We start from the raw sequence: 57671 nt of genomic DNA, 5'->3' as shown, positions 1-57671 counted from the left end.
ATTGCCTTGCGTGACGTGGACGATGGCGTAAAGCCGCCAATGACGAATTCCTGCCGTGACGCGCATTTGGATTTGATCCACGTCTTGCCCCTTCCGGACCGGTAGTGGGCGTCACGCTGCTTGGATACGATGCCTTCCAGACTGAGGCGACAGGCATGGGACAGGACAAGATGCCCCTCCTCTTCAAAATGGTCGCTATACCGGATCAAACCTCCGTCAGCCCCTACAAGCTGTTGCAGAAGCAGCTTTCGCTCGATCAGCGGCGCTGATTTCAGGTCATAGCCATCGAGATAAAGCAGGTCGAACGCGTAGAAGCGGAACCGGCTGCTGTCATCGCTGCTCAGTGCCGCCTGCAAGGCAGAAAAATCGGAAGCGCCGGATGGAGTTTCGACGATGAGCTCGCCGTCGATGATCCCCTTTCCCATGGGCAATCCCTGAAATGCAGCGGCGAGTTCCTTGCCGAATTTCGCCGTCCAGTCCAGACCGGTTCGGGTGAAGAACTTGACCTTTCCCGCCTGCACATGCGCCTGCAGCCTGTAGCCGTCAAACTTGATCTCATGGATCCAACGGTCGCCTGCCGGAGGCTTTGGTGATAACGTTGCCAACGTCGGCTCGACAAAGCGCGGCAGCGGCGCCGTTTTGGCTCCCTTCAGCGTCGAAGGGTCCAGCTCCACGCTATCGACTTTCGCGGTGGAGGTCTTTCGGGGTGCCGCCTGCCGCTTTTGCTTGGTGATCTTGCCAGTCTTTGACGACCAGCCCGGCTCTTCACCTGCAACGTCAGCTATCACCCGCCCGGTTGTGACCGATTCCGGACGCTCTTCCAGTATGTCAGGTGCTCCCGCCTTCCGCGCCGCATCGTCATCGGACTTTATGAGCAGCCAATTCTCGCGCTTTTCCCTTGGCTTGCGGTGCATGCGCACGAGGTGCCAGCGGCCGTGGAGTTTTTCGCCATGCAGTTCAAACTCGAGATGACCTTTTTGATAACCCGTGGCGGCGTCATCGACGGGCGTCCAATATCCCTTGTCCCAAATGATGACGGTACCGCCGCCATACTCACCCTTGGGAATGGTGCCTTCAAAGGCATTGTATTCGATCGGATGGTCTTCCACATGAACGGCCAGACGTTTTTCGGCCGGTAGAAGACTGGGGCCCCGTGTGACGGCCCAGCTTTTCATCACGCCGTCCATCTCCAGCCGCAAATCATAATGCAGGCGGGTGGCGTCGTGCTTCTGGATGACAAAGCTGTTTCCGGACTTTTTGCCCTTCGATCCCTTGGGTTCCCGCGTCTTGGCAAAGTCACGCTTCTGCCGGTATGTCTCCAACACGGCCATGGATCAGCTTGCTTTCTTTTGCGCCGCCGCGGGTTTTTTCACCGGCTTTTTCCTGTCCTTGCCGCCGGTGGTCTTTCCGGCACTCACGCCGGCGCTCTCGCGGAGGGCCTGCATCAGATCGACAACATTGCCAGCGCCTGCCCGCTTTGGCGCCTTGATTGTCTTGCCTTCCATTTTGGCTTTCACCAGATCGGCAAGCGCGGCTTCGTAGCGATCATCATAGTGTTCCGGATCGAACGTACCTTTTTTCGTCCCGATGATATGTTTCGCCAGGTCAAGCATTTCGCCGCTGATTTTCATCGCGGGAATGCTGTTGAAGGCATCTTTGGCGGAACGCACTTCGTAATCAAAATTCAATGTCGTCGCGATCAGTCCCTTGCCATGCGGCCGGATCAGGACCGTGCGCATGCGCCGAAACAAAACCGTGCGCGCGAGTGCCGCTGATTGCGTGGTTTGCATACCCTCGCGGACAAGATCGAATACCTCATTGGCGGATGCATCCGAAGGGGACAGATAATAAGTTTTGTCGAGATAGACATCGTCAAAGGCATCGGATTTCACAAATGCCTCAATCGACAAAGTCTTGTCGCTGGCGGGTACAGCCGAAGCCACTTCGTCCGGTTCCAGCACGACATAGTCGTCGCTGCCGATCTCGTAGCCCTTGACCTGATCCTCCGATTCCACGGGTTTTCCGGTTTCGCTGTCGACATACTGCCTACGAACCCGATGCCCGGTTGCGCGGTTCAACGTGTGGAAGGCAATCCGGTCCGATGTGGAGGCAGCCGTATACAGGGCCACCGGGCAGCTCAGCTCGGCAATCTTCAGGAATCCCTTCCAATTGGCACGCGGCACGGGAACACTCCTTTTACCTATGTTCCAGAATGCGGTTGCCGTGGATTTGTTCCCTTACACTTTCTTGATGTATCGGCGCCCAACCCAGCATGGAATTCCTGACGGCACCCATACTACCTCTATTCCGTACCCAATGCCGGAGTGCAAGGACATGACGATGACGTCAAACCGGTTGTTGCCAGGCAGCAATCAAGCCACTGACAACAGCTTCCTATGGAAGCATGGCCCAACGCTGATAGCGCTGCTGGTGCTTGCTGTCCTGTTGTCCGGAGCTGCCGCTCTGCGCATCCATGCGGCAATCAATCATTTCATCTGAATGGCAGGATTTGGACCGATCCCGTCCGATCACCAAAGAGGAAACCCATGACCAATCCCATCCCCCCACGATTATCGGGCATGATGACGGCCCTCGTCACCCCGTTCCGGAACGGTGCCATCGATCATGAAGCCCTTGCCGCCCATATCGAGTGGCAAATCCTTTCCGGTATTGAAGGCCTCGTGCCCTGTGGCACAACCGGCGAAGCCCCGACCCTTTCCTGGGACGAACGCCTGAAGATCATACGCACCACCGTCAGGGCGTCCAAGGACCGTGTGCCTGTCATCGCTGGAACCGGCACGAACAGCACGGAGCTGACCGTCGCCTATACCTCGGCGGCTGAATCCTGCGGGGCCGATGCAGCGCTTATCGTTACGCCCTATTACAACAAGCCGAGCCAGAACGGCATCGCCCATCATTTCGAGATGATTGCACAGCGGGTGAAGCTGCCCATCTTCATTTACAATGTCCCGTCACGAACGGGTGTCGACCTGTCGCTACAGACGCTCGACCGCCTCGCTCAGATACCTTCCATCATCGGCATCAAGGATGCGACCGGGGATATGAACCGCGTGGAAGAAGTTCGGCACACATTCAAGGATCGCTTCATCCTGCTGTCCGGACACGATGCCACCACCCATGCATTCAATCTTGCAGGCGGCGATGGCGCTATTTCGGTCATCGCCAATGTTCTGCCGCACGTGTGCGTCGCCTTGCACAATGCCTGCAGGAAAAGTGACTGGCCAACGGCGCGATACATCCGGCAGAGATTGCAGCCGCTCCTCAACGCCCTCGATCTCGATACCAACCCTTGCTCCATCAAGTGCGCGCTTGATCACCGGCGCGGCATGAGCGGGGAGCTGCGGTTGCCTCTTGTTCCCGTATCACACGAAACAGCGAACCAGATCCGCGCGGCCCTGGATGAACTCGGTGGTCCAGCCGCCTGTGGCCAGACGCCTCATGACAATAGAACAACACATGCTGTCGAAGGCCTGAGCCGGATGCTTTCCGCACCACTCGCCTGGCGGCTGTGAACGAAACGCGGCCTTCCCCGAGATAACATCAACCAAACAGAAACGCATCGAATACCATTCGAGCGGAAAGTGAGTAACCATGGGTTATGCTCTTCAGAAACACGACAATTCCAATGTACAGTGCCGTTTTCTTGTCGGAAAGAATCTGGACGGATGCTGGATTGTCTGCGACCGGGAGCGACTCGTCGGCGGTCTGTTTGCCGACAAGGAATCGGCGATCCATTTTGCCACGGCGGAAAGCGATCACCTGCCGGGCGCTGTGTGGTGCGCGCAGGACAATGATTGTCTCCTCGCTGATCCGTGGGGCGATCTGTCACCAGCTCCGCGTGATCGGACGAGACCGCGCCACGTCAGCGTGGCGCACCGCTAGGCTCGATAGCTCCTGTGTTTACTATGACCAGAAGGGCGCCGTGTCTTTGAAGGCTTCCCATCGACTGTTCAGTCGCTTGATCGCAACCGTCTGAAGATGTCCCTGCCAGCCGATCACCGTTCCCACGGCCCTGTTTGCTTGCGGAGCAAGAGCGTCATGTTCCAGAGTGGCCAGAAGCTCCTGGGTGGTGCTGATGTCATTGGCCTCGCCCAAGAGGTCCTGTAACCGCGACAGGCGCTTGAGATATTTCGTGGTCGCAGCCCGGCGGGAGTAAAGCGGCAGAAAGAAGTCGCTCGCATACCGCAGTTTCTTCAGACCGAGCCGCAAGCGGTGACGCTCGTCCGGCTGAAGACGGCGAAATCCCCGCCCGCGTTTGCGTACCTGCTGTTCGATCCGGTCAAGAACCCGGGTGGCGAACTGGCCCATCGGCTCGGTAAGTACCTTCAACTCTTCGCCTGATATATCGTTGCGCCAGCTTTTCTGTTCGATGACGAGACCGAACGACAGGAGAAACCGGTTGGTTCGAGGCGCGTCGAGAACATCGCGAACCTCGTGATACGCCTGATCATGCAATGACGTGCATGCCGCGCGTAATGCTGCAATATGGACCTGCGGAAGACCAGCCTCTTCGATACCGGGAAGCGTTGAACCGATGAAAACATCCCAGTTGCGGGCAGGACCGAGCGCTTGCCCGAAAAGCTTGGCTTCCGCATCCAGTCCCTGCAAGGCAGACGATTCGAGGTGGTGACACAGAAAATGTAATGTCACGCGCAACCGCCGCAATGCCACACGCAGCTGGTGTATGCCTTCCGGCTCACGCCCATCCCGGGCTGCCGCCAGATTCGCGATGATCTGTTGATGACAATTGGACAAAAGCCTGATGATGCCATCGTCAACCGTATCGCTGCGGCCAAGGCCTGACGGAGCGGCTTTGACGGCCGAGGCATTATCCCCAACTGCCAGGGCGTAGCCACGCGCGGATTTGCTTTGTGTTTCAAAGCTCAGGGGTAAAATATCCATCAGGCCAAGGCCGAACTGATAGAGTGCGGCCACTTTTCCGCGCTTCAGTTCAAGTTCAACTTCACACAATGGCAGGCTGGTCTGCCCGAAGACGATGTCGCCCTCGTCGAGCGCCATCTCGATTTGCGTCTCCTGTTGATCCAGCAGCAGGGTGTGGCGTCTTACCCGCGTCGCAAACATGGAAACAAGCTTACTCTCGGCAATCCCGGCCAATGGTTGGCCAATGTCGTCAACCGGCAAGGCCGCGAGCTCAGGCGTCATGCCGGCCACCACCACCTCCCATTCATGGCGTTGCAATGAACCGTGAACTGCCGCCCGCTTGACTGTCTGTATATAGCGGCGGCCTTCGCGCCGGACACGCAGAGAGAGGCCCGCTGCAAACAGCCGATGGTCCGGCGTGTCATAATAGATCGCTTCAAGACGCCGGACGCTACCCTTGTTTCGGGCAAACTGCTGAACAACCGCCGATTGGCGAATGTCTTCCAGCGTCCCCGCAGGCGCGCGCAGCTTCAGTTCGGTCTCGGTGGGAACATCTGCCGTCACAGCCGCAGCGTCGGTGCCTGAGCGCACATCCGTTCCCTGAACCAGAGCTACCATCCAAAAACTCCCGCTTGTAGCCGATGCCAAAAGGCATACTAACGGCTGTATTTCATCTTGATAGGGCAAAATACCGGAGGAATGCGCTTACAGAAGTGTGATCTGACCACAGAGGCCTGTCATGTCAGTATTACATTCCGGTTCTAGACCTTGGTGGAAAGGTCTCTTTGAACGATTCCAGGGCAGCACGCACCTTCCGAAAATCGAACCCGGGGCCGCCCTTCACAACTGTCTTTCAAAGGATATTTCAATGCGCACTCTGCCTTCGATCCCACCGCTATTGCTGGGGGCCAGTCTTCTGGCGTTCGCGGCTGCGATACCGGCCACCGCCCTTGCCGATAATTCCGTCACAATCGGCGCCACGACGCTTGTCAACAAAGGACTGGTGGGCGTCGGAAGAATACCAGCCAATCAACGCGATAAATTCGGTGAGACCTTTGGGTCGGGTTCCGGTATGGCGATCGATCCGAAAGGCTGGAGCCGCGACGGCGATTCATACAAGGGTACCATGCTGCTTCTGCCGGATCGCGGTTACAACTCGGTCGGCACCACCGATTACCGGCCTCGCCTCAACACGCTTTCCATCCAGTTCACGCCGGTTGCGCCCGGCACGACCCCGGCAGCTGACAAGCAGCAGGCAGGCGTTGACACCAAGTTGACCGACACCATGTTGCTGGTCGATGACAAGGGCGCCGACACCACAGGGCTCGACCCCGAAACTGACGTTCGCGCCGCAACCGGTGAATTTCCGGTGCTGCCGCAAGCCAAGAATGGCAAACTCGCGCTGGACAATGAAGCAATCGTGCGGCTCGCCGACGGTTCGATGTTCATCAGCGACGAATATGGGCCGAACATCTACCGGTTCTCGGCCGACGGTCGTCTGCTCTCCGCGACCCAGCCACCCCAGGCGCTGGTCCCCATGCGTCACGGCACGGCAAATTTTGCTTCCAACAATCCCGGCCCCGGTGCCCAGGCCCCGGATCCAAAAGATCCGGATAGCGGGCGCCAGAACAATCAGGGCCTTGAGGGTATGGCGTTGACGCCGGATGGCCAGTTCCTGATTGCCGTTCTGCAGTCGGCCACCCGTCAGGATGGCGGCGATTCGAGCTCAACCCGCCAGAACACCCGGGCTCTCGTGTATGATGCAACGGATCCGGGGCATCTCAAACTGGTGCATGAATATGTCGTGCCGCTTCCCGTTTTCACCAACGCAAAGGGCAAGAAGGCAGTGGCCGCGCAAAGCGAGATTGTCGCCCTGTCGGACAAGGTGTTCCTGATGCTGGCACGTGACAGCGGCAATGGCTACGGCATGGAAGGCGATACGTCGCTCTACCGCAATATCACCGTCATTGATACGTCGGCTGCCACCGATATCGCCGGTGGTGCCTTCGACGCCGGCAAGGCAGTCGCACCGAAGGGTGTCCTCGATCCGTCGGTAACTGCGGCGACCCTGACGCCCTTCATTGATATCAATGATGCGGGCACGCTGGCCCGGTTTGGCCTTAACAACGGTGCCCCGAATGACAAGAACAATCTCTCGGAAAAATGGGAAGCCATGGCTGTTGTCAGCGTGCTCGATCCCAAACTTCCGGATGATTATTTCCTGTTCGTGGCAAACGACAATGATTTTCTGACGCAGGACGGCTACCAGGTTGGCGCGGCCTACAAAGGCGACGGCGGTGCGGATGTCGATACCATGTTCCAGGTCTTTCAGGTCACATTGCCGGGACTGAACAAGTAGGACTGGAGAGCAGCGGATGCGATAACCGTATCCGCTGATATCGGCGGGGCGCTTGTTCGTGCTATGGGTCGGTTCACCAGACATGGAACAAGCCGATGCTGCGATTGATGTTTCTCCGCCACGCCAAATCAGACTGGCCGGACGATATTGACGATCATGAGCGGCCGCTCGCGGAGCGCGGGCGGCAAGCCAGCCCGTTGATGGCGCGATACATGGCGAAGGAAGGGCTTTTGCCTGACCTCGTCCTCGTATCCACCGCGCGAAGAACGATGGAAACATGGGAACTGGTGCGCCCTGCCTTCGGATATGAGATCGGCTGGCGAGAGGAACCCCGTATTTACGAGGCCCCTGCTCGCGTAATCGTGGACATTGTCAGATCGACAAGCCCTGCATTTAAAACGCTGCTGGTGATTGGTCACAATCCGGGATTGCACGATGCCGCCCTTAAGATCACTGGCACCGGCACCGAGTCCGATCTTGACCGGCTCGGGCAAAAATATCCAACCGCAGGGCTTGTGGTCATCGACTTCAAGATCCGAAGCTGGTCGGAACTGTCCGAACAATCCGGACAACTGGAGCGGTTTGTGACACCCAAGACGATAAACGCCAGCTGAGGCAAACGGGATAAACCCCATATTGTACGGGACCTGCTACGCGCAACCGCGTGCACACGAGACGTCACTCCAACTTTCAGCAGTTGATTATGACAATCATTTTACGAATATGTGACGGTACCATTCATTTCAAACCGCGATTGGACGTCAGTATGCGCCTTAGAGAGCTTCAGGAAATCAGGTACGAAGAGGAAACAGCCAACCTCAAGTTTTCGGGACTCAATCCTTTCAAGGAAGCAAAAAGCGTCAACATTTCCATCGACAATCCGGAAGCCTTCCTCAATGCCATCAAGACGGCGCTGTCGGACCCCGAGGGCAAACCGGTCAAGTTCGGCAAGGGTAAATAGGACGGGCACGTCCGCAATAAATCCTGATGCCTACCGGCCCGTCTTTGCTTGCGGGAGACGTAACGCTTTGGCCCCGACAATCGGCATCGGCACATGAAAACAGTCGAAGGGGCAAGATAATGCTTGCCTCCACATCACTTATTCCATTCATTCTCCATACGAACCATCCCGAGGCAGCGCACGCATTCGCATCGTGTCCCCCAGTGTTGAACCAAAGGAGATCTCATGCACGAACTGATCTGGAACAGTTTGACAAACATCTGGTGCCGCTGTGAGTGACGCCGTCATTGCACCCGCGCCGCCCGTCACCCTGGTCATATTCGGCGCAACCGGCGACCTGACACGGCGGCTTCTCGTTCCTACCATCCTCAACATGACGCAAGGCGGTCTTGTCAGCGATAGCCTGCAAATCCTCGGTGTCGGCCTTGAACCCGGTGATGACGAAATGCTGCGCGGGAAATTGGAAGCGTTTCTGGCGACGTCGAACATCAAGGCGAACTACAGCGATCAGACGTGGCAGCAACTGCGGTCCCGCATCTTCTATCTGCAGGGCGACTTCACGCAGGATGCCATCTATACGCAGATCGCCAACCGGCTCGCGGAGCAGGCGGACCGAAACGCCGCCTACTATCTCGCGGTGCCACCGCTGTTCTTCGGCGATATCGTCGACAAGCTTGCCGATCATGGCCTCCTGACCGAAGCGGACGGCTTCCGCAGGCTCGTGATCGAAAAGCCATTCGGTACGGATCTCGCCTCGGCCAAGGCGCTCAATGCCCGTATATTGAACCGGGTGCCGGAGACACAGGTCTATCGTGTTGACCATTTCCTCGGGAAGGAGACGGTCCAGAACATCATGACGGCGCGTTTCGCCAACATGATGATCGAATCCCTCTGGAGCAATAACTTCATCGACCATGTCCAGATAACGGCGGCGGAACTCGTCGATGTCGGAACGCGCGGCAAATTCTACGATGCCACCGGAGCGCTCCGCGACATGGTTCCCAATCATCTGTTCCAGCTTCTCGCTATGGTTGCCATGGAGCCGCCGAACAGCTTTGACGCCGAGGCAATCCGCGACGAGAAGGGCAAGGTTCTGAAAGCCTTGCGGATCTACTCAGCCGAAGAGGCCGAACAGAACGCCGCCCGCGGCAGCTATACGGCTGGTGTCTCCAATGACACCGCCATACCCGGCTATACGGAACTACCCGATGTCGCCCGCGACAGTGCGACCGAGACCTTTGTTGCTCTCAAGCTCTTCGTCGACACCTGGCGCTGGGCAGGCGTTCCTTTTTATCTGAGAACCGGAAAAGCCATGACCGCCCGTGATACGGAGATCGTCGTGACTTTCCGCCAGGTTCCCTTTGCACAATTCAAGGGAAAGGGCCCGCAGCGCCGTCTTACACCGAACCGCCTGATCATTCAGGTGCAGCCCGACGAGGGGCTGCATATCGAGATATCGATCAAGTCACCGGGTCTTTCTGTCGACACGGTGCCGGTGTCCCTCGATTTCAACTATGCCGACTTCTTCGATATCGGCAAACTGACGGGTTATGAATCCCTGCTCTATGATCTGTTCGTGGGGGACCAAACACTGTTCCAGCGCGCCGACAGCATTGAAGCGGGATGGGCGGCAGTGCAGCCATTCCTCGATCTTTGGTCAAAGGAAACGAAGCGTCCGGATCCGTATCCGGCAGGCAGCATGGGACCTCAGTCCGCCGATATGCTCATTGAGCGTGACGAGCGGAAATGGCACCAGCCTGACGTCGCCCACAGGGTAAAAGCCAGGGTCTCGTAAAGGGACGGGAAACAGGAACAAGAGGGGCGGATATGAGCGAAACATTTGTCATTGCACAGGGCGGTGGTCCGACAGCAGTCATCAATCAGACATTGGCGGGTGCGGTGCTTGAAGTGCGCAAACGCTATCCCGGAGCACGCGTGCTGGGTGCCAGGCATGGGGTACGGGGTATCCGCGACGGCAATTTTGTTGACCTATCGGTGCTGAGCGAACAGCAACTCCGCCTGATCGCAGCAACACCCAGCGCAGCCCTTGGAAGCACGCGCGACAAGCCTGATGCTGCCTATTGCGAAACGATCCTGAAGGGCCTGCGCCAAGCAGGAACGACCGCGTTCATCTATATCGGTGGAAACGATACTGCCGGGACCCAACAAATCCTGACTGAAGCCGCCGGTAAGGATATCGCCTTTGTCCATGCTCCGAAAACCATCGACAATGATCTTGTCGAAAGTGATCATACACCCGGCTTCATCTCCGCTGCCGAATTCATTGCGGGAGCCTTTGTCAGTATCGATCTCGATTTTCGAGCCCTGCCCGGCATTTATGTCGGGATCGTCATGGGGAGACATGCGGGGTTCCTGACAACAGCTGCCGCCGCTTGGAAGCAGGATGACGGGAGCGCCCCTCACCTTGTCTATGTGCCCGAACGGGCTTTCTCGGCCAAACGGTTCATCGAGGATGTCAGAGAGGCGCAGAGCCGTCACGGACGCTGCATCGTGGCCATGTCGGAAGGTGTTTCCGGTGAAGATGGGCGTGCCGTGGTGGAAAACCTTGTTCCGCCCGACCGGCTCGAACGGGACGCCCACGGAAATATCCGGCTTTCTGGCGGAGAACTGGGCATGGCGATCGAGCAACTGCTCAGGGACGGTCTGCCGGGCGCCAGGGCGCGGGTTGACACATTCGGCTATCTGCCGCGCGGCAACATCAGCACCATCAACGCGACCGATGCCAGAGAAGCCTTTGAAGCTGGTACTTTTTCCGTTGAAGCTGCAGCCCGTGGCGGCGGATCCGTGGCCTTGCAATACATCGACGGGATCACAAGCCCGCAATTGGTCCCGCTCACAAGTGTCGCCGGCAAAACGCAGCACTTGCCAAGCGATTTTCTTCTGCCCGACAGCAACCAGATTTCCGCCGCGTGCCGATCCTATTTCGACCGGCTGCTGCCCAAACAGTTTGCAGTCGCCGATCCACTGATATGAGATTGCAGTTGCTATAACCCTTTGGAACGGCATTCGCGCACTCGGATGCCGTTCTCGCTTTTTTCGGCGTGAATACACGCCCATCTTCCCACCGAAAACAAAGCTCATCATTCCGCCGATAACAAACCCCTTGTGAAACCCACAGCTCTTCTTTATAAGTGAGTATGTACTCACTCAAGGATTTATGCGGTGGCCCGCCCTCTCAGCGAAGATAAACGGAATGCCATTCTAGCGGCAGCGACTGAAATCATCGCTGTCGTGGGGACTGGGGCATCCACGGCAAAGATTGCCCGGAATGCCGGCGTGGCGGAGGGTTCGCTTTTCACCTACTTCGCCAACAAGGATGAGTTGCTGAATCAGCTCTACCTCGACATCAAGTCGGATCTGCATGCCGCCATCGTCGCCGGTTATCCCGGTGGGGCTGGTTTGAAGGTACGCTGTGAGCATCTGTGGAACCATTCACTTGACTGGGCAGCCGCCAATCCCGCCAAACGCAAGACCATGCGCCAGCTCGGCATTTCCAACCGCGTGACGGAACAGAGCAAAAAGGCTGGTGCGGAAGCTTTCCGCGATATCGCAGCGATGATGGAGGAAGGTTTCACCACAGGTGTTCTGCGATCCCAGCCGACGGGTTTCATCGGCGGCATCATGGAATCCCTGTCGGAGATGACACTCGACTTCATTGCGCGCGATGGCAAAAACGCCAGCGCATACAAGAAGTCGGGATTCGACGCTTTCTGGGGTGCCATAGCGGCCCAATAAGCGGGTTCGATTTTAACATTTAAATGAGTGCGTGATCAATCATTTACCATAGAAAGGTAACGACATGTCGAAAGTCTGGTTGGTAACCGGGAGTGCCAATGGCCTCGGCCGTTCGATCGCGGAAGCTGTCCTCAATTCCGGGGCCAGCCTCGTTGCGACTGCCCGCAACATCAAGAGCATGGATGATCTGAAGGAGCGCTTCGGCAACAGGGTCTTACTTGTGACGCTTGATGTAACCGACCCGGTGGCAGCGAAAAATGCTATTGAGCAGGCTGTCGACACGTTTGGCCGACTTGACGTCCTCGTCAACAATGCCGGGTTTGGCCGGATCAGCCCGTTCGAACAGACATCGGAAGACGATTTTCTGGCACAGATGGACACCAATTTCTTCGGTGTCGTTAATCTGATCCGGGCTGCCCTGCCCCTGATGCGGGAACAACGTTCCGGTCATATCATCAATGTTTCCTCGGTTGGCGGCCGCATTGGCAATCCCGGGCTCAGCGCCTATCAATCCGCCAAATGGGCTGTCGGTGGCCTGACAGAAGCGCTCGCGCAGGAAATAGCGCCGTTTGGCATCAAGGTCATTGCTGTCGAACCCGGCGGCATGCGGACCAATTGGGGCATCGCAGCCGTCAAAGATACCCCGCCCCTGCTGGTCGACTATGAACCGACTGTCGGCACACTCACGAAAATGCTGAACGGTTATGTCGGTCATGAGGTCGGCGATCCCGAGAAAATCGCGAAGGTGATTGTAGATCTTGCGAAACGGGACATCCTGCCCGCGCATCTCCTGCTCGGCAGCGATGCCCTGCACGTTTTCAACGAAGCCGAAGCGCACCGCATTAAAGCCGCAGCCGAATGGGAAGCCGTCTCGCGCTCCACCGACTTTGATGGCAGCAATCTGGACCTTCTGACCGGAAACCAGACAGTTTGAACCCGCAATGCTTTCCTGTGACGGACGGCGACTTTAGGAGATAAAATGACAAATGCAGGCACATGGACTGATCTTGCCTATTTTTTCCGGACGTGGCTCTCCGACCCGTTGCGGGTGGCAGCCGTTGCACCCTCCGGCAAGGCGCTGGCCCGGATCATGACCAGTGAAATCCGGCCGAATACCGGCCCCGTGCTGGAGCTGGGGCCGGGCACGGGTGTCTTTACCCGCGCGCTTCTGGAGAAAGGTGTTAAGGAAAGCGATCTGACGCTGATCGAATTCGGCTCGGAATTCAGGGGCATTCTCGAAAAACGGTTCCCGCAATCGAGGGTGTTGCTGATGGATGCGGCCGAACTGGCGCAGAACGGAATTTTCGAGGGAAAGCCGGTTTCAGCCGTTGTCAGCGGGCTCCCGCTGCTCTCAATGCCGGCACAGAAAGTGACGGACATTCTGTCCGGGGCCTTCCATTACCTGCAGTCTGATGGCGCGTTCTACCAGTTTACCTACGGCCCTCGATGCCCGGTTCCACAGCGTATTCTCGACCGCCTCGAATTAAAGGCAACCCATATTGGCCGGGCCGTTTGCAACCTGCCGCCAGCGGCCGTCTACAGGATCACTCGCCATTAACCAGCCGGAGAATCATTTGCTGGATATTGCCGCCCTCTCCCATTTCAACCCGGTCGAAATCTCGGCCTTTCTGACGCTGTGCCAGCGACAGTTCGGAAAGACGCTTCGTCATTTCGACCCTGATCTTGCGGCAATCGGGATCATCCGGGACGGAAAGGCCTATGGTTGCAGCTTCAATCGCCTTGACCATGTCCTTGATTGTCTCACCGTGCACGGCTTCATGAGCCTGCACGCCGGCGATGAAAGTCTCCCAACGTCCACGTGTGGATGCAGGCAGTGACTCGGCTGGCTTTGGCAACGTGTATGTGATGATAAGCTTGGGCCGGGCCGATGCCAGCGTGCAGGCATTGCCCTGCCGTTCGTATTTCCGCTGCCATGTCAGTTTGAAATTAGTATGGGCGATGACACGTGTCCTGCTGCCGATCATCGGACCGCGCTCGCCGATGGAGGCATAAAGTTCTGCCCCTGACTTTCCGGCTATGGCGTATGTTTCGACCTTCTCGACAGCTTGCCATTGGGCGTAGGCAGACAGCGGCCACAAGACGGCACACGCCGCGAACAATCCAGTCCGAACCAGTGTCTTCACCTGTAAAACCCCTCAGGATTCTCCGGCTGATCCAGAGAACCCGTCTTTTGAACAACTAGAGCACACAAGTGCATGAAATGAAGTTCAATCGCACCGGCCGCCGGGAGGACGAAAGCCCCCCGCGGGTGGTTCCAACAACATTGAAGCAGCATCGCTTCCTTCCGCCCGCAAGGGGCGAACTATGATGCAACTGCCTTGTCTCTGACTGGCAGCTTCCAGTTTGGCCTGATGAAATGGCAGGTGTAGCCATTGGGATAGCGTTCCAGATAATCCTGATGTTCCGGTTCCGCTTCCCAGAAGTCACCAACCGGGGCAAGCTCGGTCACGACTTTCCCGGGCCACAGGCCGGAGGCGTCAACGTCAGCAATCGTATCTTCCGCAACGCGCTTCTGCTCCTCGCTCGTGTAAAAAATGGCGGAGCGATAACTCAAACCCAGATCGTTGCCCTGGCGGTTGAGTGTTGTGGGATCGTGAATCTGGAAGAAGAATTCCAGTATCTTCCGGTAGCTGATCCGGTCAGGATCAAAAATGATCTCGATGGCTTCCGCATGCGTACCATGATTGCGGTACGTGGCATTCGGCACGTCGCCGCCGGAATAGCCGACACGCGTTGACAGGACACCATCATAGCGACGGATCAGATCCTGCATGCCCCAGAAACAACCGCCGGCAAGGACTGCGCGTTCTTGTGTCATCAGATATCCTCCACTTGATTCAGGTAAGCACCATAGCCCTCGGCCTCCATGTCGTCACGGTGGATGAAGCGGAGTGACGCCGAGTTGATGCAGTAGCGTAGACCGCCGCGATCCTGCGGACCATCGGGGAATACATGCCCAAGGTGGCTGTCGCCATGGCTTGAGCGCACTTCGATACGGACCATGCCATAGCTGTCATCACGCAGTTCACTCACATGCGCAGGTTCAATGGGCTTGGTGAAGCTTGGCCAGCCGCATCCCGATTCAAACTTGTCCGAGGATGCAAAAAGCGGTTCGCCCGAAACGATGTCAACGTAGATACCCGGCTCTTTGTTATCCAGATACTCACCCGTGCCTGGACGCTCGGTTCCGTTTTGCTGCGTTACACGAAATTGCTCGGGAGAGAGTGTTGAGATGACATCGGCATTCTTTTCGTATTTGTGCATTTTGTTCTCTTCCATCAGTCGGTGGACGTGACCGTATATCCGTTGCCGAAGATTGAGCGCCAAAACCTGCCAGTCAACAAGGTGTTTTGCTGAAAGTGAAGCTGATTTCGGGTCTCATCCGGCAGACGAAAAAAGGTGTGCCCTATATTTGTGTGCTGCCATGCCTTTTATCAAGACTATCCTTGAGGTCTCAGCCCCGCGCAATATGCTGTTGACGGGTAAACCATCGGATACCGCCGGCGACCGCCAGGCCGATCATCGGCCATTGCGCCCAGATCGTGCCGTCCCAGGTAAGTATATTGATGCTGACCACAACAAGGCCAACAAGGGTCAGCGTCGCGATAACGCGATCAACGCGCGTGGTTGTCCGTATCCATCGGAGAGCCGCAATGACGGCGATGGCAAGAATAGGCCATGCGGCCCAGAAAGTTCCGCTCCAGGAGGCGGCATTTATGGCGGCAATACCCCCGGCTACCGCACCCAATACGCCAAAGTTCCTCCTGTGCGACGGCCCGGACGTTGTACTGGTATCGGGTTGTGTATTTCCGGGATGCAAGCCGGAGGAGTGCGCTTGCTTCAAGGGGATCCCCTGTGCCGGAGACGCGGCATCCGCACCGATCCGTACGGCATAACTCGTCACACCGCCTTCGATGTTCTTGAGCGGAAGTTGTCCAAGATATTCGAAACCGACGGTCATCTTGTTGCGAACCTGCTCATAGACTGTACTGGAAATGACGATACCACCGGCCGCTGCCGACGTTTGCAACCGGGCGGCAACGTTCACGCCATCGCCATAAATGTCATCGCCTTCGGTAATGACGTCGCCAAGGTTGATACCTATGCGGAAAAGCATCCGCGTGCCATCAGGGCGTTTGGCATTGTGGCCCGCAAGTTCGTTCTGGATATCGACAGCGGCCCGCACTGCCTCAACCACACTGGAGAATTCGGCGATGAGGCCATCACCCCAGGTATTGATGACGCGGCCATCGTGGGCTTCGATCAGGCGCGTCATGGCATCCCGATACTGTTTGAGGGTGACGAGCGTGGCCTCTTCGTCCACCTGCATCAAACGGGTATAGTCCTGAACATCCGCAGAGAAGATCGTGGTCAGCTTACGACGCGTTTCAGACATGACGTTGTCTCTCCGATCTCAACCTGCGCAGTTTCGCATGATGCACGTACGGCTGCACTCTAGCGCGACAAATTCGAATCGGGAACACATCTACTCAAAATCGATCGGGCGGATGCCAGTCTGATATCCAAAAGGACGGGCTGATATCTCGATCATAGGTTGCAATAGATATGGCGGAAGTCTGCTTCCGCCGACTTCCGCCATCAAAACAATACTATTGTCCCAGTTGTGGGGGCAGCACAGCGGGAAAGACTGTGTTCCTCTGCCTGATTTAACCCTGTGGAAGCACCAGACGGGTTTCTACACGGCGGTTTTCCGGCGAGAAAGGATCGCTCACGCTCGGATGACGCTTGCCGAAACCTTCTGCCTTCAGACGCTCGGGGGAAACACCAAGCTGGCTCAGATAAGCAGAGACGGACTCGGCACGGCGCATGGACAATGTGTCATTGTATGCGTCTGTACCGATTGCGTCCGTATGACCTTCAACCTGGAAAGTAGCAACCTGGAGTCGCTGATCGTTGAGCGCCTTCGCAAATTCACCAAGGGTCTGCTTTGCTTCTTCCGTCAAACGATCGGAATTCAGCTCGAATGTAACCTTCATGTTCAACGGCGAAGCTGCGGGGTTCACAACCTTCTTCGCACATTCCTGATCCGTCCCGACACAAATCGCGCGTGACTTACCAAGATCCGCCGTGTTGACGAAATGCTTGACTATATCTTCCGACTTGTAAGCCGGGCCGGCGATTGCGGGCGAAGCAACGCCAATCAAAATGGCTGCAGAAATAGAAAAAAGCTGGCGCATGATGTAACCTCTTCGAGAACGGTAAGTTGAATTCAGAATAAATTAACCAATGGCCAATTTCAAGCTCAGCCATTACGTAAAAGTCATCACACATGCTTATATTCAATGCCGGGTAACCGGCAGAGCGAGCGAAGAAGCGAAGCGGGCATGAACCCGCTCCGCTTTCTCATTTTTGTCTTTACGCAGCGCGCGTTGTGGCGAGATCGTAAGATGCAATCATTGGCGACTGCGGGCTCTGGTTCGCGTCGTATGGCGTGTACTTCACTTCCATCTTGGTGAAGTTCAAACGCAGCGTCTCAACCGGACGATCACCATTGGAATCAACCGAATAGTTGGCGATCAAAGTATTGGTCAGCTTATACTCGATATAGGTCTGGCCAGGATTACCGGTTGTAACCAGGTGAATGGTTGCCAGTTTCCCCGAGCTGCCGGAAACGGCTTCCTGGAACAACTTCGTTGAAGATGAATCACTGACCTTGGTCAGAACAACTTCACTGATCGTTGGTTCAGATGCTTCGCGGTTCGCTGCAGAACCCGCTGAAGTGCTCATTTTACGGCCCACATTCCAGTGAATGGCTTCAATATCCATCCAGCGCTTATGTGTTTCTTGGGTCGCATCACCCTGAATTCCGTCAATCTGCAAGTAAATCGGCATTATCTAGCTCCTTGAGTCAGTAGGACTTGCGGGATATACCCTCTCTCTGAAATTGCCCAAGTAAATATAGGCAACGTATTTACCCCCTACCATCCTTTTGTGACGGATGTTCAGGTGGATCCTGCAATAGCTTTACCGGGTCAATGGAAACAAGAAACCCCCCGGCGTCATCTGTATCTACATGTACAACTGCCGGATGTAAATTCTCCAGTGTCAATTCCAATATATTGCGAGAAAGTTTTGGAAGCAACTCACGCGATATTGTTGATTCGATTGCTCTCGCACCGGTTTCCACAGCTTTAGACCGTGCAATCAGCGCGTCGGTGGCTTTTTGCGAGACGGAAAGATCCGCCTTATAAGAATCACGCAGGCGCTTGCGGACCTTGTCGATCTGCAATTTGGCAATCATCGCCAGAACTTTGTCGTCAAGCGGCTTGTATGGCACGATCGTTACCCGGCCCAGAAATGCCGGCTTGAACTGCCCAAGCAATTCCGGTTGCAGCATTTCAACCAGGGCCTGACCTTCCGGCATTGTTTCCGGGTCGGCGGCAAGCGCCGTCAGCGTGTTCGTGCCCGTGTTGGCGGTCATCAGGATGGTTGTATTCTTGAAATCGATGTCACGCCCTTCCCCGTCCTTCAACATGCCCTTGTCGAAGACCTGATAGAAGATGTCCTGAACGCCCGGATGCGCCTTGTCGATCTCATCGAGAAGCAGCACGCCATAGGGCCGCTTGCGCACCGCTTCCGTCAGTATGCCACCTTCGCCATAGCCGACATACCCGGGGGGTGAGCCGAGAAGCAGCGAAACTTTGTGCTCTTCCTTGAACTCCGACATATTGATGATCGTCAGGTTCTGGTCTCCGCCGTATAGAGTCGTTGCCAGAGCCAGGGCCGTTTCGGTTTTACCGACACCGGAGGTTCCGACCATGAGGAAAACGCCAGGCGGGCGCCTGTCATCGCCCAGATTGGCGCGCGCCGTGATCATGGCATCCGAAATAAGAGCAATGGCCTGATCCTGTCCGACGACACGCTCTTGAAGACGCGCTTCAAGCGTCTGCACAGCCTCCACAAGGCTGCGCACCAGCCGGCCAACAGGGATGCCCGTCCAGCGCGCAGTCACGGCGGCAACGGTTTCGCGATCAACCACACGATGAATCAGCGGAGACTCGCCCTGCAACAGGCGCAGCTCCTTCTCCAGCACCCCAAGCTTCGGCCTGTTTCCCGGTTCGTCAAAGGCATTTTCAACCTTGTCGGCGACCTCAACGAGGGATTTCTCCTGTTCCAACCGCGTGGTGAATGCCTTGGCTGTTGCCTGCAACGTCGTCAGTTGGGTTTCGATCTCGACCAGCCGCTCTCGACCAGTGGTTGTTTCAGGCTCCGCCTCCAACCGTTGCTTCTCAAGATTGAGCAGATCAATCGCACGATTCGCATCTTCGATCTGGGCCGGTACGGTCGCACGAGAGATAGAGACGGCTGCCGATGCCGTATCGATCAGACTGACCGCCTTGTCAGGCAACTGCCGTCCCTGAATGTAGCGCATCGACAGCGAAACAGCCGCCCTTATCGCCTCGTCGCGTATTTTGACCTGATGATGTTTCTCGAGAGCAGGCACGAGGCTGCGGACCATTCGCACCGCCGTTTCTTCGTCAGGTTCGTTCACCTTCACGACCTGAAAACGCCGGGTCAGTGCCGCATCCCGCTCAAAATACTTCTTGTACTCGGCCCAGGTCGTCGCGGCGACGGTTCGCAGTTCGCCGCGCGCAAGGGCTGGCTTCAGCAGGTTGGCCGCATCGCCCTGACCTGCCTGTCCGCCTGCACCGACCAGACTGTGCGCCTCATCAATAAAGAGAATCACCGGAACGGGAGAGGCCTTGACGTCGTCGATGACGCCTTTCAACCGCCGCTCAAACTCCCCTTTGACGCCAGCACCCGCCTGCAGGAGGCCAAGGTCAAGCGTGAGCAACCGGATGTCACGCAGCATTTCCGGCACGTTGCCGGCAACAATTTCAAGGGCGAATGCCTCGACAATTGCGGTCTTTCCCACACCCGCTTCACCAACGAGGATGGGATTGTTCTGTCTGCGGCGAACGAGAATATCAATCAGCTGACGCAGCTCCGCCTCGCGGCCGACAACCGCATCAATTTCACCATTGCGTGCCTGTTCCGTCAGATCGATGGTAAACGCGGACAAGAATTCTTCATCGCCGCCGCGCGCCTGTGCTGCCTCTCCCGGCTGTGCCCTCGGCGTTACCGATGGTTCTGCGCCGCGTTCTTCCATCTGGCGTTCCAGCTCACCCAGCCGAATATCCCGTGCAGATGGCAAGGAGCTGATGGTTGTGGCACGCAATGTGCTGTCAGACAGCAATGTATGCAGGAGATCAAGAATACCGATACTGGTTCGCCCGCTCTGGAGCGACGCAGCGATCCAGGCTTCACGAATGACATCGATGATCCCGGTGGAAATAGCAGGGGCGGCCGTATTATCGCGCGGATATCGCCCCAAAGCACGATGGGCCTCGGATTCCAGCGCCGCCAAATCGCCCCCGCTGCGTTGAACAACCTCGCGAAAGCGTTCGCTCTTGTCATTCAGCGCCAGGAGCCAATGCTCAATCTCAACATTGGAATGGTTATTCCTGACTGCAATGGCGACAGCCTCTTCCAATCCGACGACTACATCGCCGTCCAGCTTTTGAACCAGCCGCCTCAGATCCAGTTTTGGCATGAATTACAACCCTGCTCCCGCTTTCATCGCATGCACAATAGAAAAATCCACAGCAGGAAATCAATCGCCAAAGAGCGAACACCGGAAATGCCACCCATGAAATAACTGTGCCCTATAAAATATGACAGAGCCATGTCACTGGTACATTATTGTTCACACAACGATACTATGACCCTTTGCAACCCCCGGGGATAGCTGTCATATGCCAATGTTCCATTTGACATATTCTTCCCTTAAGGTTCAAAACGACGTTACAGAGTTTGTGTATTTGGGTTTTGCGCATGAATAACTATGAAATTCTCGGTGTGGCGTTTGCAGGAGAGAATCCTTGCGGAGTTAACCTAAGAACTGACAGTACACTTGTTTCTGTCTATCAAGCCATCCGGGATGCACGCTCGACAGCCCGTTCCGAAGACCGGACAATTGAAAATCCTGCCATCATCAGCCAGGACGATGAGCGCAATACAAGAAATGCAGCGCCTTTTGTCCACAAGCCATCGAGCCAATGGCGCAACGTCCACGACCTCTCGTTCGAAGCGCTGTCTCTCCATACCAAAGATATAGAAATATTCTCATGGCTCATGGAGGCTGCCGTTCGGGTCGAAGGGCTCAGTGCGGTGGCGGAAATACTTGTTGCATTCGACAAGATGATCAAAGGACATTTTGGTCAGATCCATTCGATTGATGACGAAGACATATCCGACAAACTCGCTCCCCTGACCGGTCTTAACGGCAGCCAGGACGATGGAACGCTGGTACGTCCGCTGCGGCTTGTTTCGCTGCTTCCCAACGAAAGCTATGGCCGTTTCAGCCTTTGGGCCTATGATCAGGCGTTCCGCGATCTTTCCGGTCCAGAGTGGGCCGAATTCCGCGATGCACTCGAGCATGTCGACGTCCATGGATTCAGTCGCAACAAGAATGACGTCATGCGGTCGCTTGCGGCCCTGGCATCAATTGATGAATTTCTGACCCAGGAAAGCGGAAACCATGTCGGTGCATTTTCCGTTTCCAGGATACAATCGGTTCTGGACTCTATCAGCGGGGCTTACAACGAGATGGAGAAGCTCATCACACAGGCGATGCCAAGTGCGCCATCGGTCGCCGAGCCCTTGGATACGGCACAGCCCGTCAAATCTGGTGGTCAACCACAGGCATCTGTCGTTGCGGGTGTCATCCAAAACCGCGAACAGGCCTTTGATCAGCTCTTGCAGATTGCCTCTTTTTTTCGAACGAGCGAACCGAATTCAGCCATTCCGCTTGCTCTGGAAACACTCGTTCGACGGGGCCGGATGGACTTTCTCCGCCTTCTGGAAGAACTTATACCGCAAGATGATCTGCGTCGCGATGTACTCCTGCGTGCAGGAATAGACGCCAATCAAAGACGCGAAGGAAATTGATTGGATAAGCCGTCACAGTATAAGGCACATCCATTGGTTGAGAAAATAGTTGCTAACTCGAAATGGTTTGCAATAATCCCCCCACTTCTTAAGAAGCACAAATATGCAGGAGGCATCAATTGGCCAGCGTTCACGACAAACTCGAAAGAGTCCGCAAGCCGAGGGTACACATCAAGTACGAAGTTGAAACCGAAGGTGCCGTTGTCGAAAAAGAACTGCCATTCGTTGTTGGCGTTCTCGGCGATTTCTCCGGCAATCCATCGGAGCCGCTGAAGCCATTCGGCGAGCGCAAGTTTGTTCAGATTGACCGTGACAACTTCGACGATGTCATGCGCCGCATGACTCCTGGGTTGAATATCCGCGTGGAAAACACCATCGAGGGTACGGGCCGGGAAATGCCGGTTTCGCTCAAATTTGAAAAGCTTGAAGATTTCGAGCCGGGTTCCATCGTCGAACAGGTGCCCGCACTCAAGTCCCTGCTGGATGCCCGCAACCAGCTGCGCGATCTTCTGACCAAGGCTGACCGTTCGGAAAACCTGGAAGTTCTGCTTGAACGCATTCTGCAGAACCAGACGGACCTGAAGAAACTTGCTGCAGAGCTCGATGAGCGTAAGCCTGACAGCGAAAAAGGGACGAAATAAATGGCGACCTCAAAGAGTGCATCGCAAGGGACCACAACGACCGTCGTGACGGAGAGCCTGCTCGACGAAGCAATCTCCGCAACCAAACAGACTTCCGCAGACCGCACCGAGCAATTGCTGCGCACGCTGACGAGCGAGGCTCTGAAGGGTACGGTTTCCTACAACCGCAATCTCTCGGTCACGATCAACAATGCGATCAAGAAGATCGACGAACTGCTGTCAACGCAGGTCGCCGAAATCATGCACAATGAGCATTTTCGCAAGCTCGAAGGCAGCTGGCGCGGCCTGCGCTATCTCGTCTATAACAGCGAGACCAGTGCAAATCTCAAAATCCGCGTGCTGAACGCCAGCAAGCGTGATCTGTCCCGCGACCTGTCGAAGGCCGTCGAGTTCGATCAGAGCAAGATTTTCAAAACCATCTATGAAAGCGAATTCGGCATTGCCGGCGGCGAGCCATTTGGTGCGCTTATCGGCGATTATGAGTTCGGCAATTCATTTGAAGACATCGAAACACTGCAGAACATGAGCTCGGTCGCCGCTGCGGCATTTGCTCCTTTCATCGCTGCAGCTGGACCAACGCTTTTCGGATTTGACGATTTCACCGAATTGTCCAAGCCCCGCGATCTGGAAAAGATTTTCCAGACCAAGGAATACATCAAATGGCGGTCATTCCGCGAGAGCAGTGATTCCCGCTTCGTCACGCTGACAATGCCGCGCGTTCTGACGCGGATGCCTTACGGGCCGACGACATTGACTATTGATGAATTCGATTACAACGAAGCCATCAAGTTCGGCGACAATGCGATGGATCACGGCAATTATTGCTGGTCCAACGCCTCTTATATCCTTGGCTCGCGCCTGACAGATGCCTTTGCCAAGAACGGCTGGTGCACGGCTATTCGCGGTGCGGAAAATGGCGGCAAGGTCGAATCCCTGCCTGTTCATGTATTCCAGAGCGATGACGGCGACACGGATACAAAATGCCCGACCGAAATCGGCATCACCGATCGTCGCGATGCGGAACTCGGCAAACTGGGCTTCCTGCCCCTCTGCCATTACAAGAACACCGATTATGCCGTGTTCTTTGGCGCGCAGACCACGCACAAGCCTGCGAAATACGATCGTCCGGAAGCAACGGAGAATGCCGCGATTTCGGCTCGCCTGCCCTACATGATGGCGACGTCCCGGTTTGCGCATTACCTGAAAGTCATTGGCCGCGACAAGATCGGCTCCTTCATGGAAGCAGAAGATTGCCAGGCATGGCTCAATCGCTGGATCAACAACTACGTGAATGCCAACGATGATGCCGGGCCGGAAAACCGCGCCGCATACCCGCTGCGCGATGCCCGTGTCGAGGTCAAGGCCGTTCCCGGCAGTCCCGGTTCCTACGAAGCAATCGCGTGGCTCCGCCCCTGGTTGCAGATGGAAGAATTGACGACATCATTGCGCATGGTCGCGCGCATTCCGAAGGCTCGAAATTAAACAATATCCCGGCGCTCTTTTACGCGCCGGCAAACCATCGCATTGAATGAATCGGCCGCCTTGCGCAAACGGAAACAGGAACGTCCGCGTTCCCATCCGTTGGTGTACAGGCGGTCTTTCTTCCCGCATGCTTACCGGAAGAATTCAGGAGTAATGATTTCGTGATATCCGAGAATCTGACACCGGATTCAAAACGATACGAGACTCGTCCATTATCTTCCGATGCCGCCGCGCCGGTTGCGGCCGCGGCACATGATATTCGCTTCCAGATTGACTGTCTGCTTGACGCTATCGATCAAACACTGACGGAGCAGGTCAACCGGATTATCCACCATCCCGATTTTCAGCGGCTGGAGGCACTGTGGCGCAATCTGTTCCAGTTGATCCACATGCCGACCGGCACAAGCCCGGTGCAAATTCGCGTTTTCTCGGCTAAGTGGAAAGAGATCGCCCGCGATATCGAACGGGCAGCAGATTTTGACCAGAGCCGCATGTTCGAACTGATCTATTCTCAGGAATTCGATATGCCGGGCGGTCAGCCCTACGGCCTTCTGATCGGGGATTACACGATTGCATCCGGCATTAATCCGACAACGGGCACGGACGACCTCGCGATCATCGAAGGCATTTCCAGTGTCGCCGCGGCGGCCTTTTCCCCGTTCATTTGTGCGGCAGATCCTTCACTGCTGGAAATTGAAACCTTTGCCGATCTCGACCGTCTGCCCGATCTCTCCTTTCTGCTCAAGCCGCAGCGATCAACGCGCTGGAACCGCCTGCGCAATGCCTCCGACACGCGGTTTCTCGGTCTGACCTTGCCGCGGATCTTGGTTCGCCGCCCCTATCGAACCAACGATATCACCCGAAGGGACGGATTCTTCTTCCGCGAGGAGATTGATCCCAAGGGCAACAACCTTCTTTGGGGTAATTCGGCATTCGCATTCGCCTCGCTGGTCCTGAGAGAGTATGCCTCGTCAGGCTGGTTTGCCGATCTGCGGGGTGTGCGGGAAGACGAGCAAAATGGCGGACTGGTGGATTCGCTGCCCTATGTGTCGTTTCCCACGGACAAGCATGATTTTGCGTCGCAGCCTCCGGTCGAACAGCGACTGAATGCCGAGCAGGAGCAGGTATTGAGCGAAGCCGGCTTCGTGCCTCTTTCCACGGTCCCCTATACGCCGCATCTGGTGTTCAATTCCAACCAATCGGTTCATAAGGCGGCAAGGTATGATTCCGAGATCGCCAACCGCAATGCACGCATCGCCTCCATGCTGCAATATGTGCTTTGCGCGTGCCGTTTTGCCCATTATCTCAAGATGATCATGCGCGAAAACGTCGGCCAGATTGCAACATCCAACAGCCTGCGCGACACGCTTGAAAAATGGCTGTTCACCTATTGCATCGGCAATGACGATGCAGACAGCACTGTGAAGGCACGCCACCCTCTTCGGTCAGCGTCCGTTGAAGTCCGGGAAATACCGGGCCGTCCGGGTGTGTACGGCTGCGTCATGCGGCTTCAGCCGCATTTTCAGCTCGACGACGTAACAGCAAGTTTTCAGCTTCTCGCCGATATGAACAGCAAATCAGACCAGTCCAACAAGGGTAAAATGCAATGACAAACGCAACCGAAAGCGTTTCAACTCTCATCGACGCCGGCGATCTTCAAGGCGCAATCAATGCCGCACTTTCGACCGTCAAGCAGCGCCCGAGAGACGATGCTGCCCGGCGTCTTCTGATTGATCTTCTCATTGTAAGCGGTGATTTCGAACGCGCCGATAAACAAGCCGACATTCTATCACAAACCGTTCCTGACATGACGGTCGGATTGGCGTTGCTGCGCGGCCGCCTGCGCGCGGCCGATGCCCGGGTGGCCTGGTTTGAAACCGGGGCCGTACCGGCGTTTCCTGATGGACCAAGCGAGAACGATCAACTGGCAATGAAGAACGCCCTGGTTATCGAGAAGAGCGCCACCGGGACCAATGGAGAAGCGACGACACCTTTTCCCGAGAATGTCATACAGGGTTCGGTCAAGATTGACGGCCGCACAGCAGCATCCTTCCGCGACCTCGACGACCGCATTCCGCATGCCATTGAAATTCTCAATACGAACGGCACCTATATGTGGATCGATTTCAATCGTATCAACCGGATCGAGTTTCAACCCGTCCAGAGCATACGTGATCTCACCTGGCGTCATGCATTGTTGACGCTTCGCGATGACTCACAATCGGAAATTGTCATGCCCGCCACATATTTCTCGCGCGATGTCAGCGATGCGATGAAGCTTGGGCGTGAAACCGACTGGGCAGAAGCTGGCGGCGGCTTATTTGCCGGCAAGGGTCAGAAGTGCCTGCTCGTCGATGATGATGTTATCGGTTTGCTCGATGTGACGTCGATCGAGTTCATTCCCGGACCGGCGAACTAAACCATGGCGGTAAGCAGCAGGATATCCTTTGAATCTGTTCTCGACCGGCTGATGGATCACGACCCGGATATGACGGTTGACCAGCCATTGACGCCGCGCGAACAGATCAACCGTGTGCGGGAAAACATCCGCCGGGATATCGAGGCGCTGCTCAATGCCCAGCAATGGCCTCACAGTATCGAAAAGGAATTCGAAGAGCTTCAGACCAGCCTTCTGCGCTTTGGCACACCGGGATTCCACGGGCTTATGCTGGCAACGACCCAGCAGCGCCTGCATCTGGCTGAAGCCATCAGAAAGGTCATCGCCGCTTTCGATCCACGATTGGCTCGGGTGCGGGTGGGACTGGGCAAAACCCGTGGTGATCAGGATCGGGTTCTTGATTTGCGCATAGAGGCGGAGATGCTTCTTCCTGACGGGGTGGAGGCCATTGTCTTCGATACGTCGCTTGACCCGGCCACACGGCATTTTCTGATTGGCGGCGCGCATCATGGCTAACCGCTTTCTCAATTGGTACAACAGTGAACTCGGTTCCTTGCGCAAACGTGCTGCCAGATTTGCACAGCAGCATCCAAAGGTGGCGGGCCGTCTTCGTCTCACACCCGAGGCGGTTGATGATCCACACGTAGAACGGCTTGTTCAAGGTTTTGCCTATACGGCAGCGCGTATCCGGCAAAAGATTGACGATGATTTTCCCGAGCTGACGGAAACGTTGCTTGAAGCGCTCTATCCGCACTATCTGGCGCAGATACCTTCCATGTCGATCCTGAAATTCGACCCTTCCCTTCAACAGGATGAGTCGATTGTTCTGCCGCGGGCGACCACTGTCGACTCCGAGCCGGTACGCGGTGATACCTGCCGTTTCTCCACCACGCAGGAGCTGATGTTAAGTCCTGTTGCGGTGATCGATTGCAAGCTTGCCCAACCTCCCTATGTGGCTCCGCCCGTGCAGGATCTGGCTCCCATGTCATGCCTGTCGATCAACGTCTGCACGACCGGACCGGTTGACAGCGTTGCCAGCCTCGACCTGGACCGGCTGACATTCTTTATCAGAGCGCCGTTTGCGACGGGCGCTGCACTTTATGAGCTGTTGTTCAACCACACTATAGGCATTGCCGTCGGGCGGCATCGGGAAGACAAGGCAGCTCTCCGCCTTCCTCCAAGCGCACTGAAGCCGATCAGCTTCGACCACGACCGGCGCATGCTTCCCTATTCCAAGCGCAGCTTTCCGGGATTCCGCCTGCTGGCTGAATTCTTTGCGCTACCCGAGAAGTTTCTGTTTTTCGAATTGAGCGGACTGAGATCTTTCCTTGGCAGCATACCGGGGAAAGAGTTTCATCTCTTCTTCTACCTCGACACATCAGCTTCCACACTGGTCAATGCAGTAGATGCGACAAGTTTCGATCTGCATTGCACGCCGGTTATCAATCTGTTCGAGCAGCGGGCCGAACCGATTTCCGTCAACCATATGCTGGATGAATACGACGTGCTGCCGGATGCCCGCTACAATTCGACCCGCGAGATCTATGCCATTGAACGCGTTGATATTTCGGATCAGAAAGGCCAGCGCAAGGAGGTTCCTCCGTTCTTCGGCCGCAAGAAACAGAGCAATGAAAGCCGGGCGGATATATACTGGCAATACAAACGCGACATCGGCGAAGACAACAAATCGTTCAAGGCAAAACTCCGGTTTGTCGATATGAATCTCAATCCGGCGACACCGGAAGATCATCTCGTGGCTTCCGTCGATACGCTGTGCATCAATCGTGGCCTGCCTGAACTCCTGCCCTTTGGCGGCGGACAACCCTATTTCAAGACCCAGGCAACGATCAGCGAAATCGGCAAGATCAATTGCCTGCTCCCTCCGACGCACACGCACCGGTTTGAATCCGAAGGCGAATCCTACTGGAAGCTGATATCGCATCTTTCTCTCAATCATCTTCCGCTGACCAGCGGCGATCCGGAAATCCTGAAAAGCATGCTGCGGCTCTACGATTTCAGGCACGCACCCGAAATGCGCTCAATGATCGAAGCGATATCCTCCGTGACCAGCCAGAAAGCGACGGCACGCCTGAAAGATGGGACAATCGCAAGCGGCGTCGATGTGACGATCGAATTCAACGATGCACTGATGGATCGCGGCGTCGCCTATCTTTTCGGATCAGTCCTGTCGCATTTCTTCGGGCTTTATGCGTCCATCAACACATTCGCCCGGCTCACCGTACGGCTCACCGGCCTTGCACTGCCCGTCGTTCGCTTTCCACCGCGTACAGCCGATGAGGTGCTGTTGTGAGCGATGTTCAGCCGATATCGCTCCTTGATCGGCTGAAGGCTGATCCACACCTCTTTGACCCTGATGCAGCACACCTGTTGCTTGAGCTGGCGGGTGAAAAAGCCACTTCCTCGATTTCACTGACCTCCAACGCCACGCACAATCATGCCGCCACCGCGCTTGCGGGTGCGGAAAGCCGGGGTGACACAATCAATATTCATGCAAACTACATCGGATTGATTGGCCCGGTCGCCGCATTGCCATCCGTTTATACGGACCGGGCGCTGGATGAGAAGCGCAGGCGCAGTTCCAGCTATTTCGATTTTCTTGAGATATTTGCGGGTGAACTGCGGGGCTTGTTCTTTGCCAGCTCGCGGAAATACCGGCTTTCCAGCCTGATCCAGCTTTTTGGTATCGGCCCGAAGAACAAGATAACCCGCAGCATTTATTCACTCTTGGGGCTTGCAGCGCCAAAATTGATTGAAGGGTTGAAGATCGAGCCGGAAGTGCCGCTGTATTTTTCCGGCTTCTTCGCCAACCAGCGCCGGACGGCAGTTAATCTCAAGCTCATGCTGTCCGAATTTCTCGGCTACGAGGTCACCGTCCATCAATTTCAGAAGCGCTGGCTGGCAGTTGACCCCTCAGAGCAAACACGGCTGGGAAGTGACAGCCCCGAAAATGCCTTGCTGGGTATCACGGCCATTGCCGGCTCGTCCTATGCGGATCGAAGAAGTGCGATCCGCATTTCAATCGGTCCGCTGCGATACAGCGAATATCTTTCACTCATGCCTGCCCGGAAGAAGTTTGCAGAGCTGACCGAACTGGTGCGCCTGTACTGCGGCCCCTCCCTCTCGTTCGAGATCCAGCTTATCCTGGCCAAAGAGGACATTCCCGAGGCTCGTCTGCAGGGTGGATCACCGGTGGGACGGCTTGGATGGGATTTATGGGTCCGGCAGGCTCCGGCCGTGAAGGACAGCGCGGACGCGATATTTGACCCCGATAAAACTCCCCGGACACCTGCCTGATACGGCCTTATCCCTGCTGACGGAAATATTTGACCGTCACAATCGGCGACGCCGGCTGCTGTTGCAGCTTCTCCGCCAACCCTTTGAATGTATCCTTGCCGCCGGTCACATCGAGTTTATCATCGGACTGTATCGCAATGAGAATATAGGGAACTGACGTGTCCTTTCGTGGCGGGGCAAGCTTGAGATTGATAGCCAGATTATCCCCATGACGCCCGGATGGGTTGATTATATCCACGCTGCCATCGGCACGAACAAGAAGCACCTGGACATTGCTGCGCTCCGTGCCAGCAACAGTCGCCAGCAGTGGGTCCGCAGGTCCCAGAACCTCATTCTTGAGAGCGAAAGCCGCTTTTCCCGTGTTAACAGGCACAGCACTCAGAAATGCCAGGGCGTCGCATTGCGCGGCCGCTATCTGTCGCACGTTGATCGTCGGTTCATAATTGAACTTGCTCATAAAAGCGCGTTCCATATCGATGAATGGACCAACGCCCTGCGCAAAACCCTCAATATTTATCGTTTTTGGTGCAGGAATTATGCCATGGGCGAAGAAGCACGGACCACCCGTAAACTGCTTTATCCATTCGGATTCCGTGATGGGTACTTGCGCCTGCGCATTGCCGGCGGTGGGGGGCTCGTCGTGCTTCTGCTGTTCTCCGGATGCCACAACATCGGGCTTTGATCCAGTATCAGGCAGCGCTGGGACTGGCTTATCACCATCCGCGTTATTGGTATCCGGTTTGGTTTCAGGAACTAAGCCCGCTACCGGATTTGGTGTCTCGTTTCCGGTTTGAGCTTCTGGCTGCTTCACCGGCGGTTTTGGCTGTTCGGCTTGCGGTTTTGGAATGCTTTCATCAGGGTCGAGCTTGAATTCCGATTTTCCTGACGCCGTCGTTGGCTTCGATGTCTTTTGCGCGGTCAAATAACCCTTGATCTGCTCTTGATGGTTGTATCCGTACCAGCCCGCTCCACCCAGGATGAGCAAAAGACAGGCAAGCACCAGCCATTTGCCCGAACCGTCTTTCGCTGCGCCGGACTGACCCGATGACATTTGCCCGCGGGGGTCTCGCGAAGACGCCGCACTGTGAGAACGCCGCGAGGGCAAATCCTTCGCAGCCGGAATCATCGGGCGCAGGGCATCGATGATCTCGTCCTTCTTCGGCCTGAGCGCCGGACTCGGTTGCAGCATGCGCTGGATGATGGATCGTGCTGCTGGATGGATCGTCGAAAGGTCTGGCACCGACTGACGTTTCCTCACCACATCGGCATGTGTCCCGCTCATATCGATCGGGGTACCGCGCAGGGCAGCAGCGAAGACCAGTCCCAAACTGTAGATATCGCTCGGCTCATGGACATCCCCGCCGAACAGTCCAAGCTGCTCCGGCGAAACGTAGTTGTATTTTCCGGCAAAGCTGCCGGCGAGAAGCGTCCGGTCGCCACCGATGCCCAGCCGCGCAATGCCAAAATCGATGAGTTTGGCGCCTTCGACATTGCCCCCGGACAAAATGATGTTGTCGCAGGAAATATCGCGGTGAATGACACCCCGTTCATGCGCAACCTTGAGGCCAGACGTGATCCGGCTGATGAGTTTGGCCGCTTCCGCCAGGCTGAGGGGACGGTCCCTTATACGCTCGTAAAGGGATGGCCCTTCCACCAGTTCCATCGTCAGATATGCGGTGTTCGACAAACGGTCGACCGAAAAGACATGATAACGCACAATCGCATCATGCCCCAAGGAATTGAGAATGGAGGCTTCCTGTTTGAAAAGTGAAACAACCTGCTCGTCACTGGCCAGATGCGGCAGAATAACCTTGATCGCCACCTCATCGAGCGTCTGGATATTGTGCCCCTTGTAGACTTCTGACATGCCGCCCACGGCAAGAAGCGCGGTCACTTCATAGATGTCATTCAGTCGTGTTCCAGACTTGATGCTTCCGGATTGCTTGCCGGATTCGGTTTGTTCGCGCATCACGACCGCCCATCATGAACTGGGGCCAGGCGATAATTGACAACGACAACCGTGACGTTATCGCTCCCTCCCCGTTCGAGCGCGCTGTCAATCAGTGAATGACATGCGGCTTCCGGCTCCTGCGACAGTACAATATCCTGAATGTCCAGCGCCGAGAGATGCGCGGTTAGGCCGTCGCTGCAAAGGATAAACGTATCTCCGTCTTTCAACTCGCCGCTGAGCAGGTCCAGATGCGGAGCCTCCCGAACCCCGATAGCATGCAGGATGACGTTTTTGCGTTTGAAACTGGCCGCAGCAGCCGGATCAAGCGCGCCGTTGTCGAGCATCTGCTGGACTTCCGTATGATCGCGCGAGAGCTGTGTCATGCGGTTGCCTCGGTTAAGGTAAAGGCGACTGTCACCTGACCATGCAACCGAAAATTGCTGACCCGTCACAAGCAGGGCAACCAGTGTCGATCCCATGACACCCAGTCCGTGTTCACGCGCCAGGTTGCGGATATCCTGATTGACGGTAAAAATCTGTTCGCGAAATTCCTGAAGCTTTGCCTCGTGCACGGCATGGTGTCCGACCCGACCGGCCGCCTGCGTAATCATCGACGCCGCGACGTCTCCATGGGAATGCCCTCCCATGCCATCGGCAACAAGCCATATCCCGTTCAATGGCTTGGAAAGGAAACGGTCTTCGTTGACCGGCCGCACACGTCCCGTATGGGTAATCGCATGGGAATCAAACCATCCGGCTGAATCCGTTGCGTTGGTTTTGTTGTGCGTTGGAATGGTCATGTCTCTCGCTTGATAGCAGGTCATGGGTTGAAGGGCAGTCTACCAATCTTGTCTTTCAGTGCCGGTCCGTCAGAAACAGTGTCCAGTTATCCGATGATTGCGTATCCACTTCCTTGAATACGCCTCGCAAATGATTGCGCTGCCAGCAAGCGTCTTTACCGACAATCTGAAACTTTTTCGTGTCTACACACAACATGACACCGCCGTCCAGAATAGGCCGACCCTGAACATCAATGGCGTGAACATAGATATAACGGTTTGAAAGTTTTGACTTGATGACATCCGCGCAGCGATTGGCGGCAATGGCCCACCAGCCCTCCGTCCGCATTTCCCCCCCGACCTGTTCACCGATCGCAACGTTGGCAACGTCGGCCGTCTGATTGCACACAGTGAACGCCGCTTGTGCACCCTTCGGCGCCGTGAACAACAATGGAGCAGCGAGAACCACAACAAACCAGTATGTCTTTTTCGGATTGAAGAGCTGTATTCCTTTGCTTCTGTCACGGCAATGGTGTCGAATTTGGTCCATCATCGAAAAGTTCCGCATCCAAAACGCTATACTCTTGGTATCCAACACTTTATTTGAATAGTCTATGGCCAGACAAGAAATGCCGGAGAAGCGAATGCGACTTGTGCTGAGGTTGGAAAATCGATCCTTGCATGGGGACGATGTTGTTCCGGAATTTATAGCAGACCAGCGCTCGTTCACCATCGGCCGTTCCGAGGAAACCGACTGGCCTCTGCCGGACAGGAGCCGGTTCGTTTCGACGAAACATTGCCAGATTTCCTACAAGAACGACGGGTATTGGGCAGAAGATCTGTCGGCGAACGGGCTTTTGATCAACGGCGAAGAACTGCAAAAGGGCGCACGTCGCATTTTGTCAGCCGGTGATCTCATTGAAATCGGAGCCTATCAACTTCGTGTATTTCTGGAACAGCCGCAGCATTCAGACCAGTTGTTGACAGCGGAAGAAACGGTGTTCATTCCCCGGGGCAGCGATACGCCGTTGCGAGAGATGGAAGACCGCACCATGTTCCTTGGGGCACTGCAAAGCCCTCCGGTACAGCCAAGCCATCCGACCGTCTCCGACGTTCGCGAACCGCCCGTACCGGTCAAGCCGCGGCCATCCGTTGGGCCCTCCCATTCCAGGGAACGGTTTATCGAACATTTCGCCCGGGGTGCAGGAATTGATCCTGATGTGCTCGCAGGACGACATGATGAAGAGTTTGCCGAACAGTTGGGTGAAATCTTCCGTGCAATCGTACCCGGACTGACACAACTGCTCACCGCGCGTTCTCAGTTGCGTGCATTGATCCGGAGCACCAAGCAAACAGTCCTGAAATCCAACGGCAACAATCCCCTGAAATTCATTCCTGAACCCTCGGCTGCGCTTGGCGCTCTGTTTGCAGCAAACAAACGTGAATATCTGGATGCAACCAACAGTTTCAGCGAGGCCGTGGACGAACTCAAGCAGCACGAGCAAGCGGTTTTCCAGGCGATGCAGACCGCCCTTTTCCGCCTGCTGAATGAACTGTCACCCGACGCGATCGAAGCATCCGGGAGAAGCTCGTTTCTATCGGGAAAAGGAGCGCGCTGGAACCGTTACGTCAACGCCTGGAATGAACGGAACGAGCCTTACGAGAATGGTATTCTCGATGTCTTCCTGCACTATTTCGGCGAAGCTTATGACGAGAAGATTGGCAAAGAGAGGGTAGCGGACTGACTATTCGCTGCTGTGTCAGCCTTGAACTTTGGCAAGGATCGTATCGATAACCGAACTATAGGAACGGAAGCGTGACGCCTTGATCCGCGCCTCCCGGTAAACCGGCGAAACCTGTGTGCCTCCCTGGCCCGACATCTTGCGGTTGGACCAATCAACGATCCATCCCGCAGTCTTGCCGTAAAGGAACGGGTTGGCTCCGAAGACCGAGGTATCAAGCAGGGAACTGAGCTGCGTGTCAGGCGATGCGGAAAGTACCGATATCGCGCCGCCCCCGCCAAGAAAGTGAGCGAGATAGAGATTGCCGGCAGTACCGGCGATGCCGGAAGCCTTCAGTGTCGCTTCGTTCTCGTTGGCGAGATTCATGACCATTTCCGTCGCAAGCGTCGGGTCCGATTTCAAGGCAAGCAACTCGCTTGCGCTCATTTTCGACACGAGGTCCGCCCTGTAGGAACTCATCATGCGCAGCCAGGTGCTGTTGATGAACTGTCCCAATCCGCTGGCCGATGACAACGGGTTCGCAGCGTTGGGATTGCCGCCGCTTTCTACATGAATGATCCGCTGGACAAGTTTTTCTGCTTCCCCATCCAGACCAATTTCGCTGTAACCATAGTTCAATGGATCAACAAGCGCGCCATTTGCCACCAACTCGAAATGCAGATGCGGTCCGGTACTGAGACCTGTGGAGCCGACAAAGCCGATAACCTGCCCAGCCTTGACTACCTTGCCGACGGTAATGCCGTTCGCAAAACCCTGAAGGTGTGCATAATGCGTCTCCCGGTTCCCTGCATGGCTGACCTTGATGAAATTACCGAAGTTTCCATTGCTTCCGGCGAAGCTTACCGTGCCATCAAACGAGGCGTAAACCGGCGTGCCGGCGGGTGCGGACCAATCCACCCCCTCGTGAAACTTGACCGACCCGAGGATCGGGTGAACCCGCGGCCCAAAACCGGAGCGGAAAACCCCCTTGACCGGCAGGATGAAACCTTCAGCGCCGCCAAGTCCGGAGGTGGTGTCGCTCTCGGTCATGCAGGCATAATCGCCCCCATGCTCGGGGCGCAGCAGATAGCATTTCAGGCTTTCCCCCCCGCGTCGAACCGAAACGTAGAGAACGCGCCCACTCTCGTTGCTTCTGTCACGCGGCGTTTCCGAATAAAGCAGGGATATCGTGTCCTCGGGCGAAATGAACTTTCCCATGTCATAAAGGCGGGACATGCGCATGATCGTCTCGGTGATGACATTGACCGGAATGTCATTGCGGACACCCGCGCTGTAGATGCCGTCCATGATACGGAAGTTCTGGTCAAGCTTGGATTCCGCGCCGCCATTGGTCAGATCGTTCCAGCTTTCATCCTTCCAGGGATCGTCGATCTTGAGATAGTTGCCATCATCGGCACGGGCAACACTGCCGATCAATCCTTCGCTGCCGTAGAGCGAGATCTGCACCGGGGCCGTTGTTCCTGTCTGAGTATCCACAAGAGCCGTCCGCCATACCGCAAGATAACCGGGTTGAAGCAACTGAATGTTCAGCAATTTCGCTACGGCCTCGGCAACGCGTGCTGTTTCGGCCTGCGTGGTATGACCATCCTCGAGAACGTCCTTCACGCTCCGCTCCGCCAGCACCTTGATAACGAATTGCTGATTTTGCGGCGGGCGTCTCTTTTCATCAACGATGTCGATACTGTTCGAACTGCCCGGCGACGAAGCGCCGATCTGGGCTGTTTCGCCGGGTGATACGCCCCCTTCCCAGCCGGCATCCGATGATGGTTCATCAGCGGCTGAAACAGCTTGTCCTGATGTTTGCGGAACGAGCGGGGGTGTTGTGGATATTTCAGGCGCCGATTGCATGAGCGCAAAGTCCTGCGGCGTAGCGGGCAGTGCCGTCATCAACCGGACCGAACTCGACAGCATGGTATCCGACACATAATAGAGCGGACCATTGAATTCAGAACCGCTGGTGTTCTTCTGAAATCGGATCTCGCTTTTCCGGGGACGCGGCTTTTCGTTATTCACGGACTGCAGCAGAAGAGCGTCACGCCGGTCGTCCGTCGCGGACAGCTCGAACTCGCCCTCCTTTCCGGCAGACTGAACCTCGCCTTCCGGAATGACGAGTGTTTCGTTGGTCAAATCATCCGGCATGCCAAGAAATTTCGGCAGATACAAAAACGCTCCAACGGCCATTCCGGCCAATACGACCATGGCAAGACCTTGCCACATACGGCGCCACGTCCGGCGTTTCCGCGCCTGATGTTTGGCCCGCTTGAAATCGGGCGTTATTCTATGGAGTTCTTCTCCACGCATGGATCAGCAACAAATGGAAAGGGATACCCGACAAACGGGCATGGACGGTCCGGTACCGTCATCCAGTGTATTCATCAACGGTAAACACCACCAATGAGACTTCCGCGAAGACTCTTCTTTGCAGGGGCCGCAGGTTGAGGAGCCGGGGTGAACGTGCGCTCCGGTTCAGGTGCTGAGGTCGCAATACGTGCAGCCCGCGGCTTCGGGGTTACGCGTGGACCTGGGCGCACCGGCGCAACGGCTTGCCGTGGCGGCTGATAAAGACAAACGACAGAGGGTTCACGTTTCAGATTTTCATAGAGGAACTGATTGGGATCGGTATCTGTCGTCTTGAGTTTCTTGGTTGCGTAATAGCGCATCATGGCTTCGCGCGAAGTCGTCCCCCACACACCATCAACATCCGATGTATAGCAGCCAAGCCGCTGCAATTCCGTCTGGAGTGCCCAAACCAGATCCTCCTGCCCGAAAATTTCAGCGGGCGCTTCCGGCATATATATGACCGGATTCATACCGGTCTGCGGATTGATCAGGGCCGGATATGCAGGATCCGCAGAAGGTGCGGGAGTGAGATCGGCTGCAGGTCCCTGTGTTGCATCCTCTATATTTGTTCGGCGCGTCAATCCCTGGTCGGCCTGCAAACCGGATCTGTCGAGCGCCGCCACCTGATCTTCGCCTTCACCTTTGACGGCCGCTGGCAATGCCTTGAAATAAAACGGCTGTTGCAGGGAGGATTGCTCCCAGGGCGTTTGCCGGTCAAGTGTCGCCGCCCTGACGTCGTTTCTGACCTTCATCATCAGATCGGAAATACCGAGGCCCGGCGTCTTGATGTGGTCCAACAACGCCTTGGTGAAAGGGCTGTACGAACTTTTACCGTCGTAGCTGATGTTGCCGGGTTGAGTGGCAAAGGCCACGTACACGCCCACTCCGGCTGAAACCTGAGCCAAACCGACATTCACCGATCCGCCATCGGGAAGAGGATTGTTGCGGCATGCGTCGAGGAAGACGAGAGTCTGCCGGGTACGCTGCTGAACTTCACCAATCACTTTGTCGAGGCTGATTGTTTCATCCAAAATCCGGGACCGGTCATTGAGACGCGCATCCACGGGAACCAGAAAATTCACGCCATTCAACTGAAACCCATGTCCGGAAAAATACACAAGCGCGACATCGGCTGTTTCGGCCTGTTTCTTGAACTCTTCGAATATCCTGTTGAATTCGTCGCGTGTCGTATCGTTGGCAGGGAAAACGTCAAAGCCTTCCTCGCGCAGCGCCGTTGAAATGCCCTCGGCATCATTGGCCGGATTGACCAATTTCTCGACGTACTGATAATTTGTATTGCCCACAACGAGCGCGATGCGCTTGTGGCCGCCAACGGCAATTATCTCGGCGCGAGCGCCCTGTGCAACCAAAAGCAACATAAGGCAAGCCAAAACCACACGCATAGCGTGCGGAAAAAATCTGCCTATGTTAAGCGCATAAGGAGTCAATCGACTGTCTCTTCAGCTCATTGGGCTTGACCAGACGGGCTTTGTCCAGCTTATTCCGGTTGCTGATCTGATCATTTGCAGATCATTCTGGATGCGGAAAAATAGCCTATTTCCTGCTATACTTGCAACCATGTTGTGTCAGAGACTAAAATTGCAAGGCTTCAATATTTGCTAGTGATAGTGCAAATGAAGCAAATACCGTGATGACCACCTGCAGGAATGATGTATGCGAATCGAACTTCAAGCCCTGAACAATCCTAACGACACGTCGTTCAGCGGTTCCATGGTGATTCAGGATGCGCGATTCACAATTGGTCGCGGCGAAAGCTGCAGCTGGGTCATCAAAGACAGCCGCCGCGTCGTTTCCAAACATCACTGCACGCTTGAGCAGCGAGATGATGGTGTCTATCTCGTTGATAAAAGTACCAATGGTGTAAGTGTGGGGGGCATTGCCGTCGACCGCCAATACGGCCAACGGCTATCGGATGGTGATACGATTGAAATCGCGGACTATCGCTTTCGCATATCAATTCAAAAAGCTGGTGCAGTGCGTGTCCAGCAACAGCACAACAGTGCAGATCTTCTTTCCGGTCCGAGTCTGACCTCAATTCTGACGGACATTGCCCCAGGAGGTGTCGGGGCTACAAGCGAACTTCCCGGCGAAAGTCACGATGAGCTGTTCAACAGTCCGGCAAAACCGGTGACGCGCGAAGCGCTTGGCGCGGTCGATATAGGATGGGACGGTCCTCCCGTCACTGACGTCGATATCATCAAACCGTATCGTACAAGCCGACCATCCGCGCTCGCAGATCGAATCGAACAGACCCCGACAGCCAATTCCTTGTTTGATTTGCCGGTTGTCCGCCCAATTCTCCCTGACAACTGGGACAGTGATGACGACGAGCCCACTGCACCCACCTTGCCTGAACTTCCTCCCGTCTCACAGGTTGCATCCCAACATCAGTTCACCCCCGCGCCTGTCGAGAGGCCAGCTTATGCCGTCCCGCCCGCGTCGCAGCCGGCTCAGCATTCCGATGCCAGGCTTTTGGCGGCATTCCTCGAGGGCGCCGGGATCGAGACAACCTCTCCGTCAGATCTCGACGCCGAGCAGCTCATGCGAAAGGCTGGCGCAGCGCTTAAGATTGCTTTTGTCGAACTTTATGAGCTGCATGTCGGGAAGAATGCCTCGGCCGCACGTCTGGAACTCGAGGGCATCGTCGGCGAAACACCCTGGATTTTTTCGTTGGCAGGCCAAAGGAATGATCAGTTGATGGACGGTATTATCGAGTTCATCGGGGAAGCTGACCCATCCGATATGAAGCTTATCGAACGGGATTTTCAATCGATCACCAACTACCAGACGGCGCTGTCTGCCGCGGTTCTCGACTTTATCGGCGAAGTCCAGCAGGCAATTGATCCAGCCACACTCTCCACCAAAGCGAAGGCTAAGACCATACCGGCGTTGCGTAAAGCCGCGCTTTGGGATGAATTCCTCGCGTCTTCCACCCTTTTTGATAGCCAGCAATCGGGTAAACCAAAGCCGGCCTTGATGAAACTTCTGCGCAAGTTCTTTCCCCAACCGTGAATATTCACGATCAAGATTACGTTGACGTGATGCTGTCTTATCTGCAAGTTACAGCAGGTTCACAACCTAGGATTGGACAAATGTCCAACTATAGAGCATCGGGAGATTAGTATGCGTTTTGAAGCGTTTGAGGCACTCACACATTTCTGTAGTCACTCGATGTTTCAACGCCGTGTTTTTCAGGCAGCCGCAGTGGGCGCAGGCCTGTTTCTGGCAGCCTGTACATCCACACCTGAACCAAGCGGCCCCAAATACCAGGACCCCATTCCCACAACAGTATCGGCCAGCGCAACAGCAAACCCTTCTCCATCCGGTTCGGCCACGCCAACATCCGTTGAGATTTTCGTTTTGAAATCACCGGGACGCTTCCAGTCACTGGATTATTTCCAGCTGAAGGGCGGCAGTGCTCTGGGCGATGATCTTGTGGAACGGAAAACCGTGTCCGTGCGACCGGGCCAGACGACCGAGCTCACCATAAATCCCGGCACCGAAGGCGCCTATGCCGGCGTCATTGCCGGTTTCCGTGATATCGAGAATGCACGCTGGCGGGCGCTGACACCGATCTCCGGCTCCAGCCGGTTGAGCATTTCAGTCGGAAAACTTTCCGTCAGCGCATCCGCAGGCCATTAACCAGTACGGTGTTTATGAATGGAACATGACAATCGCGTCGTCTGGTCGGAAGGCATGTTCCTTCGGGTACAGCACTTTCAGCAGCAGGATCGCTGGACGGAAAAGCTTGTCAAATCGGTCGTTCGTGAACTTGTCAAATTCCCCTGGGGCATTTCACGTATCACGATCAACGAGCAATTGTTGGGCAATGGCATGTTCGCGCTTTCGAGCGCGCGCGGTGTCATGCCGGACGGCAGTGTTTTCGAGGCGCCTGGACCTGTGGACCTCCCGCCTGCCCTGAGGCTTGAAGAAGGCACGAAGAACGTCTTCGTCTATCTTTGCCTGCCCATGCAACAGCCGGGGCTCGCTGAGATCGGTGGTGAAACTGCCGCGGGCCGCAGCGTCCGTTATGCGCGCCAGAAGTATGAGGTGCAGGACACCAACGAAGGCAGTTCAATTTCCGCCCTTCTGGACGTTGGTCGTCTTCGTTTGAGTTTCCTCCTGTCGGATGAAGAACTGGCCGGCTACGACCGCATCGCCGTTGCGCGCATCGTCGAGGTCCGGCAGGATCAATCCGTCGTTCTTGATGAAAACTTTATCGCGCCGTCGATCAATTGTGCGGCGCAGCTTCAGCTGGAGAATATTGTAACCGAGCTTCTGGGCATCATGTCCCACAGGGCGGAAGCAATTGCCGATCGTATGGGCGACCCCTCTATCCGCGGCACGGCCGAAGTGTCTGACTTTCAGTTCCTCCAGGTGCTCAACCGGAATGAAGCTGTCTTTCGTCATCACCGCGAGAATTTGAGTTCGCTGCATCCGGAAACGCTTTATGTCCTGTGTGCACAGCTTGCCGGTGAACTTTCGACATTCACCAAGGAGCGGCGGCGCGGATCCGTCTTTCCCGGCTACCGCCATCTCGACCTGCGCGGTTCGTTCGATCCGGTCCTCTTCGATCTGCGTGAATCACTGTCCTCTGTGCTCGAACGGTCTGCTATCGAGATTCCACTCGACGAGCGCAAGCACGGTGTGCGGGTTGGCACGATTACCGACCGCAGCCTTCTGGCGGGCAGCGGTTTCGTTCTGGCGGTGCGTTGCGACATGCCGTCCGAGGCGCTCCGCAGCACGCTGCCCCGGCAGATCAAGGTCGGCCCGGTCGAACGCATTGCGGAACTCGTCAATGTTGCCCTGCCCGGTATAGCGGTTCGCCCGCTGCCGGTCGCACCGCGTCAATTGCCCTATCGCCCCGGCACCAGTTATTTCGAACTTGATCGCGATGGCGCCCTGTGGAAGCAGCTCAGCACATCAGGTGCCATTGCCATGCACCTTGCCGGTGATTTTCCGGCCATCGAGTTTGAACTCTGGGCAATAAAGTCGTGATGCCATGAGCGACGATAAATTCTGGCGCAGTGAGCCGACGATCATCAAGCCCAAGCCGGGGGGTGAACGCGGCCGCGCGGCACAAGCCGGTTCGAGTGATACGGATAGTAACGAGACCACGACGCTCCAGTCGGCACTTCGTGATGGCGGCATAGATACGATCGACAACAGCCCGAAGGGCCTCCCATTTCTGGTCGCTGCCGCCCGTCCCCAGCTCAATTTGCTTTACCACCTTCGTGGGCTCCACGCAGATCCCGATGCCGAACAGCTCAGGACAGCGGTGATCGATGAAATGCGGGCATATGAGCGCAAAGTCGCAAACGCAAACGTGGATACGCAGCACGCCCGCGTCGCGCACTACGCTCTCTGCGCGACCATCGACGACGTTGTTCTCAGCACACGATGGGGCGGTGCCAGTAACTGGGCAAGCAACAGTATCGTTTCGACGTTTCACCGTGACGTACAGGGCGGCGAGCGTTTCTTCGAACTGCTCGAGCATTTTCACAAGGACCCAGGCCGCAATCGCGATATTCTCCTGCTGCTTTATCTTTGCCTGTCGCTCGGGTTCAAGGGCAGGCTGCGCGTCAGTGCACGCGGGGCTCTCGAACTTTCCCAGATAAGAGACAGCCTTTACCGCACGCTGCAGTCGTCCATGGGCGATATCGAACGGGAAGTGTCCCCCCATTGGCGCGGTATCAATGCCCGTTTCTCCAAGGCGCGGTTCAAGAACCTCTATCCCGCGCTGCTCGGAATGCTTGTTCTTCTCTGTGCTTTTGGCTACGTGGGTATCCTGCGTCTCCTCAATACGGAATCCGACGGGATCATGATTGCGATGGCGGCGGCTCCGCCGCAAGGCAATCCGTCGATCAAGGTTGAACAACCCGCGCAGCCACCGGTCGAGCAAGTGGATAGGCTGCGCGACTTCCTGGCATTCCTCCAGCCGGAAGTGGACCGCGGCGTTGTAACAACGGCCCGCGACGGTAATCGCGTACTTGTGCGGTTCCGCAACACCGGCTTTTTCGAGACGGCAAGGGCCGATGTCAATCCGCAATTTCAAGGCCTGATCGATCGTATTGGCCGGGCAATCGCCGAGGAAAAGTTCTCCGTCCACATTGTCGGTCATACCGACAATCGTCCGATGCGCGGCGTACGTTTCCCGTCGAACTATGATCTATCCCGGGCGCGCGCCCAGTCGGTGGCCGCCATTATCGGCGGCTACGTGCCGCAAAACCAGATCACCTTTGAAGGCAGAGGCGAATCCGAACCGATCGATACCAATGATACCGACCAAGGACGCGAAGCGAACCGACGGACAGAGATCATCGTCACCGCTAACCCGCGGTCTGAAAAAGACAAGACAACCGGCGCAGGCAATCAACAGTGAATATCCTCAACTGGATCTACACGATCCGCTCCTACATAGAAGGCTATTTGGGCTTCCTCAAGGGCGGCCGGTTCTGGTCGTTGATCTGGGTCGTCGCCATCGCCGTGATGATCTGGTTCTACGGCGATAGTATCGCCTTTGGTCAATGGCGCCCGCTCGAATCCCAGTACAACCGCATCGTCGCGATCGGTGTCGTTGTACTCGCATGGCTGATCTATGTGATTGTTTCGGCTATCCGCCGGCGCCGCGCCGAAGCTGCAATGATCGATGCGGTGGCGGAGGATGGCACTGATTCCGAGACGGAAGCCAAGGAAGAGGTCGCTCTTCTCAGGCAACGTCTGAAGGATGCCCTGCTTCGTCTGAAATCGATCAGCAAAAAGCGGTTCGGCTATATCTATGATTTTCCGTGGTACCTGATCATCGGTGCGCCGGGCTCCGGCAAGACAACGGCGCTGGTCAATTCGGGACTGTCCTTCCCCTTTGCCGAAGAAATGGACGAACACAGCATACAGGGCGTGGGTGGTACGCGCAGTTGTGACTGGTGGTTTACCGACGAGGCCGTGCTGATCGATACGGCCGGCCGCTACACGACCCAGGACAGCGATGTGACGGTGGACAGCACGGCCTGGCAGAGCTTCCTTGGCCTGCTCAAGCGGCACCGTCCACTGAAGCCGATCAACGGCGTTCTCGTCACCATCAGCATGGAAGACATCCTGACCCAGAGCGCACAAGCACGCTTCAAGGAAATCAGGATCATCAAGCAGCGTCTGCGCGATCTGGAAGACAACCTCAAAGTCCGGTTGCCTGTCTATCTGATCTTCACCAAGGTGGACATGCTGGCCGGCTTCGGCGAGTTTTTCGACAATTTCAACAAGTTCGACCGCGAACAGGTTCTTGGCGTGACGTTCCCCTTGGGAGTCAGCCAGTCAAAAGGCAAGATTGCCGAAGCTTTTTCCGGTGAGGTCGATCTTCTTCTCGAGCGCATGCACCGCATACTCCTCGAGCGCATGCAGCAGGAGCCCGACGATCTCAGACGCAGCAGTGTATTCCGTTTTCCAGCCCAGTTTGCATCAATCAAGAGCGTTCTCGTTGAACAGATCGGCGAACTGACAGCAAGTTCCAAACTGGTCAGCGCACCGCTCCTGCGGGGCGTTTACTTCGTCTCGGCGACACAAACCGGTGCGGTTTATGATAAGGTCGGACGCTCGACATCGGAGCGTTTCTCGTTTCTGCAGGAACCCAACACGACAGGCACCGTCTCGCAGAAGGCCTTCTTCCTGTCGAGGCTGTTCAACGAGGTCGTTTTCGGCGAGGCCAATCTCGTCACGACGGATATCAAGGTGCAGCGCCGCAAGCGCATCATGTCCACCATTTTCTATCTCGTGCCATTGATCATTGCCGGTGGGCTTTTTGCCGGCTGGACCCATGCCTATTTCACCAATCAGAGCACGATGAGCGCGGTCAATGAACGGATCGCCTCCTATAATCGCGAGGCGACCTCCATTGCCATCGAGGATATCACAACCGATGATCTGAACCGGATACTTTCGCCGCTCAACACTCTGCGCGATGCCATCACGGATGACATTGCCGGCAAGAGCCGCTGGTATCATTTCGGCACGGATCAGGAAGCCAAGCTCAGCGAAAGCATGCAGGCAACGTATGCCCGGGCGCTCAACGGCTTCCTCCTTCCCCGCTTGCTTGTCCATCTGCAGAACCGGATGAATGATCCGCAGATCACGACAGGACAGCTTTACGATGCGTTGAAGCTGTATTCGATGCTCGGTGGTCTCGGGCCGATGGACGAACAGTTCGCGGTCCAAACCTTGAAGGCAAACTTTGAAGCATCCTTGCCGGGTGCGGGACGGGCGCAGGCGCGGGAAAGCTTGCTCGCGCACAGCCGTGCGCTGCTGTCGCGGCCGTTGATTACGGTTACCCTTGATGACAATCTCATCAAGAAAGCGCGCGAAAAGATAAACGCCATTCCGCGGTCGCAACAGCTTTTCGAACTGTTGTTGACATCTCCCGATGCCATGGCACTGCCCGAGTGGCGTCCCATAGACAAGGCTGGATCAGGTGCGGAACTGCTGTTTGCCCGCGAGAGCCGTACGGATCTTCGCCAGGGCATACCGGGGATTTTCACCCGGGACGGCTATTTCAACTATTTCCTGCCTCGTCTGGCTCAGATGTCCGAGCAGTTTGCACAAGAGGGCTGGGTCATCGGGGAAGATAAGGCACAGGCGGAATCCGGTGATAATTTAAAGACCGATGTCCTGCGCATATACTTCAATACCAATCGGCAACAGTGGGGAGCACTGTTGAACGACATCAGCATACGCCCGGCACCCGACTTGATTCAGGCAGCGGATATTGTCCGTATTCTGGCATCGGCTGACAATCCATTACGGACATTTGCAACGGCCATCGCCGAAGCGACCAATCTCGACCCTCAGCAGTTCTCGGCACCCGCCGCTACGACCAAACCGGCCGGAAAGGAAGGGGACATTGACGAGGCACAGAGACGAGCAGCCGAGGAGGCTGCCAAAGCAAATGCAGCACGCGTTCAGGAGCTGCAAGCCCTGACCGACGGCTTCGAAACCACAATGCTTGATCCCTATGCGGCGCTGCGCAAATCCCTGCAGCCCCCGGAAGGGCAAAAATCCCAATTTACCGACCTTTCCCCTGTTCTTGAGGAACTGTCGCTGCAACTCAGCCGCGCCGCCACCAATGCCGGTGAGGTCAACACGATTTTCGGTGTCGAAAGCAAACTGGCATCGGCCAATCAGATGCTGGTCGCACAGGCGCAGCGTTTGCCTGAACCCGCGAGCCGCTGGATCGGACGTCTTGCCACCGACATTGCCAGGCTGTCTGCAAGCGGCGCACGACGGTCCATCTCCGATATGTGGCAGAGCACAAGCGGGCGCTTCTGCAAGGTCGCCATCGCAGGACGCTATCCCTTTGATCCGAACGCCAACAATGACGTTGCCATCAATGATTTTATCCGGATGTTCGGCCCTTCCGGTGAGTTTGCAACATTCTTCCAGTTCCAGCTCAAACCATTCGTCGATGTTTCACAGACACCGTGGCGCCTGGTCGGCATGAATGGGGCTGAAGCAATTCCAAGCGATGCCCTTGTGCAGTTCGAGAACGCTCAAACGATCCAAACGGCGTTTTTTTCCAAAGGCGGCAACGACCTCAGTCTTGATCTCGATATCACGCCCAATGATCTCGACAACAACTCAACAGGCGTGACGCTCGATATCAACGGGGAAACGATCAACTACGATCACGGACCGGTTCAGACCAAATCATTCAAGTGGCCCGGTCAAGGCAATCGCTCCGCCCGCATCGCCTTCAATCCTCCGGGACCGAACTCAAGTGTGAGCAAGACAGGACCCTGGGCGATGTTCCGGCTGTTCGACCTCGCCCAGAAAAAGGTGGCAAGTGAGGATCAGTTTACGGCCTCGTTCCGGATGGGCAGCCGTGTCGCAAGCTTCGACGTGCGGGTTGGCTCCGTGCTCAATCCGTTTGCACTGAAGGCATTGCGTTCGTTCCGCTGCCCCGAAGGATTCTGAGATATGGGATCCAAGCAAGCAGGGCATCGACAACATGGCGCCCATCATCATTCGGCATACGACCGGAAGGGATGAACCCGATGCAACCCAGAGATACGGTTCTGGCCGGTTATTTCGGCAAGGTGCCATCCAAAGGCGATTTCATCAGCCGGCGGCTTGACCGGGACGTTCGCCTGAAGCTCGACCAGTGGTTGCAGCCCGCAATGCAGTCGAGTCGCGAGATGCTGGCGGACGAGTGGATGGATCTCTATCTCAACGCCCCGATATGGCGCTTCTATCTCGAAGCCAGCATTTGCGGCCCCTACCCCGTGGTCGGCATGATGATACCGAGCGTTGACAAGGCCGGGCGCTATTTTCCCTTCCTTGTCGCCGCGCAGATACCGGACTTTCCGCTTTCCGTTGCATCCATTGCCCGTGCGGATGATTGGCTGCACTCGCTTGAAGACGTTTTGCTGAGCGTTCTGGAAGACGAATTTGACATCGACTATTTCGATCATCAATTGGCAAAGAAGGCGTTTGACCTTGACGTCATTCCTGCGAGCCTGAGCCCCCTGGGCGAGCCCTCGTCACAGGCCGGTGCCTTTGCCCCTCTGGCTGCAGCGCTTGCCGGCAGCAAATCGATACCGCAGTCGTTGTGGTGGACCTCGGGATCCGATCGCCGGAAGCCGGGCATGTCGCTATACCCCGGTTGGCCGGCAGCCACCGCCTTCGCATCGTTTTTCAAGGACGATACGGCGTCCTCCACATTCAACGATGAATTTGCAAGAGCCAGGCAAAGCGGCCAATCCCTGCACAATAACGGGATGTTTTCTGAAGCCCAGTCTGTGGGCGAAATCTCAGTGGCCGGCCGTTCCCATCGCGGTACCCTTGCCGAGCAAAATACCGAAAGCTTTGTCTTCAAACTCGAAAAGGGTCTCGTATCAATCGCAGACGGCACTTTCGGGCTGAGCCGTAGCGCCACTATTTCACGTTTTCTACTGGCTTCTCTGGACAGTGTCCCACTGCCGGAAAGCGTCGAGGACGCACTCCGGATTTTGACGGATCGCCTTGAAGACGCCAAGCATGCCTTGACCGAACGTCTCGACATCGCCGTTGCCGGACTAGCCTTGCAGGCGGGTTCGCTGAGTTTTGTCTTCCGTCAGCGCAGGTTTGGCCTCCTCGTGCAGGGTAATGTGCATTGCCTGTTGTTGCGGGACGGGCAGGTTACTGAACTGACGGATACTGCCCTCAGCAAACGATCCAGTTCGACGCTGAAACTGCAACTGCATGCGGCATCCGCGACAGTAACCGGCGATCTCATGCCCGGCGACCGCTTTCTTCTCATGACGGCTAATATTGCGCGCAGTGTCCTTGACAACATCGTTTCCAGCTTTTCCGGCGCGAGCCGTGTCGAATCCATCGTTGACAGACTTGTTGACGACAGCCTGATTAACGGCGCCGAGGATAATCTTACGATTGTCGCCATTGCTCTCTAGCAATCTCTGAGAATTACGATCGGGAGGCCGCTTCCAGCAGACCGGTTCGTGAAAAGGTCTCGTTCAGCCGCGGGTCGATTGTGATGTAGGCATCGAGAACGAGGCCGAGCTTCTTGGCGATCAAGGGTGCTTTCTTTGCCAGGTCCTTCATCCGCGCCGGATCGGAAAAAACAATCTCGGCATACGTATTGAAATCATTCTCCGGCGTCGTTGCTCCATAGGCCGACAGAAAGCCGGTTTCGATGCCTGGCTCGGCTCCCTGCCCGCGCGCGACCTGATCGGCCGCATCGTTCTGGAAGCTCCAGCCAACCGGTTCCTGCGCCTTGAAAGCAGTTTGAAGCGAGGGATTCCGCCACCAGACGAACGAGCTTGTCTCATGGTGAACATCGAGCTCGGCTGCGAGCTGGCGCGTTTCCGCAGGCACATTGCGCGGCGACGCCACAAATATCCAATCCTGACCATAGGTACCTCCAACCTCGGTACCGTTGATAAGAATCTTCCCCGCGATAAAGACAGCCTTGATAATTCTGCCGAGGCATTTCTCCGGATAGGCATCGAAAGCCTTGGCAATGCCCTTCAATGACGCATCGATCATGCCCCGATCCGCGGGATCAAATGTGACACCTTGCACCTCAGCATCTGCAGCGAGGTAAGGCGGAACGAAAAAACTCTTGGGATCGCCGAAACCGATCACCAATCCCTGCCGCTCACCAAGGGTACGCGCAAAAGCGTCGAGATCACCAATTTCGCCGTCGGTGGGCCTGTCGAGCAGATAGGCCCCGCCGCCGGCCATCGCCAACGCGGCGATCAGCATGGCTCGACGCGACAGTATCAATGCGCCAGCTCAAGAGAATTGCGCACCATAAAGGTCGCAGGCGCCACGCTGGGCAAGACTGTCGCGGCACGAAACGCAGCCGCACCACGCGCAAACAGCGCAGCGGCAGCGGCAAACGATGCCGGATCGTCTGCCACGCCAGCACCAGCCGTAAAGAAATCCTCCACAACTGTGGCAACGATAATCACACCGCCGGTAACTACCAGGCCGACTCCAACGACTTTCTTCCAGTTGGTTCCAGGTTGAGGCTGTGCCTGTGGAACAAGCACCGGCAACATGCGCGGAGAAGGTCCCATCGGTTGCTGGGGTTTGGGTGTGATCAGTATAACGAATTTCACGTCCACGGCCGTGTAGAGGAAGCCATTGATACGCCCGTTCAGCTTCGGCAGCCTCAGTTCAAAGCGTAGTTTTGGTACCGGATTGAGCGGGCTCATTTCAAAACCGGCTGCGGTAGCCACGGTCGATATGTTGGGTGAATTGCTTTGGCTGACGATCATTGAGCGGACAGTGCACTCATTCTTCTTCGGGTCGAAAATGAACCGGTTGTCGCTGACGAGTTCCCCAAAGGCATGATGCATGGCTGATGTTGTTTTGATTTCGGTTTTCTGATCGCTGACGCTATGGGTAATTGCCGCGCTGGAACTCGACATCAACAAAACATCGCCCGTGAGCTGAAACTCTATCGTTGCCGTGGGTGTCTCGAGCTTCTGCTCCTGTTTCAGCGTGTATTTGAGGGCTGCCGGCAGTTTGATGTCCTTGAGCTGGCTCTTCAGATTGCTTGCATTGCTCGTTGGTGCAGTGGATGACGTTGGATGTGATGATTGGCTTGAGGGCTTGGGGGTGGGCACCGGTGGTACTGCGGGTAATGTCGGACGGGCAGATCCCGCCTCCGCAACCCGGGTGGTGGAGCGCTGACCTGGCAAAACGGGGATGAGAATGGTGCGCCCGGCGTGGATCAGATCAGGGTCAGGTATTCCATGTCCTGTGCTGCGGACCACTTCACGCCGGTTGTTATAGCGCCAGATTCGGGGCCATTGCGTACCGCCACCCAATTGGTCGCGTGCAATAGACCACAACGTATCGCCGTTTTTGATCACATAGCGTGTGCCGATCATCTGCGTCCCCCGCCTTTCATGTTCAAAAGACTTGTCATCCGAAGAAAAGAAGTCAACATGTTTTAACTACAAACCTGTGACATTGTGCCAAGGTCGCACGCGAATTCCGGCATAGATAGGGGTGTTCGTGAGCAGAATGGTTATTATCACAGTAATCGGGGCAGTACTTTTGATTGCCGCCGCAGTATCGGCTGGAATGACGCTCAACTTTCTCGGATCGAGCATTGTGGTCCCCGGCGATGTGGTGGCACTCAACGCAGGCGGAAGTCACCCGCAGATTGCTTTCGTGACCAAGACTGGTGAACAGGTTTCATACCCGCAGGGCGGACTGGTTTTCGGATCAAAGGTCGGAGACCGCGTTGAAGTCCGCTATCGTACCGACAGCCCCAAACAAAGTGCCACGCTCAATCAATTCGGCGCAATCTGGACAGTGACCATCGTGCTTGCAGGACTGGGAGCCGGGTTTGTCTTCACTGGTTTGTCAAATTTGCTGTCTTAAACAATCGTCTGAATGCCCGAGTGACGGCCGCGATAGTTGTCCGCATCGCAATGTTGCGCATCTCATGCGCGTACAGGCGATGATGCTGAATCACTTCCGGCGTAACCACCAATCCGCTCACCGATAAACTGTCACAGCTGGTCTCTTGGCTCACCGCGTCCGCTCCATCCATGAAGTAATTCGGCAGCGGACGGGCTTTTTTCATTTTAAACCGGCCGTTTGCATCCGGCGCCCGACATCCCTGATCCTGCGGACAAACCGTTGCTCCGTGACTTCCGATCCCCACTGCTGACCGGGCCACTCCTCGTCGAGTACAAAACCGAATGTTTCATACAGCCGGCGCGCTGCATCCAATCCTTTGAATGTCCAGAGCTGGATTTCCGCAAATTCCTGCTGATCGCAAAAGGATATGGCTTCGTCGAGCAATCGTCGTCCTAGGCCACCACCGCGACGCCCGTCTTCCACGATGAACCATCGCAAATGCGCACATCCGGTTCCAAGATCCTCCCCGTCGATGACGACGGTGCCGACAATGTTGCCATCTTCAATTGCAGTCCATAATTGATTGGAGGATCTGTCGAGACGACCGGCAAACTCTGCCAACCCCGACGCAACCTTGCTTTCGAAGAATTGCCCAAAGCCCACCGTGTTCGCATAAAAACGCGCATGCATTTCGGCTGCGCGTCCGATCACACCCGGTCGATACCCCGTCTCGATCGTGACCGGACGCATGGCCGATGACATGCTGCCCGTTCGACTGGCTTCCAAAGCATCGGCGTAGAGCGCAAGCCCGTCCCGCACTGTTTTATGAATATTCGGGGACAGGTTGTTCAGCGCAGCAACAACCTGCTCCTGTGCGAAGGCATCAATCGCCGCCAGCGTTTCCCGCCCTTTCCCGGTCAACGACAGAGGCTTTATCCGGCTGTCGGTCTCACTCACGCTTTCGACGAGTTCGCCCGCATCGACAAGCTTACGCACCATCCGGCTGACGCTGGATTTTTCCAGATTGAGAATGTCACTCAGTTCACCTGATGTCAGATAATCCCGGGCACCAATTTCGATCAGGGCATGAACTGCGGAAGCGGAGAACTCCGTTCCGGCAAGGGTGGGCTTCATGAAGCCGAGCTCGCGCACGAGCCTGCGTGACGCGTCACGGATGGGTCTGACAGTGGCCTGAAGCGGTGAATCGGTCATTCATGAAAATCCATATAGTTGTATGATACAACATTATGGACTCGCCGACCCATTTTGACAACAGGGCGACAGGCGCTTTTTACGCCAAGCTGGAGAAAGGGCCGCCTGTTACTTTGAGCTTTAATGCCTGATATGCTGGGCTGGCAGGCAGCGTTCGGAACTGCGTGTTCGATCAAGCCGGGTTTTCAAGTACACCGTTCAGAATAGCCGCCAGCTGTCCATCCGCATTCTGGTCGGCGGCAATTCTGGCAAAGACATCTGCCATCGCCTTGAATAACGCCGATCCGGGATCGTCCGGTCCAAGGAACTCGGCTATCTCATGCATTTCGGCAACCCACCGATAGGCCTTTGGATACATATCAGGGATCGACTTCTGAAAGCGCAGGAGAAGCTCAGGCAAGGAATCGTTCATCTCCCCGCGTAAGCTTTCGGCGGAACCTGATCCGGCGGCCGCAAGAAGCATTGTCGCGCCAAGTCCGACCAGTCCCTTGTTGAGACCCGCATAGACCATTTTCAATGCTGATGCCGCGCCGACAGGTGCCTCCATCAACCGCAGATTCAAACCATGTTTTTCCAGCAAGGAACTGTGCCGGGCTTGATCGCCGCTGACATAGAATTTCGGCCCTGTACTTTCGGCCGTCGGCGGGGAGCCGATGATCGCTCCATCGAGAACGTCCCAACCCGTTCCAGCAAGAGTAGAGGTTATCTGCTGCATGGTGGCGGGATTGATCGCATTGAAATCGATAAATGCGGACTTCGTTTTTGCATCGCGCAGTTTTGGACTTAGCAGTTCAGCGACGCCGATGGCTTCGGCGGGAGGAACAATCGAAAGGATCAGGTCGGCAGCGGCGATCTCGTCGATCACTACAGGTTCCATACCGGCATCGCGAATGCGCGCCACGGTCTTTGCACTGCGGCCATCGGCAAGCGTCAAGACGCGTGCTCCGTGCTGTGTCAGCCGGTGCCCGACCGCACTTCCCATCGCCCCCGCTCCGATGATCGCAATAGTCGTTGGCATGGGCCGCTCCTGAGATGGATGAAGGATACGGTATAGCTTGCCCAGGCACAGTCCATTGTCAACGCATCCCGCCTCTAACGATTCAGCGAATGGCAAGCTCCGTTTCGGCATCAAACAGGTGAACGTTTTTTGGTGCGATATAGAGCTTTATTTCACTGCCCCTGCTCACGCTCGGTCTTCCGCTGTGGGCAGCCACCACCTGCTGCGACGCGATGGACGCTGTGACAAATGTCATGCTTCCCGTAGATTCAACGGCATCCACAACCACCGTGATCGCCAGATTCCCTTTCTCGCCGGTGAACGAAAGATGTTCGGGCCGCAAACCCATCAGCAGAGGAATACGCGGAGCCGCATGTTGGCCAATGGCAAGCGATTGATCCTGATCCTTCTCCAGCACCAGTCTCTTGCCGTCAGGGCTGACAAAAGCAGGAATGAAGTTCATTGCCGGTGAACCGATAAAACCGGCAACGAACTTGTTTATCGGGCGGTCGTACAGATCGAGGGGGCTGCCCTGCTGCTCGATGACTCCGGCGCGCATAACGACGATATGGTCGGCCATCGTCATGGCCTCGACCTGATCATGCGTTACATAGACCGAGGTCGCCTTGAGACGCTCGTGCAGCTTTCGGATCTCGCTGCGCATATGCACCCGCAGCGCCGCATCAAGATTGGAAAGCGGTTCGTCAAAAAGAAACACCTTCGGATTGCGCACTATGGCGCGGCCCATGGCGACACGCTGGCGCTGACCGCCAGACAGGGCTTTCGGCAACCGGCCAAGCAGGGCACCCAGACCAAGCGTTTCAGCTGCTACGCGCGTACGTTCGGCAATCTCCTGCTTCGGACGACGCTTGAGGCGCATCGAATAGTTCATATTGTGCTCGACATCCATATGCGGATAGAGCGCATAGGACTGGAACACCATCGCCACATCCCTTTCACGCGGCGGTTTGTTGACCACGCTTTCACCAGCGATGCGTAAATCCCCGGAACTTGTCTTTTCGAGGCCCGCAAGGGTACGCAGCAAAGTGGACTTGCCGCAGCCTGAAGGCCCCACAAGCGCAACAAAGGCGCCCTGTTCGATGGCTATATTGATGTCTTTGAGCGCATGAAAGCCACCATAATGCTTGTTCAGGTGGTCGATTTCGATCTGAAGCATGGTTCACCTCATTTCAGCGCGCCGGCGGTAAGACCGCTGACGATGCGCCGTTGCAGCAACATGAATACGAAAAGGATAGGCGTCACGTAGATGGCCGCGTAAGTCATGATCCCGTTCCAGTCATTGGCTTCAGGGCCCATGAAAGTTTGCAGGCCGACCGTTGCCACCTGCAACTCGTTCTTGGCGATCAGTGACCGGGCATAGACATATTCGCCGAAGGATTGCAGGAAGATCAGCACCGATGTGACCAGGATGCCGTTGCGCGCCAATGGCAGCATGATGTTGAAAAACGCACCTATGCGCGACGAGCCGTCGACGAGCGCCGCATCTTCCAGCTCGCGCGGTACCTGCACAAAGGTGGCCCGGCACAGCACGATATAGAGCGGCAGCATCTTGGCCGCCTGCGCCAGAATGACCGCCACGCGCGGACTTGCCAGAAGGCCGATCTGGTTGAACATGACGAAAATCGGCGTCACCATGAGGGACGACGGCAGCACCTGCATCATCAGAATGGCAAAGAGCGCCATGTCCATCCAGATATTGCGCACACGCGAGAGAACGTAGGCGCATCCCGTCCCCAGGAACGTGACGAGAATGGTCACTCCAACTGCGATCAGCAGCGAGTTCCAAAGGTACCGCCCCATACCCCGGCTTTGCCACACGTCCACAAAACTCCACTGTGGATCGGTCGGCCAGAATGTTGGCGGATACTGGAAAATCTCCGAACTGCCTTTGAAGGCCGTGAGATACATCCAGTACAACGGGAACAGGTAGATCGCCGTCATCACAAGACCGATGGCAAGGAGAATATAACGTTTCACCGGCTCTCTCCTCAATAGCTGTGTTCGTGGCGGGTGGAACGGACATAGACGGCAGCAACGACGATGACGAAAAGGATCATCATCACCGAAACTGCACTGCCCAGCGATATTTCGTAGGTCTGGAAGGACAATTGCCACGACCAATATTGCGCGACATTCGAGCTGTCGGCAGGCCCCCCCTGCGTCAGGGCCGCAATGAGATCGAACTGCTGCAGGGTAAAGATGACCCCGAGCGAAATCACAGCGCCCAGCTGTGCCCGCATCAGGGGAAGCGTGATTGACCAGAAGCGCTCGAATGGGCCAGCGCCGTCGAGTTCCGCCGCCTCGTAGACATCGCGCGGAATGCTTGCAAGTCCAACGGAAAGCAGGATCATGTTGAAGGGAATACCCAGCCAGACATTGGCAATAATGACCGCATACAGCGCCACATTCGGATCGGACAGCCAGAAGACGCGTTCATCAGCAATGCCCAGCGACATCAGGACATAATTGATGACACCGAAGTCGCCTGCGAACAGCCATTTCCAGATCGCCCCAACCACGAGAGCCGGCATGATCCAGCCCGCCAGAAACAATCCCCGTAGATATGTGGCTCCTGGAAAATCCTGCTGGAAGAACAGCGCAAGACCAAAGCCGATCGACAGTTGGAAGACGATCGACAGAACCACGAACTTGATCGTATTCCACAGCACCGCCATCGCAATCGGTTGAGATATCACATCATAGTAGTTCTGCAGGCCGACAAAGGGGCGGTTGAACGAGGTGATCGTGAACATGTCCACCGTCTGCAACGACATGATGATGTTGTAGAGAATCGGAAATGCCGAAAACGCGATCAGATAAGCCAGTGCCAGACCGAGCAGCAGAATATCAAAGCCGCTCCCATCCCTGATGGTCCTGATAATGCCCTGCATAGTGCCCTCCCGCCCCATGTGCATTGACGATCTGCCTCCGCCGGACACGGCAGGGGCAAGATGCGATCACTTTTTCAGAACCACGTCGATCTGCTTCTGTGCGGTTGCCAGAGCTGTCTTTGGATCGCTCTTGTGCGTCAGTGACGACTGTATCGCGGTGTAGATAGCCTTGGAGATTTTTGGCCATTCCGGATGCGGGCCGCGATTGCGCGCATATTTCATGCTTTCCTCGAAGACGGCATAGATGGCCGGTATTTTGGGATTGTTGGACTGAATCCTGGCCGCAGGCAGAAAGCCGAAACGGTTCCATACATCCGGCATCTTACCATAGAGAAACTCAAGCAGGATGAAGGCTTCCTTCGGGTGTTTGCTGTTGGCGAGAATAACATTGTCGCCTTCGCCAAGGGCCGAAGCCCGGGTGGCGCCCTCCTGCGGAACCGGCAGCAATGCAGCGCGGAAATCGAACTTCGCTTCCTTGGTCATGCGCGGCAGCTCCCACGGTCCGGAAATCGCCATGCCTGCATTGCCGGCGTTGAACGTACCCGTCGAGTCATATTGCCCACGAATGAGTGTATCGGGCGAGGCAAGCTTTTCGTCGAGCAGCTTGCTCCAGAATTCGAGGACTTTCACACCGCCCTCGGTATCGACCTTGTTGTAGTCGCCTCCGGCCATCTGCAACCACGGCAGAAACTGGAACGTGCCCTCCTCCGTTGCTACGGCAGAAAAAGCCATTCCATAAATATTCTTTGCAGGATCATTCAGCTTCTTGGCTGCAGCGTAAAGCTCATCCCACGTCTTGGGTGGATTGTCTGGATCGAGCCCTTTGGCCTTGAACATGTCCGCATTGTAGTAGAGCGCCAGTGTATTGGCTCCGCGCGGAACACCATAAATCTTGCCATCCCATGTCACGGACGAAAGCGGCCCCGGGAAAATATCATCTTTCTTGATTACTTTCGACTCCGCCAGCATCGGAGAAAGATCAAGAAGCAGTCCGCGCGAAGCAAAAAGCGCCACTTCGGGGTTGTCGATATAGGTGACATCCGGCGATTCACCCGTTGCAGTGGCGCGCGCGAGATCATTGACCATGTCTCGGAACTGAACGGTTTTGACATTCAACTTGATATCAGGATGCGCCTGTTCGAACTCGTCCTTCAAAAGATAAATATATTGATCCGGCCGATCGATGGTCCACATATCAAGCGTCACCGGCTCGGCGTGTGCCGCTGCGCCTGATAGCATCAATGCAGCCGCGGCAATCCAATACGAAATGCGTTTCATAGGCTTCCTCCTCGTGTTGCTCGACCCCGGCATCGCGCTTCTTGGCGGCGCGTCTTTCCTGGTCGGATTTAATCTCCATCGTGACCGGAACTCCCGTCCGGATGCGGGCCCGCTCGGGGAAATCAGGGATTGGCGACGAAATCGCCACCACGGCTTTGTTTGAGATAATTGAGAGAATGCACCTGTCCGGTCATTTCCAGATCGTTGCGATAGACCGGGTCATGCCAGCCTTCGATATCGATCGATCCCGACCAGCCGGCGAGGCGCAGTTCCGATATGACATCGGTCCAATTGGTATCGCCAAATCCCGGCGAGCGCATGAACACAAACTTCTCCTTGCCGAAAATGCCATGTTCACGAATGACCTCCCAACGGATTGTCGCGTCCTTGCCATGCACGTGAAAAATCTTGGGCACCCATTTTCGGATCTGCGGCAGCGGATCGATGAGATAGACCATCTGATGACAGGGCTCCCATTCGAGCCCGAGATTGTCAGCAGGCACTTCGTTGAAGATTATTTCCCAAGCATCCGGTGTATGGGCAATATTCCAGTCTCCTGTTGCCCAATTGCCGTCCATGGCGCAATTCTCAAAGGCCAGCTTCACACCCTTGTCCGCCGCACGGCGCGAGAGCTCACTCCAGACTTTTTTGAATTGGGGCAGACTGTCTTCGATCCGCTTGCCGCGAACACGACCCGTGAACCCGGCAATGGTTGTGGCACCGAAGAGATGGGCATTGTCTATCAATGCCTCCCAGCCTTTGAGCGTTT

Annotated in this window: 51 protein-coding genes (2 of these 51 cut by a window edge); 27 read left to right on the top strand and 24 right to left on the bottom strand. The window is 56.0% G+C overall.

Features of this window, described 5'->3' with window-relative positions; translation table 11 throughout:
• Together ligD and FHW16_RS16950 are read right to left on the bottom strand one after the other, a co-directional pair.
• A protein-coding gene (ligD, locus tag FHW16_RS16955; protein ID WP_182550411.1) for a DNA ligase D crosses the window boundary here: on the bottom strand, positions 1-1331 show its 5' portion. The gene continues 1213 nt to the left of window position 1, outside the view; only the first 1331 of its 2544 coding nucleotides appear in the window; the start codon lies at positions 1329-1331; its stop codon lies beyond the left edge, outside the window.
• Positions 1332-1334: 3 nt separating this feature from the next.
• On the bottom strand, positions 1335-2183 hold the full coding sequence (locus FHW16_RS16950; protein WP_182550410.1) for a Ku protein: 849 nt from the start codon (positions 2181-2183) through the stop codon (positions 1335-1337).
• 151 nt (positions 2184-2334) lie between these two features.
• Between FHW16_RS16950 and FHW16_RS16945 the strand changes: the two genes are divergently transcribed.
• From FHW16_RS16945 to FHW16_RS16935, 3 genes are all read left to right on the top strand, one after another.
• The gene (locus tag FHW16_RS16945) at positions 2335-2499 is read left to right on the top strand and encodes a hypothetical protein (RefSeq protein ID WP_182550409.1); all 165 of its coding nucleotides are present in this window, start codon (positions 2335-2337) and stop codon (positions 2497-2499) included.
• 47 nt (positions 2500-2546) lie between these two features.
• Positions 2547-3533, top strand: coding sequence for a 4-hydroxy-tetrahydrodipicolinate synthase (dapA, locus tag FHW16_RS16940; RefSeq protein WP_182550408.1), 987 nt, complete (start codon positions 2547-2549; stop codon positions 3531-3533).
• A gap of 79 nt (positions 3534-3612) precedes the next feature.
• On the top strand, positions 3613-3903 hold the full coding sequence (locus FHW16_RS16935) for a hypothetical protein (protein WP_182550407.1): 291 nt from the start codon (positions 3613-3615) through the stop codon (positions 3901-3903).
• 21 nt (positions 3904-3924) lie between these two features.
• Here FHW16_RS16935 and FHW16_RS16930 read toward each other — a convergent pair whose 3' ends face one another.
• Positions 3925-5520 carry a CYTH and CHAD domain-containing protein gene (locus FHW16_RS16930; protein WP_182550406.1) on the bottom strand — a complete coding sequence of 532 codons (1596 nt, stop codon included), beginning with the start codon at positions 5518-5520 and terminating at the stop codon, positions 3925-3927.
• Between the two features lie 250 nt (positions 5521-5770).
• Between FHW16_RS16930 and FHW16_RS16925 the strand changes: the two genes are divergently transcribed.
• The 8 genes from FHW16_RS16925 to FHW16_RS16890 all read left to right on the top strand — a co-directional run bounded on the left by FHW16_RS16925 (position 5771) and on the right by FHW16_RS16890 (position 13536).
• Positions 5771-7261, top strand: coding sequence for an esterase-like activity of phytase family protein (locus FHW16_RS16925; RefSeq protein ID WP_182550405.1), 1491 nt, complete (start codon positions 5771-5773; stop codon positions 7259-7261).
• Positions 7262-7356: 95 nt separating this feature from the next.
• On the top strand, positions 7357-7875 hold the full coding sequence (locus tag FHW16_RS16920; RefSeq protein WP_182550404.1) for a SixA phosphatase family protein: 519 nt from the start codon (positions 7357-7359) through the stop codon (positions 7873-7875).
• A gap of 152 nt (positions 7876-8027) precedes the next feature.
• Positions 8028-8222, top strand: coding sequence for a hypothetical protein (locus FHW16_RS16915; RefSeq protein ID WP_182550403.1), 195 nt, complete (start codon positions 8028-8030; stop codon positions 8220-8222).
• A 271-nt stretch (positions 8223-8493) separates the two neighbouring features.
• Positions 8494-10017, top strand: coding sequence for a glucose-6-phosphate dehydrogenase (gene zwf / locus FHW16_RS16910; protein WP_182550402.1), 1524 nt, complete (start codon positions 8494-8496; stop codon positions 10015-10017).
• Positions 10018-10049: 32 nt separating this feature from the next.
• Entirely contained in the window at positions 10050-11216 is a 1167-nt protein-coding gene (locus FHW16_RS16905) for a diphosphate--fructose-6-phosphate 1-phosphotransferase (RefSeq protein ID WP_182550401.1), read from the top strand.
• Between the two features lie 189 nt (positions 11217-11405).
• A complete protein-coding gene (locus tag FHW16_RS16900) occupies positions 11406-11978 on the top strand; it encodes a TetR family transcriptional regulator (protein WP_182550400.1) in 573 nt (190 codons plus the stop codon).
• Positions 11979-12042: 64 nt separating this feature from the next.
• On the top strand, positions 12043-12912 hold the full coding sequence (locus tag FHW16_RS16895; RefSeq protein ID WP_182550399.1) for an SDR family NAD(P)-dependent oxidoreductase: 870 nt from the start codon (positions 12043-12045) through the stop codon (positions 12910-12912).
• Positions 12913-12957: 45 nt separating this feature from the next.
• The gene (locus FHW16_RS16890; RefSeq protein ID WP_182550398.1) at positions 12958-13536 is read left to right on the top strand and encodes a class I SAM-dependent methyltransferase; all 579 of its coding nucleotides are present in this window, start codon (positions 12958-12960) and stop codon (positions 13534-13536) included.
• Here FHW16_RS16890 and FHW16_RS16885 read toward each other — a convergent pair.
• The 7 genes from FHW16_RS16885 to tssH all read right to left on the bottom strand — a co-directional run bounded on the left by FHW16_RS16885 (position 13523) and on the right by tssH (position 20574).
• Positions 13523-14122 (bottom strand): DUF922 domain-containing Zn-dependent protease, encoded by a 600-nt coding sequence (locus tag FHW16_RS16885; protein ID WP_182550397.1) that lies wholly within the window; start codon positions 14120-14122, stop codon positions 13523-13525. The two genes, FHW16_RS16890 and FHW16_RS16885, sit on opposite strands and share 14 nt — an antisense overlap.
• 179 nt (positions 14123-14301) lie before the next feature.
• Positions 14302-14817, bottom strand: a complete 516-nt coding sequence (gene msrA / locus FHW16_RS16880) for a peptide-methionine (S)-S-oxide reductase MsrA (RefSeq protein WP_182550396.1) — start codon at positions 14815-14817, stop codon at positions 14302-14304.
• Positions 14817-15263 (bottom strand): peptide-methionine (R)-S-oxide reductase MsrB, encoded by a 447-nt coding sequence (msrB, locus tag FHW16_RS16875; protein ID WP_182550395.1) that lies wholly within the window; start codon positions 15261-15263, stop codon positions 14817-14819. The genes msrA and msrB overlap by 1 nt, the downstream gene beginning before the upstream one ends.
• 190 nt (positions 15264-15453) lie before the next feature.
• Positions 15454-16395, bottom strand: a complete 942-nt coding sequence (locus FHW16_RS16870) for an adenylate/guanylate cyclase domain-containing protein (RefSeq protein ID WP_182550394.1) — start codon at positions 16393-16395, stop codon at positions 15454-15456.
• Positions 16396-16666: 271 nt separating this feature from the next.
• Complete coding sequence (locus tag FHW16_RS16865; protein WP_182550393.1) at positions 16667-17197, bottom strand: OmpA family protein; 531 nt, start codon at positions 17195-17197, stop codon at positions 16667-16669.
• Positions 17198-17375: 178 nt separating this feature from the next.
• Entirely contained in the window at positions 17376-17852 is a 477-nt protein-coding gene (locus FHW16_RS16860; protein WP_182550392.1) for an Hcp family type VI secretion system effector, read from the bottom strand.
• 79 nt (positions 17853-17931) lie between these two features.
• A complete protein-coding gene (gene tssH / locus FHW16_RS16855) occupies positions 17932-20574 on the bottom strand; it encodes a type VI secretion system ATPase TssH (protein WP_182550391.1) in 2643 nt (880 codons plus the stop codon).
• A gap of 281 nt (positions 20575-20855) precedes the next feature.
• On the opposite strand from tssH, the gene FHW16_RS16850 reads away from it, so the two are divergent.
• The 8 genes from FHW16_RS16850 (at position 20856) to tssG (ending at position 29807) form a co-directional block, all read left to right on the top strand.
• The gene (locus FHW16_RS16850) at positions 20856-21971 is read left to right on the top strand and encodes an ImpA family type VI secretion system protein (RefSeq protein ID WP_182550390.1); all 1116 of its coding nucleotides are present in this window, start codon (positions 20856-20858) and stop codon (positions 21969-21971) included.
• Between the two features lie 119 nt (positions 21972-22090).
• Positions 22091-22612 carry a type VI secretion system contractile sheath small subunit gene (gene tssB / locus FHW16_RS16845; RefSeq protein WP_182550389.1) on the top strand — a complete coding sequence of 174 codons (522 nt, stop codon included), beginning with the start codon at positions 22091-22093 and terminating at the stop codon, positions 22610-22612.
• Positions 22613-24094, top strand: a complete 1482-nt coding sequence (tssC, locus tag FHW16_RS16840; protein WP_182550388.1) for a type VI secretion system contractile sheath large subunit — start codon at positions 22613-22615, stop codon at positions 24092-24094.
• A gap of 161 nt (positions 24095-24255) precedes the next feature.
• On the top strand, positions 24256-25704 hold the full coding sequence (gene tssC / locus FHW16_RS16835; protein ID WP_182550387.1) for a type VI secretion system contractile sheath large subunit: 1449 nt from the start codon (positions 24256-24258) through the stop codon (positions 25702-25704).
• Positions 25701-26513 carry a type VI secretion system accessory protein TagJ gene (locus tag FHW16_RS16830; protein WP_182550386.1) on the top strand — a complete coding sequence of 271 codons (813 nt, stop codon included), beginning with the start codon at positions 25701-25703 and terminating at the stop codon, positions 26511-26513. Before tssC (FHW16_RS16835) ends, FHW16_RS16830 begins: the two co-directional genes overlap by 4 nt.
• 3 nt (positions 26514-26516) lie before the next feature.
• Positions 26517-27008, top strand: coding sequence for a type VI secretion system baseplate subunit TssE (gene tssE, locus FHW16_RS16825; RefSeq protein ID WP_182550385.1), 492 nt, complete (start codon positions 26517-26519; stop codon positions 27006-27008).
• Positions 27001-28803: a type VI secretion system baseplate subunit TssF gene (gene tssF, locus FHW16_RS16820; RefSeq protein ID WP_182550384.1), complete on the top strand. Its 1803-nt coding sequence runs from the start codon at positions 27001-27003 to the stop codon at positions 28801-28803. The genes tssE and tssF overlap by 8 nt, the downstream gene beginning before the upstream one ends.
• Positions 28800-29807, top strand: a complete 1008-nt coding sequence (gene tssG / locus FHW16_RS16815; protein ID WP_182550383.1) for a type VI secretion system baseplate subunit TssG — start codon at positions 28800-28802, stop codon at positions 29805-29807. Before tssF ends, tssG begins: the two co-directional genes overlap by 4 nt.
• Positions 29808-29814: 7 nt before the next feature.
• Here the strand turns inward: tssG and FHW16_RS16810 are convergent, their stop codons facing one another.
• Genes FHW16_RS16810 through FHW16_RS16800 form a run of 3 tightly spaced genes read right to left on the bottom strand, consistent with a single transcriptional unit; the run spans position 29815 to position 33090 of the window.
• A complete protein-coding gene (locus FHW16_RS16810) occupies positions 29815-31776 on the bottom strand; it encodes a serine/threonine-protein kinase (RefSeq protein WP_182550382.1) in 1962 nt (653 codons plus the stop codon).
• Positions 31776-32558 carry a PP2C family protein-serine/threonine phosphatase gene (locus tag FHW16_RS16805; RefSeq protein ID WP_182550381.1) on the bottom strand — a complete coding sequence of 261 codons (783 nt, stop codon included), beginning with the start codon at positions 32556-32558 and terminating at the stop codon, positions 31776-31778. The genes FHW16_RS16810 and FHW16_RS16805 overlap by 1 nt, the downstream gene beginning before the upstream one ends.
• 55 nt (positions 32559-32613) lie before the next feature.
• Positions 32614-33090, bottom strand: a complete 477-nt coding sequence (locus FHW16_RS16800; protein ID WP_246711813.1) for a DUF1036 domain-containing protein — start codon at positions 33088-33090, stop codon at positions 32614-32616.
• A 91-nt stretch (positions 33091-33181) separates the two neighbouring features.
• Between FHW16_RS16800 and tagH the strand changes: the two genes are divergently transcribed.
• Entirely contained in the window at positions 33182-34282 is a 1101-nt protein-coding gene (tagH, locus tag FHW16_RS16795) for a type VI secretion system-associated FHA domain protein TagH (RefSeq protein ID WP_182550380.1), read from the top strand.
• A gap of 15 nt (positions 34283-34297) precedes the next feature.
• Here tagH and FHW16_RS16790 read toward each other — a convergent pair whose 3' ends face one another.
• Positions 34298-36496, bottom strand: a complete 2199-nt coding sequence (locus FHW16_RS16790) for a peptidoglycan DD-metalloendopeptidase family protein (RefSeq protein WP_182550379.1) — start codon at positions 36494-36496, stop codon at positions 34298-34300.
• A gap of 158 nt (positions 36497-36654) precedes the next feature.
• The gene (locus FHW16_RS16785) at positions 36655-37998 is read right to left on the bottom strand and encodes a caspase family protein (RefSeq protein WP_182550378.1); all 1344 of its coding nucleotides are present in this window, start codon (positions 37996-37998) and stop codon (positions 36655-36657) included.
• A 295-nt stretch (positions 37999-38293) separates the two neighbouring features.
• On the opposite strand from FHW16_RS16785, the gene FHW16_RS16780 reads away from it, so the two are divergent.
• The 6 genes from FHW16_RS16780 to tagF all read left to right on the top strand — a co-directional run bounded on the left by FHW16_RS16780 (position 38294) and on the right by tagF (position 48072).
• Positions 38294-39652: a type VI secretion system-associated FHA domain protein gene (locus tag FHW16_RS16780; RefSeq protein WP_182550377.1), complete on the top strand. Its 1359-nt coding sequence runs from the start codon at positions 38294-38296 to the stop codon at positions 39650-39652.
• 111 nt (positions 39653-39763) lie between these two features.
• Positions 39764-40282, top strand: a complete 519-nt coding sequence (gene tssJ, locus FHW16_RS16775; RefSeq protein ID WP_182550376.1) for a type VI secretion system lipoprotein TssJ — start codon at positions 39764-39766, stop codon at positions 40280-40282.
• Positions 40283-40300: 18 nt separating this feature from the next.
• Positions 40301-41638, top strand: a complete 1338-nt coding sequence (gene tssK / locus FHW16_RS16770; RefSeq protein WP_182550375.1) for a type VI secretion system baseplate subunit TssK — start codon at positions 40301-40303, stop codon at positions 41636-41638.
• Between the two features lie 4 nt (positions 41639-41642).
• Positions 41643-43022 carry a type VI secretion system protein TssL, long form gene (gene tssL / locus FHW16_RS16765; RefSeq protein WP_182550374.1) on the top strand — a complete coding sequence of 460 codons (1380 nt, stop codon included), beginning with the start codon at positions 41643-41645 and terminating at the stop codon, positions 43020-43022.
• Entirely contained in the window at positions 43019-46597 is a 3579-nt protein-coding gene (gene tssM / locus FHW16_RS16760; protein WP_182550373.1) for a type VI secretion system membrane subunit TssM, read from the top strand. Before tssL ends, tssM begins: the two co-directional genes overlap by 4 nt.
• A gap of 80 nt (positions 46598-46677) precedes the next feature.
• Positions 46678-48072 (top strand): type VI secretion system-associated protein TagF, encoded by a 1395-nt coding sequence (gene tagF / locus FHW16_RS16755; protein WP_182550372.1) that lies wholly within the window; start codon positions 46678-46680, stop codon positions 48070-48072.
• Between the two features lie 13 nt (positions 48073-48085).
• Here the strand turns inward: tagF and FHW16_RS16750 are convergent, their stop codons facing one another.
• Both FHW16_RS16750 and FHW16_RS16745 read right to left on the bottom strand, forming a co-directional pair.
• Positions 48086-48907, bottom strand: a complete 822-nt coding sequence (locus FHW16_RS16750; RefSeq protein WP_182550371.1) for a hypothetical protein — start codon at positions 48905-48907, stop codon at positions 48086-48088.
• Positions 48904-50022: a LysM peptidoglycan-binding domain-containing protein gene (locus FHW16_RS16745; RefSeq protein ID WP_182550370.1), complete on the bottom strand. Its 1119-nt coding sequence runs from the start codon at positions 50020-50022 to the stop codon at positions 48904-48906. Before FHW16_RS16745 ends, FHW16_RS16750 begins: the two co-directional genes overlap by 4 nt.
• Before the next feature lie 127 nt (positions 50023-50149).
• Between FHW16_RS16745 and FHW16_RS16740 the strand changes: the two genes are divergently transcribed.
• Positions 50150-50521, top strand: a complete 372-nt coding sequence (locus FHW16_RS16740) for a DUF3592 domain-containing protein (RefSeq protein ID WP_210278167.1) — start codon at positions 50150-50152, stop codon at positions 50519-50521.
• Positions 50522-50722: 201 nt separating this feature from the next.
• Here FHW16_RS16740 and FHW16_RS16735 read toward each other — a convergent pair whose 3' ends face one another.
• The 7 genes from FHW16_RS16735 to FHW16_RS16705 all read right to left on the bottom strand — a co-directional run.
• Positions 50723-51715 (bottom strand): helix-turn-helix domain-containing GNAT family N-acetyltransferase, encoded by a 993-nt coding sequence (locus tag FHW16_RS16735; RefSeq protein WP_182550369.1) that lies wholly within the window; start codon positions 51713-51715, stop codon positions 50723-50725.
• Between the two features lie 172 nt (positions 51716-51887).
• Positions 51888-52733 carry an NAD(P)-dependent oxidoreductase gene (locus FHW16_RS16730; RefSeq protein ID WP_182550368.1) on the bottom strand — a complete coding sequence of 282 codons (846 nt, stop codon included), beginning with the start codon at positions 52731-52733 and terminating at the stop codon, positions 51888-51890.
• Between the two features lie 82 nt (positions 52734-52815).
• Positions 52816-53889, bottom strand: coding sequence for an ABC transporter ATP-binding protein (locus FHW16_RS16725; RefSeq protein WP_182550367.1), 1074 nt, complete (start codon positions 53887-53889; stop codon positions 52816-52818).
• An 8-nt stretch (positions 53890-53897) separates the two neighbouring features.
• Positions 53898-54674, bottom strand: coding sequence for a carbohydrate ABC transporter permease (locus FHW16_RS16720; protein WP_182550545.1), 777 nt, complete (start codon positions 54672-54674; stop codon positions 53898-53900).
• 47 nt (positions 54675-54721) lie between these two features.
• Positions 54722-55624 carry a carbohydrate ABC transporter permease gene (locus FHW16_RS16715; RefSeq protein ID WP_182550366.1) on the bottom strand — a complete coding sequence of 301 codons (903 nt, stop codon included), beginning with the start codon at positions 55622-55624 and terminating at the stop codon, positions 54722-54724.
• 66 nt (positions 55625-55690) lie between these two features.
• The gene (locus FHW16_RS16710) at positions 55691-56902 is read right to left on the bottom strand and encodes an ABC transporter substrate-binding protein (protein WP_182550365.1); all 1212 of its coding nucleotides are present in this window, start codon (positions 56900-56902) and stop codon (positions 55691-55693) included.
• A gap of 122 nt (positions 56903-57024) precedes the next feature.
• Positions 57025-57671: the 3' portion of a sugar phosphate isomerase/epimerase family protein gene (locus FHW16_RS16705; protein WP_182550364.1), read on the bottom strand. 250 nt of this gene lie beyond the right edge of the window; the window shows 647 of its 897 coding nt (coding positions 251-897); its start codon lies beyond the right edge, outside the window; it ends in the stop codon at positions 57025-57027.

The sequence above is a fragment of the Phyllobacterium myrsinacearum genome, from assembly GCF_014138285.1.
GTDB lineage: Bacteria > Pseudomonadota > Alphaproteobacteria > Rhizobiales > Rhizobiaceae > Phyllobacterium > Phyllobacterium myrsinacearum_A.
This window is presented reverse-complemented; position numbering and strand designations above follow the sequence as displayed.

Coding starts and splice junctions, on each gene's coding strand:
- FHW16_RS16945 (WP_182550409.1), top strand. CDS start 2,335: ATGACGATGACGTCAAACCGGTTGTTGCCAGGCAGCAATCAAGCCACT.
- dapA (WP_182550408.1), top strand. CDS start 2,547: ATGACCAATCCCATCCCCCCACGATTATCGGGCATGATGACGGCCCTC.
- FHW16_RS16935 (WP_182550407.1), top strand. CDS start 3,613: ATGGGTTATGCTCTTCAGAAACACGACAATTCCAATGTACAGTGCCGT.
- FHW16_RS16930 (WP_182550406.1), bottom strand. CDS start 5,520: ATGGTAGCTCTGGTTCAGGGAACGGATGTGCGCTCAGGCACCGACGCT.
- FHW16_RS16925 (WP_182550405.1), top strand. CDS start 5,771: ATGCGCACTCTGCCTTCGATCCCACCGCTATTGCTGGGGGCCAGTCTT.
- FHW16_RS16920 (WP_182550404.1), top strand. CDS start 7,357: ATGCTGCGATTGATGTTTCTCCGCCACGCCAAATCAGACTGGCCGGAC.
- FHW16_RS16915 (WP_182550403.1), top strand. CDS start 8,028: ATGCGCCTTAGAGAGCTTCAGGAAATCAGGTACGAAGAGGAAACAGCC.
- FHW16_RS16905 (WP_182550401.1), top strand. CDS start 10,050: ATGAGCGAAACATTTGTCATTGCACAGGGCGGTGGTCCGACAGCAGTC.
- FHW16_RS16895 (WP_182550399.1), top strand. CDS start 12,043: ATGTCGAAAGTCTGGTTGGTAACCGGGAGTGCCAATGGCCTCGGCCGT.
- FHW16_RS16890 (WP_182550398.1), top strand. CDS start 12,958: ATGACAAATGCAGGCACATGGACTGATCTTGCCTATTTTTTCCGGACG.
- msrA (WP_182550396.1), bottom strand. CDS start 14,817: ATGACACAAGAACGCGCAGTCCTTGCCGGCGGTTGTTTCTGGGGCATG.
- msrB (WP_182550395.1), bottom strand. CDS start 15,263: ATGCACAAATACGAAAAGAATGCCGATGTCATCTCAACACTCTCTCCC.
- FHW16_RS16870 (WP_182550394.1), bottom strand. CDS start 16,395: ATGTCTGAAACGCGTCGTAAGCTGACCACGATCTTCTCTGCGGATGTT.
- FHW16_RS16865 (WP_182550393.1), bottom strand. CDS start 17,197: ATGCGCCAGCTTTTTTCTATTTCTGCAGCCATTTTGATTGGCGTTGCT.
- FHW16_RS16860 (WP_182550392.1), bottom strand. CDS start 17,852: ATGCCGATTTACTTGCAGATTGACGGAATTCAGGGTGATGCGACCCAA.
- tssH (WP_182550391.1), bottom strand. CDS start 20,574: ATGCCAAAACTGGATCTGAGGCGGCTGGTTCAAAAGCTGGACGGCGAT.
- FHW16_RS16850 (WP_182550390.1), top strand. CDS start 20,856: ATGAATAACTATGAAATTCTCGGTGTGGCGTTTGCAGGAGAGAATCCT.
- tssC (WP_182550388.1), top strand. CDS start 22,613: ATGGCGACCTCAAAGAGTGCATCGCAAGGGACCACAACGACCGTCGTG.
- FHW16_RS16830 (WP_182550386.1), top strand. CDS start 25,701: ATGACAAACGCAACCGAAAGCGTTTCAACTCTCATCGACGCCGGCGAT.
- tssE (WP_182550385.1), top strand. CDS start 26,517: ATGGCGGTAAGCAGCAGGATATCCTTTGAATCTGTTCTCGACCGGCTG.
- tssF (WP_182550384.1), top strand. CDS start 27,001: ATGGCTAACCGCTTTCTCAATTGGTACAACAGTGAACTCGGTTCCTTG.
- FHW16_RS16810 (WP_182550382.1), bottom strand. CDS start 31,776: ATGCGCGAACAAACCGAATCCGGCAAGCAATCCGGAAGCATCAAGTCT.
- FHW16_RS16805 (WP_182550381.1), bottom strand. CDS start 32,558: ATGACCATTCCAACGCACAACAAAACCAACGCAACGGATTCAGCCGGA.
- FHW16_RS16800 (WP_246711813.1), bottom strand. CDS start 33,090: ATGATGGACCAAATTCGACACCATTGCCGTGACAGAAGCAAAGGAATA.
- tagH (WP_182550380.1), top strand. CDS start 33,182: ATGCGACTTGTGCTGAGGTTGGAAAATCGATCCTTGCATGGGGACGAT.
- FHW16_RS16790 (WP_182550379.1), bottom strand. CDS start 36,496: ATGTGGCAAGGTCTTGCCATGGTCGTATTGGCCGGAATGGCCGTTGGA.
- FHW16_RS16785 (WP_182550378.1), bottom strand. CDS start 37,998: ATGTTGCTTTTGGTTGCACAGGGCGCTCGCGCCGAGATAATTGCCGTT.
- FHW16_RS16780 (WP_182550377.1), top strand. CDS start 38,294: ATGCGAATCGAACTTCAAGCCCTGAACAATCCTAACGACACGTCGTTC.
- tssJ (WP_182550376.1), top strand. CDS start 39,764: ATGCGTTTTGAAGCGTTTGAGGCACTCACACATTTCTGTAGTCACTCG.
- tssK (WP_182550375.1), top strand. CDS start 40,301: ATGGAACATGACAATCGCGTCGTCTGGTCGGAAGGCATGTTCCTTCGG.
- tssL (WP_182550374.1), top strand. CDS start 41,643: ATGAGCGACGATAAATTCTGGCGCAGTGAGCCGACGATCATCAAGCCC.
- tagF (WP_182550372.1), top strand. CDS start 46,678: ATGCAACCCAGAGATACGGTTCTGGCCGGTTATTTCGGCAAGGTGCCA.
- FHW16_RS16745 (WP_182550370.1), bottom strand. CDS start 50,022: ATGATCGGCACACGCTATGTGATCAAAAACGGCGATACGTTGTGGTCT.
- FHW16_RS16735 (WP_182550369.1), bottom strand. CDS start 51,715: ATGACCGATTCACCGCTTCAGGCCACTGTCAGACCCATCCGTGACGCG.
- FHW16_RS16730 (WP_182550368.1), bottom strand. CDS start 52,733: ATGCCAACGACTATTGCGATCATCGGAGCGGGGGCGATGGGAAGTGCG.
- FHW16_RS16725 (WP_182550367.1), bottom strand. CDS start 53,889: ATGCTTCAGATCGAAATCGACCACCTGAACAAGCATTATGGTGGCTTT.
- FHW16_RS16720 (WP_182550545.1), bottom strand. CDS start 54,674: ATGACGGCGATCTACCTGTTCCCGTTGTACTGGATGTATCTCACGGCC.
- FHW16_RS16715 (WP_182550366.1), bottom strand. CDS start 55,624: ATGCAGGGCATTATCAGGACCATCAGGGATGGGAGCGGCTTTGATATT.
- FHW16_RS16710 (WP_182550365.1), bottom strand. CDS start 56,902: ATGAAACGCATTTCGTATTGGATTGCCGCGGCTGCATTGATGCTATCA.